The 56,991-nt window shown below is 63.4% G+C and carries 52 protein-coding genes, 1 tRNA gene and 1 pseudogene (1 of these 54 only partly in view); 32 read left to right on the top strand and 22 right to left on the bottom strand.

The annotated features are described in order from the left end of the window. Window positions 1-14 precede the first annotated feature (14 nt). A tRNA-Asp gene (locus ACB033_RS18380) sits at window positions 15-91 on the top strand. A 357-nt stretch (window positions 92-448) separates the two neighbouring features. Beyond that, complete coding sequence (locus tag ACB033_RS18385) at window positions 449-949, top strand: NUDIX domain-containing protein (protein WP_139725136.1); 501 nt, start codon at window positions 449-451, stop codon at window positions 947-949. A gap of 29 nt (window positions 950-978) precedes the next feature. Here ACB033_RS18385 and ACB033_RS18390 read toward each other — a convergent pair whose 3' ends face one another. Further along, entirely contained in the window at window positions 979-2,262 is a 1,284-nt protein-coding gene (locus ACB033_RS18390) for an ATP-binding protein (protein WP_162519857.1), read from the bottom strand. After that, complete coding sequence (locus tag ACB033_RS18395) at window positions 2,259-2,939, bottom strand: response regulator transcription factor (RefSeq protein ID WP_139725135.1); 681 nt, start codon at window positions 2,937-2,939, stop codon at window positions 2,259-2,261. Before ACB033_RS18395 ends, ACB033_RS18390 begins: the two co-directional genes overlap by 4 nt. Before the next feature lie 161 nt (window positions 2,940-3,100). Between ACB033_RS18395 and ACB033_RS18400 the strand changes: the two genes are divergently transcribed. Continuing rightward, complete coding sequence (locus ACB033_RS18400; RefSeq protein WP_139725134.1) at window positions 3,101-4,261, top strand: efflux RND transporter periplasmic adaptor subunit; 1,161 nt, start codon at window positions 3,101-3,103, stop codon at window positions 4,259-4,261. Between the two features lie 2 nt (window positions 4,262-4,263). Beyond that, complete coding sequence (locus ACB033_RS18405) at window positions 4,264-6,210, top strand: MacB family efflux pump subunit (protein WP_139725133.1); 1,947 nt, start codon at window positions 4,264-4,266, stop codon at window positions 6,208-6,210. A 301-nt stretch (window positions 6,211-6,511) separates the two neighbouring features. Here the strand turns inward: ACB033_RS18405 and ACB033_RS18410 are convergent, their stop codons facing one another. From ACB033_RS18410 to ACB033_RS18430, 5 genes are all read right to left on the bottom strand, one after another. Next, window positions 6,512-7,348 carry a transporter substrate-binding domain-containing protein gene (locus tag ACB033_RS18410; protein ID WP_139725132.1) on the bottom strand — a complete coding sequence of 279 codons (837 nt, stop codon included), beginning with the start codon at window positions 7,346-7,348 and terminating at the stop codon, window positions 6,512-6,514. Next, window positions 7,345-8,106, bottom strand: a complete 762-nt coding sequence (locus ACB033_RS18415; RefSeq protein WP_139725131.1) for an amino acid ABC transporter ATP-binding protein — start codon at window positions 8,104-8,106, stop codon at window positions 7,345-7,347. The genes ACB033_RS18410 and ACB033_RS18415 overlap by 4 nt, the downstream gene beginning before the upstream one ends. Further along, a complete protein-coding gene (locus ACB033_RS18420; RefSeq protein WP_139725130.1) occupies window positions 8,103-8,765 on the bottom strand; it encodes an amino acid ABC transporter permease in 663 nt (220 codons plus the stop codon). The genes ACB033_RS18415 and ACB033_RS18420 overlap by 4 nt, the downstream gene beginning before the upstream one ends. Window positions 8,766-8,839: 74 nt before the next feature. Next, on the bottom strand, window positions 8,840-9,505 hold the full coding sequence (locus ACB033_RS18425; protein WP_139725129.1) for an amino acid ABC transporter permease: 666 nt from the start codon (window positions 9,503-9,505) through the stop codon (window positions 8,840-8,842). Next, entirely contained in the window at window positions 9,502-10,710 is a 1,209-nt protein-coding gene (locus ACB033_RS18430) for a threonine synthase (RefSeq protein ID WP_371140671.1), read from the bottom strand. Before ACB033_RS18430 ends, ACB033_RS18425 begins: the two co-directional genes overlap by 4 nt. 234 nt (window positions 10,711-10,944) lie before the next feature. Here ACB033_RS18430 and ACB033_RS18435 point away from each other — a divergent pair, with 234 nt between their 5' ends. The 3 genes from ACB033_RS18435 to ACB033_RS18445 all read left to right on the top strand — a co-directional run bounded on the left by ACB033_RS18435 (window position 10,945) and on the right by ACB033_RS18445 (window position 16,137). After that, window positions 10,945-13,092, top strand: coding sequence for a prolyl oligopeptidase family protein (locus ACB033_RS18435; protein WP_139725127.1), 2,148 nt, complete (start codon window positions 10,945-10,947; stop codon window positions 13,090-13,092). Window positions 13,093-13,281: 189 nt separating this feature from the next. Continuing rightward, window positions 13,282-15,438, top strand: coding sequence for an AsmA family protein (locus tag ACB033_RS18440; protein WP_139725126.1), 2,157 nt, complete (start codon window positions 13,282-13,284; stop codon window positions 15,436-15,438). A gap of 162 nt (window positions 15,439-15,600) precedes the next feature. Beyond that, window positions 15,601-16,137, top strand: coding sequence for a GNAT family N-acetyltransferase (locus tag ACB033_RS18445; RefSeq protein WP_139725125.1), 537 nt, complete (start codon window positions 15,601-15,603; stop codon window positions 16,135-16,137). Window positions 16,138-16,197: 60 nt separating this feature from the next. Here the strand turns inward: ACB033_RS18445 and ACB033_RS18450 are convergent. The 4 genes and pseudogenes from ACB033_RS18450 to ACB033_RS18465 all read right to left on the bottom strand — a co-directional run bounded on the left by ACB033_RS18450 (window position 16,198) and on the right by ACB033_RS18465 (window position 22,307). Then, window positions 16,198-17,289 (bottom strand): annotated as a pseudogene (locus ACB033_RS18450) (type I restriction endonuclease). Between the two features lie 246 nt (window positions 17,290-17,535). Next, window positions 17,536-20,409 (bottom strand): bifunctional [glutamate--ammonia ligase]-adenylyl-L-tyrosine phosphorylase/[glutamate--ammonia-ligase] adenylyltransferase, encoded by a 2,874-nt coding sequence (gene glnE / locus ACB033_RS18455; protein ID WP_162519855.1) that lies wholly within the window; start codon window positions 20,407-20,409, stop codon window positions 17,536-17,538. Window positions 20,410-20,539: 130 nt separating this feature from the next. Beyond that, window positions 20,540-20,980, bottom strand: a complete 441-nt coding sequence (locus ACB033_RS18460; RefSeq protein ID WP_139725123.1) for a GNAT family N-acetyltransferase — start codon at window positions 20,978-20,980, stop codon at window positions 20,540-20,542. Between the two features lie 76 nt (window positions 20,981-21,056). Continuing rightward, window positions 21,057-22,307, bottom strand: a complete 1,251-nt coding sequence (locus ACB033_RS18465) for a methyl-accepting chemotaxis protein (RefSeq protein ID WP_017764774.1) — start codon at window positions 22,305-22,307, stop codon at window positions 21,057-21,059. Between the two features lie 31 nt (window positions 22,308-22,338). Between ACB033_RS18465 and ACB033_RS18470 the strand changes: the two genes are divergently transcribed. The 11 genes from ACB033_RS18470 (at window position 22,339) to ACB033_RS18520 (ending at window position 36,440) form a co-directional block, all read left to right on the top strand. Beyond that, on the top strand, window positions 22,339-23,160 hold the full coding sequence (locus ACB033_RS18470; protein ID WP_017764773.1) for a potassium channel family protein: 822 nt from the start codon (window positions 22,339-22,341) through the stop codon (window positions 23,158-23,160). A gap of 152 nt (window positions 23,161-23,312) precedes the next feature. Further along, window positions 23,313-23,918, top strand: a complete 606-nt coding sequence (locus tag ACB033_RS18475) for a TIGR04211 family SH3 domain-containing protein (protein ID WP_005309324.1) — start codon at window positions 23,313-23,315, stop codon at window positions 23,916-23,918. A 269-nt stretch (window positions 23,919-24,187) separates the two neighbouring features. After that, entirely contained in the window at window positions 24,188-27,352 is a 3,165-nt protein-coding gene (gene putA / locus ACB033_RS18480) for a bifunctional proline dehydrogenase/L-glutamate gamma-semialdehyde dehydrogenase PutA (RefSeq protein WP_244366386.1), read from the top strand. A 200-nt stretch (window positions 27,353-27,552) separates the two neighbouring features. Beyond that, window positions 27,553-28,332 carry an NAD(+) diphosphatase gene (gene nudC, locus ACB033_RS18485; RefSeq protein WP_206866435.1) on the top strand — a complete coding sequence of 260 codons (780 nt, stop codon included), beginning with the start codon at window positions 27,553-27,555 and terminating at the stop codon, window positions 28,330-28,332. A gap of 155 nt (window positions 28,333-28,487) precedes the next feature. After that, entirely contained in the window at window positions 28,488-29,555 is a 1,068-nt protein-coding gene (gene hemE / locus ACB033_RS18490) for a uroporphyrinogen decarboxylase (RefSeq protein ID WP_010635049.1), read from the top strand. A gap of 181 nt (window positions 29,556-29,736) precedes the next feature. Beyond that, entirely contained in the window at window positions 29,737-30,666 is a 930-nt protein-coding gene (locus ACB033_RS18495; protein WP_139725120.1) for an ROK family protein, read from the top strand. Between the two features lie 49 nt (window positions 30,667-30,715). Beyond that, a complete protein-coding gene (epd, locus tag ACB033_RS18500) occupies window positions 30,716-31,726 on the top strand; it encodes an erythrose-4-phosphate dehydrogenase (RefSeq protein WP_054544128.1) in 1,011 nt (336 codons plus the stop codon). 62 nt (window positions 31,727-31,788) lie between these two features. Next, window positions 31,789-32,952 (top strand): phosphoglycerate kinase, encoded by a 1,164-nt coding sequence (locus tag ACB033_RS18505; protein ID WP_139725119.1) that lies wholly within the window; start codon window positions 31,789-31,791, stop codon window positions 32,950-32,952. Between the two features lie 115 nt (window positions 32,953-33,067). Further along, window positions 33,068-34,147, top strand: a complete 1,080-nt coding sequence (gene fbaA / locus ACB033_RS18510; protein ID WP_005309342.1) for a class II fructose-bisphosphate aldolase — start codon at window positions 33,068-33,070, stop codon at window positions 34,145-34,147. Between the two features lie 221 nt (window positions 34,148-34,368). Beyond that, window positions 34,369-35,670 carry an FAD-binding oxidoreductase gene (locus ACB033_RS18515; RefSeq protein WP_139725118.1) on the top strand — a complete coding sequence of 434 codons (1,302 nt, stop codon included), beginning with the start codon at window positions 34,369-34,371 and terminating at the stop codon, window positions 35,668-35,670. Between the two features lie 230 nt (window positions 35,671-35,900). After that, the gene (locus tag ACB033_RS18520) at window positions 35,901-36,440 is read left to right on the top strand and encodes a hypothetical protein (protein WP_233422795.1); all 540 of its coding nucleotides are present in this window, start codon (window positions 35,901-35,903) and stop codon (window positions 36,438-36,440) included. A gap of 30 nt (window positions 36,441-36,470) precedes the next feature. On the opposite strand, the gene ACB033_RS18525 is transcribed toward ACB033_RS18520, so the two are convergent. The 4 genes from ACB033_RS18525 to cutA all read right to left on the bottom strand — a co-directional run bounded on the left by ACB033_RS18525 (window position 36,471) and on the right by cutA (window position 39,590). Next, entirely contained in the window at window positions 36,471-36,884 is a 414-nt protein-coding gene (locus ACB033_RS18525; RefSeq protein WP_005309347.1) for a hypothetical protein, read from the bottom strand. Between the two features lie 78 nt (window positions 36,885-36,962). Beyond that, on the bottom strand, window positions 36,963-37,496 hold the full coding sequence (locus ACB033_RS18530; RefSeq protein WP_371140672.1) for a GNAT family N-acetyltransferase: 534 nt from the start codon (window positions 37,494-37,496) through the stop codon (window positions 36,963-36,965). After that, on the bottom strand, window positions 37,486-39,276 hold the full coding sequence (locus ACB033_RS18535; RefSeq protein ID WP_139725116.1) for a protein-disulfide reductase DsbD: 1,791 nt from the start codon (window positions 39,274-39,276) through the stop codon (window positions 37,486-37,488). Before ACB033_RS18535 ends, ACB033_RS18530 begins: the two co-directional genes overlap by 11 nt. Then, a complete protein-coding gene (gene cutA / locus ACB033_RS18540) occupies window positions 39,273-39,590 on the bottom strand; it encodes a divalent-cation tolerance protein CutA (RefSeq protein WP_139725115.1) in 318 nt (105 codons plus the stop codon). The genes ACB033_RS18535 and cutA overlap by 4 nt, the downstream gene beginning before the upstream one ends. A 193-nt stretch (window positions 39,591-39,783) precedes the next feature. Here cutA and ACB033_RS18545 point away from each other — a divergent pair, with 193 nt between their 5' ends. Continuing rightward, entirely contained in the window at window positions 39,784-40,122 is a 339-nt protein-coding gene (locus tag ACB033_RS18545) for a hypothetical protein (protein WP_162518826.1), read from the top strand. A gap of 95 nt (window positions 40,123-40,217) precedes the next feature. Here the strand turns inward: ACB033_RS18545 and ACB033_RS18550 are convergent, their stop codons facing one another. After that, complete coding sequence (locus tag ACB033_RS18550) at window positions 40,218-40,655, bottom strand: PACE efflux transporter (protein WP_005309357.1); 438 nt, start codon at window positions 40,653-40,655, stop codon at window positions 40,218-40,220. A 124-nt stretch (window positions 40,656-40,779) separates the two neighbouring features. Between ACB033_RS18550 and ACB033_RS18555 the strand changes: the two genes are divergently transcribed. Further along, window positions 40,780-41,658 carry a LysR family transcriptional regulator gene (locus tag ACB033_RS18555; RefSeq protein ID WP_043170438.1) on the top strand — a complete coding sequence of 293 codons (879 nt, stop codon included), beginning with the start codon at window positions 40,780-40,782 and terminating at the stop codon, window positions 41,656-41,658. Window positions 41,659-41,676: 18 nt separating this feature from the next. Here the strand turns inward: ACB033_RS18555 and ygfZ are convergent, their stop codons facing one another. Next, the gene (ygfZ, locus tag ACB033_RS18560; protein ID WP_126881174.1) at window positions 41,677-42,582 is read right to left on the bottom strand and encodes a tRNA-modifying protein YgfZ; all 906 of its coding nucleotides are present in this window, start codon (window positions 42,580-42,582) and stop codon (window positions 41,677-41,679) included. A gap of 113 nt (window positions 42,583-42,695) precedes the next feature. On the opposite strand from ygfZ, the gene ACB033_RS18565 reads away from it, so the two are divergent. Next, window positions 42,696-42,965 (top strand): succinate dehydrogenase assembly factor 2, encoded by a 270-nt coding sequence (locus tag ACB033_RS18565; RefSeq protein ID WP_005309363.1) that lies wholly within the window; start codon window positions 42,696-42,698, stop codon window positions 42,963-42,965. Window positions 42,966-42,984: 19 nt separating this feature from the next. Further along, entirely contained in the window at window positions 42,985-43,362 is a 378-nt protein-coding gene (locus tag ACB033_RS18570) for a protein YgfX (RefSeq protein WP_139398098.1), read from the top strand. A 78-nt stretch (window positions 43,363-43,440) separates the two neighbouring features. Here the strand turns inward: ACB033_RS18570 and nadB are convergent, their stop codons facing one another. Beyond that, entirely contained in the window at window positions 43,441-45,048 is a 1,608-nt protein-coding gene (gene nadB, locus ACB033_RS18575) for an L-aspartate oxidase (protein WP_043170434.1), read from the bottom strand. A 182-nt stretch (window positions 45,049-45,230) separates the two neighbouring features. On the opposite strand from nadB, the gene rpoE reads away from it, so the two are divergent. From rpoE to pdxJ, 10 genes are all read left to right on the top strand, one after another. Continuing rightward, a complete protein-coding gene (gene rpoE / locus ACB033_RS18580; RefSeq protein WP_005309371.1) occupies window positions 45,231-45,812 on the top strand; it encodes an RNA polymerase sigma factor RpoE in 582 nt (193 codons plus the stop codon). A 22-nt stretch (window positions 45,813-45,834) separates the two neighbouring features. Then, window positions 45,835-46,434, top strand: coding sequence for an RseA family anti-sigma factor (locus ACB033_RS18585; protein ID WP_139725114.1), 600 nt, complete (start codon window positions 45,835-45,837; stop codon window positions 46,432-46,434). Between the two features lie 18 nt (window positions 46,435-46,452). Then, window positions 46,453-47,433 (top strand): MucB/RseB C-terminal domain-containing protein, encoded by a 981-nt coding sequence (locus ACB033_RS18590; protein ID WP_010635033.1) that lies wholly within the window; start codon window positions 46,453-46,455, stop codon window positions 47,431-47,433. A 93-nt stretch (window positions 47,434-47,526) separates the two neighbouring features. Then, complete coding sequence (locus tag ACB033_RS18595; RefSeq protein WP_139725138.1) at window positions 47,527-47,988, top strand: SoxR reducing system RseC family protein; 462 nt, start codon at window positions 47,527-47,529, stop codon at window positions 47,986-47,988. A 118-nt stretch (window positions 47,989-48,106) separates the two neighbouring features. After that, window positions 48,107-49,900: a translation elongation factor 4 gene (gene lepA / locus ACB033_RS18600; protein ID WP_005309379.1), complete on the top strand. Its 1,794-nt coding sequence runs from the start codon at window positions 48,107-48,109 to the stop codon at window positions 49,898-49,900. Between the two features lie 3 nt (window positions 49,901-49,903). Next, the gene (gene lepB, locus ACB033_RS18605; protein WP_005309381.1) at window positions 49,904-50,827 is read left to right on the top strand and encodes a signal peptidase I; all 924 of its coding nucleotides are present in this window, start codon (window positions 49,904-49,906) and stop codon (window positions 50,825-50,827) included. Further along, complete coding sequence (gene rnc, locus ACB033_RS18610; RefSeq protein WP_005309383.1) at window positions 50,828-51,499, top strand: ribonuclease III; 672 nt, start codon at window positions 50,828-50,830, stop codon at window positions 51,497-51,499. Further along, a complete protein-coding gene (era, locus tag ACB033_RS18615; RefSeq protein WP_017786466.1) occupies window positions 51,496-52,395 on the top strand; it encodes a GTPase Era in 900 nt (299 codons plus the stop codon). The genes rnc and era overlap by 4 nt, the downstream gene beginning before the upstream one ends. Beyond that, the gene (gene recO / locus ACB033_RS18620) at window positions 52,396-53,106 is read left to right on the top strand and encodes a DNA repair protein RecO (RefSeq protein WP_017779322.1); all 711 of its coding nucleotides are present in this window, start codon (window positions 52,396-52,398) and stop codon (window positions 53,104-53,106) included. Window positions 53,107-53,223: 117 nt separating this feature from the next. Further along, a complete protein-coding gene (gene pdxJ, locus ACB033_RS18625) occupies window positions 53,224-53,961 on the top strand; it encodes a pyridoxine 5'-phosphate synthase (RefSeq protein ID WP_017779321.1) in 738 nt (245 codons plus the stop codon). Between the two features lie 125 nt (window positions 53,962-54,086). Here pdxJ and ACB033_RS18630 read toward each other — a convergent pair whose 3' ends face one another. The 4 genes in view from ACB033_RS18630 to agaE are tightly spaced (at most 46 nt apart) and all read right to left on the bottom strand, a layout consistent with a single transcriptional unit that may run on beyond the window. After that, window positions 54,087-54,941 (bottom strand): tagatose bisphosphate family class II aldolase, encoded by an 855-nt coding sequence (locus tag ACB033_RS18630; RefSeq protein WP_139725113.1) that lies wholly within the window; start codon window positions 54,939-54,941, stop codon window positions 54,087-54,089. Further along, window positions 54,932-56,131 (bottom strand): N-acetylglucosamine-6-phosphate deacetylase, encoded by a 1,200-nt coding sequence (nagA, locus tag ACB033_RS18635; protein WP_139725112.1) that lies wholly within the window; start codon window positions 56,129-56,131, stop codon window positions 54,932-54,934. Before nagA ends, ACB033_RS18630 begins: the two co-directional genes overlap by 10 nt. Further along, window positions 56,132-56,566, bottom strand: a complete 435-nt coding sequence (gene agaF / locus ACB033_RS18640) for a PTS galactosamine/N-acetylgalactosamine transporter subunit IIA (RefSeq protein ID WP_162498756.1) — start codon at window positions 56,564-56,566, stop codon at window positions 56,132-56,134. A gap of 46 nt (window positions 56,567-56,612) precedes the next feature. Further along, window positions 56,613-56,991 carry the final stretch of a PTS N-acetylgalactosamine transporter subunit IID gene (gene agaE / locus ACB033_RS18645; RefSeq protein ID WP_017764753.1) on the bottom strand. Its footprint extends 500 nt past the window's final position, so the window shows 379 of its 879 coding nt (coding positions 501-879); its start codon lies beyond the right edge, outside the window; the stop codon is at window positions 56,613-56,615.

Genomic DNA, 56,991 nt, shown 5'->3' on the forward strand with positions numbered 1-56,991 from the left:
AGCTAACCGAATGCGGAGCGGTAGTTCAGTCGGTTAGAATACCGGCCTGTCACGCCGGGGGTCGCGGGTTCGAGTCCCGTCCGCTCCGCCACTAAATTGAAAGGCCTTCCCTGACGGGAAGGCCTTTTTGCTATCTGGCTTTTGCAAACGGGATGAGGAAACAAGAGACAACCGCCAGGGCTGCGACTTGCCACTGGCAACTCGGTCCCTGTCTGTTGTCCTTTGTGCTTGAGCCGGACTCTGTCCGTCTCCCCGTCCGCTTCGCCACTACTTAAGAAGCCCAGTCAAAAGACTGGGCTTTTTTTCGTTTGCTTCCCGCAGTATTACCTCTTCTCCCTCTTTTATATCCCGCTGATTTATCACGTTATGGGTGTTGTGCCTCAAGGCTTTTCATCAGGGATGGGGTTCGGCATACAATGCGCCTTTGGTGTCAGATGAGAGTCCCCCTATGTTTTGTCCGCGTTGTGGTTCCGGAACGCTGCAACAGCACAGCGAGAAAGAGTTTGCCTGTGGCTGTGGTTTTCACTATTTCCAGAATGTGGCGTCGGCCGTGATGGTGGCACTGTGCTGGCAGGACGAGCTGCTGGTTGCGGTGCGGGCCCGGGATCCCGGTAAGGGGTTGCTGGATCTGCCGGGTGGCTTCGTCGATCCCGGCGAATCGTTGGAGGAAGCCTTGGTGAGGGAGCTCAAGGAGGAGCTGGGGCTGAACCTGACGGGGGAGACGCCGCGCTACTTGGGCTCCTATGCCAACGTCTATCCCTATGACGATGTGATCTATCACACCTGCGATACCGTGTTCTTGCTGGAGTTGGCAGACAAGCCTTTGGTGGTGGCGGCCGATGATGTGGCCGCCTGCGAGTGGCGCAAGCTGGCCGGCCTTGCCCCTGCCGAGTTTGCCTTTCGCTCTACCGGCGCCGCCATCAACCAGTTGCAGCGGCTGCGGGGCTAACCGATCGCTGTGATGACAGGGCGGAGCAGCTAGCCCGGCAGGTGGAGGGTGACGATCAGGCCGCCCTCTTCGCCGTTTCTGGCGTCGACCCGCCCGCCCTGAGCCTGGATGGCCTTGCGGGTGATGGCAAGGCCCAGCCCATAGCCCTTGCCTGCGGCGGGGGAGCCGATCCGCACGAAGGGATCGAAGATGCTGGAGAGCTTGCTCTCATCCACCCCCATCCCCTGATCCGCCACCTCGATGACGAACTCGCTGCCCTGGTGCATCAGGGTCAGGTGGATGCACTGGCCCGCCTGCGAGAAGCGCAGGGCATTGCGCAGCACGTTGTCGAGGGCCCGGCGGATCAGCTCCGCCTGTCCGCAGACCGTGTACTCCCGGGCTTCATCCACCCAGGTTTTGATCTCGACCCCCATGTGCTGCGCCTCGTAGCGGGCATCGCTCACCACGGCGTCGACCAGCCCCTGCAGATCGTAATACTCCTCGCCGTCCCGCTCGCCATGGCCGGCACGGGTGAGGGTCAGCAGCTCGCCGATCATCTTGTCCATGCGCTGGGTCTCGAGCTGGATCCGCTCGAGGGAACCCTCGATCCTGGCCGGATCCTGCTGGGCAAGACCGATGGCCAGTTGCAACCTGGCAAGGGGGGAGCGCAGCTCGTGGGAGACGTCGTGCAGCAGCTGCTCGCGGCTCTCCACCAGCAGTTGCAGCCGTTCGGCCATGGCATCGAAGTCGCGGGCCGCATCGCTGATCTCGTCGTGGCGCCGCCGCATGGCGGGGTAGAGGCGCACTGCCAGATCTCCCTGGGCGAGGCGCGCGAACCCCTGTCGGAAGCGGTTCATGGGACGGGTCAGGTGCCAGGCGAGCAGGGCACTGAAGAAGAGGCCGCCAAGCCCGCCGATCCACCACATGGGGGGCGGCATGTTGAGCCAGTTGCGATGGGGCTGGGGCGGGGCCAGCAACTGCTGCAGGCCGGCGCCGTCGTAGTCGAGCCGATAGCGCTGGCCATCTGCCCCCAGCAGGATGCGGCCGCTCTGCGTCGTGGCTGGCTCTGTTGTGATCGGTTCAAGCTGAAGCAGCCTTCGCTCCTGAGCCGGCCAGCTGGCCTGCAGGGCTGCGACTGCAGCCGGTCCCTGTCGCTGCAACAGGCTGGCGGCCGCCTCCAGCTGGCGTTCGGCCAGCTGGCTTGCCATCCGCTGCTCCGGCGGTCCCTCATGGCGATAGAGGCTGAAGGCCACCCACAGCAGCTGGCTCATCATGATGATGGTGAACCAGAAGCCGAACAAGATCTTCCAGAACAGGCGCCCCTTGAGGATCATGCCAGCCGGTATCCTATGCTGCGCACCGTCTCGATGCCGATGTCGTCCCCCGCCAGGGTCTGCAGCTTCTGGCGGATATTGCAGATGTGCACATCGACGCTGCGATCATAGGGCTCGCGTGGGCGGCCCAGCCCGTGCAGGGAGAGCTCATCCTTGCTGACCACCCGCTCCGGCGAGCGCAGCAGCAGCTCCAGCAGGTTGAACTCGGTGGCGGTCAGCTCCAGTGGCTGCGTTTGCCAGTGGCACTGACGGGTGGCGGGGGAGAGCACCAGCTCGCCAAGGCGAAGACCCTGCTCTTTGCCCGGATGGGCGGGGGCAGGCTCGACCCGGCGCAGCACGGCCCTCAGTCTGGCCACCAGCTCCCTCGGGTAGCAGGGCTTGGGCACATAGTCATCGGCCCCCATCTCGAGTCCGATCACCCGATCGATATTGTCCCCCTTGGCGGTGAGCATGATGACGGGGATCCGGCTGTCGCGGCGGATCTGGCGCAGCACCTCGCTGCCATTCAGATCGGGCAGCATGATGTCGAGCACCACGGCGGCATAGTTGCCGGAGAGGGCGTGCTGCACGCCGCTCTTGCCGGTCAGCACATGGGTGGTGGCAAAGCCTTCGCCGCCCAGGTATTCGCTCAGCATGGTGCCAAGCTCCAGATCATCGTCCACCAGCAGGATCTTCATCGCTCTTCTCCGTCTCGGGTTGGCGCCATTTTCCCGTGTCCGTCTCCGCCTGACAGCTGCTTTTACGCAATCCTTACACTGCCCTGCAAGAGGCTTAACCGGACATTGGAGTAGATTGCCCGGGTCTGCTTCACCCTCTGTTTAAGCCAAGGATATCCGCGATGCCCCCTGTCCGTCTCCCCGTTGTTCGCCTGCTGCTGCCCGCCCTGGTGCTGGTCGGCGCCGGCTGGCTGTGGCTGCCTTCCAGGGCGGCGCCGGCTGCCGCCTATATCACGGCTTCGGTCGAGCGGCGGGATCTGGAGCAGAGCGTGCTGGCCGACGGCACCCTGCAGGCCCAGAAGCTGGTGAGTGTGGGGGCCCAGGTGTCGGGGCAAATCAAGGCGCTGCACGTGGCACTGGGGGACGAGGTGAGGCAGGGTGATCTGCTGGTCGAGATCGACGATCTCACCCAGCAGAACGCCCTCAAGGATGCCGAAGCAGCTCTCGACAACGTGCAGGCCCAGCTGGCCTCGCGCCGGGCAACTTTGCGCAACAACCAGCTGGCCTTCGAGCGCCAGTGCAAGGTGCTGGCTCGCGGACTGGGCAGTCAGGCCGACTACGACAGCGCGGAGGCGACCCTGACGGCCACCCGTGCCGACATCCGGGCGTTGACGGCGCAGGCGGTGCAGGCCCGCATCGCGGTCGATACCGCCAAAGTGAATCTGGGTTACACCCGCATCGTCTCCCCCATGGCGGGCACCATAGTGGCGATCCCGGTGGAGCAGGGGCAGACGGTCAACGCGGTGCAGAGTACCCCGACCATGGTCAAGGTGGCACGGCTCGACACCATGACGGTGGAGGCGCAGATCTCGGAGGCGGACGTGATCAGGGTGAAGGCCGGCTTGCCCAGCTATTTCACCGTGCTGGGAGCGCCCGAGCAGCGCTACCAGGCCAGCCTGCGTGCCATCGAGCCCGCCCCCGACACCATCAACGACGACACGACCAGCAGCAGTTCGACCAGCACGGCCGTCTACTACAACGGCCTGTTCGAGGTGGAAAATCCGCAGCGGGCCCTGCGCATCGGCATGACGGCCCAGGTGCACATTGTGCTGGCAACCGAGCGCAACGCCCTGGTGATCCCGGCCATCGCCCTGAGCGAGGGGCGGGTGCAGGTGGTGGATGAGACCGGTCGCCCGCAATGGCGGCAGGTGAAGGTCGGCCTCAACAACAAGGTGGATGCCCAGATCCTGGACGGGCTGGCGGAGGGTGAGGCCGTGGTGGTGAGCCAGCTGACGGCCCAGCACCAGCAGAGCGAGCGGATGGGTCCGCCCATGGGGATGTGATGATGAGAGAACCACTGCTGCAATTGAGCGGCATCCGCCGCCATTTTGGCGACGGGGAGCGGCGCGTCGAGGTGCTCAAGGGCATCGACCTGACCATAACGCGGGGGGAGATGGTGGCCATCGTCGGCGCCTCCGGCTCCGGCAAGTCGACCCTGCTCAATATTCTGGGCTGCCTCGATCAGCCGAGCGAGGGTGACTACCGGGTGGCCGGACGGGAGACGAGCCGGCTGACCGCCGATGCGCTGGCGACCCTGCGCCGCGAGCACTTCGGCTTCATCTTTCAGCGCTACCACCTGCTGGGGGATCTCAGTGCCCGCGACAACGTGGCGCTGCCCGCCCTCTATGCCGGGTTGGCCGGCGATGCGCGCAAGGCGCGGGCCGAGAGCCTGCTGCAGCGACTCGGGCTAGGCAGCCGGCTCGACTACAAGCCGAGCCAGCTCTCCGGCGGTCAGCAGCAGCGGGTCAGCATTGCCCGCGCCCTCATCAACGGCGGTCAGGTGATCCTGGCGGACGAGCCGACCGGCGCCCTCGACAGCCAGAGCGGGGCCGAGGTGCTCGGCATATTGAATGGGCTGCACCGCGAGGGGCATACGCTGGTGATCGTGACCCACGACATGGCGATCGCCGAGCAGGCCGAGCGGATCATCGAGCTGAAAGATGGCGAGGTGGTGGCCGACCGTCGTCGCGAGCCGGCACAGCCGCTTCCCGCGCACATTGGGTCCCGGGTCGGCGAAGGGGCACGCGGCGGTCTGGCCGGGCGGCTCGGCGCCGCCTTCAAGATGGCGCTGCTGGCCATGCAGGCCCAGCGCATGCGCACCTTCCTCACCATGCTCGGCATCATCATCGGTATTGCCGCCGTGGTGTCTGTGGTGGCGCTCGGGCGCGGATCCCAGCAGCAGGTGCTGGCCAACATCAATGCCATGGGCACCAGCACTCTGGAGATCTTCCCCGGCAGCGGCTTCGGCGATCGGCGGGCCGAGGCGGTCCAGACCCTCAGGGTGGAGGACGCCGACGCTCTCGCCGGGCTCGGTTATGTGCACAGCGTGACCCCCAGCCTGGCCACCAGCGTCACCCTGCGCCGGGGCAGTCAGGCGGTACTGGGTTCGGTGAACGGGGTGGGGGAGCAGTTCTTCCAGGTGCGCGGCTATCGACTGCTGCAAGGCATGCTGTTCGATGCCACCAGCGTGGCCGACATGGCGCAGGAGGTGGTGATCGATGAGAACAGCCTGGCGCGCCTGTTTGCCGCGGGGGAGTCGCCGCTCGGTCAGGTGATCCTGCTGGGTAGCCTGCCGTGCCGGGTGATCGGGGTGGTGGCCCGCAACCAGAGCGGCTTTGGCAGCGACGAGAATCTCAACGTCTGGATCCCTCACACCACGGCCATGACGCGGATGCTGGGCCTGAGTCACTTGCGCAGCATCAGCGTGCGGGTGCAGGACGAGGTGGCGCTGGCCGCCGCCGAGGATGGCATCACCCGCCTGCTGCGTGAACGGCACGGCGCTCAGGATTTCTTCGTGCTCAACACCGACAGCATCCGTCAGGCGATCACCAGCACCAATGCCACCCTGACCCTGCTGATCGCCATGATTGCGCTCATCTCCCTGGTGGTGGGCGGCATCGGGGTGATGAACATCATGCTGGTGTCGGTGAGCGAGCGCACCCGCGAGATCGGCGTGCGGATGGCGGTGGGGGCCAGAACCGGCGACATACTGCAGCAGTTCTTGATCGAGGCTGTGCTGGTCTGCCTGTTGGGCGGGGCGGCCGGGGTGCTGCTCTCCCTGCTGGTCGGCGTCTTGTTCGAGCACTTCAGCAGCCAGTTTACCCTGAGCTATTCCCTGGACGCCGTGCTGATGGCTTTCTTCTGCTCGAGCCTCATCGGCGTGCTGTTCGGCTTCTTCCCGGCGCGGCGGGCGGCGCGGATGGACCCCATCCACGCCCTGGAGCGGGAGTAGGCACTCTCTTCGGCGCCCGCTGCGCCAACCCATTCGCCGGCGTTGCCGAGGGCTCATCCCGCCCCCGGCGGCGCGGCGAATTGGCCGGACGGCATCCCGTGCCAGTCCGGCAGCCTGAACCGTGTCATCGACGTGACACAGCCTGCTCTGCGCGGGTTTTCAACCGGGCCCCTGGCCCGGTTCTTTTTCCCATGCGAAAAAAAGGCGCCACCCGAGGGGGACGCCTGAAAGGTCAAACCTTGCGGTTTGCGGACCAACGGAACCAAGACTTCACACATCACACTCTCAGCACTTCGCAGGTTCAGCCCTGCCACTTGCCTCCTTCCACTATCACGTCGTTCGGATCGGTATCGGCGCTTAAGTGTTCGCGCACATACTGGTCGTAGAGTTTCAGCAGGTACTTCTCTTCCCCCAGCTTGGCGAGACGGTCGTTGACCCAGTCACGCAGCTCGATATTGCCCTTCTTCACCGCCGGCGCGATGGGGTCTTCCGAGCCCAACTTCTCGGGCAACACCCGATAGCCCGGGTTCTCCTTGGCCCAGCTGAAGAGCACCAGGTTGTCCTGGGCATAGGCATCGCCACGGCCCTGGGCCAGCGCCTGCAGGGATTCGGTGTTCTTCTCGAACTTGAGCACCTTCCACTCCGGGTGGTTGCGGGTCAGCCAGATGTCGGCCGTGGTGCCCGTGGTGACGATCAGGGTCTTGTCCGCGAGATCGTCCAGCCCCTTGGCGGCGCTCTTCTCCGGTACCAGCACCTGCACCGCGACCTTGAGGTTCGGGTTGGTGAAGTCCACCACCTGCTGCCGCTCCGGGGTCACCGTCATGTTGGCGAGGATGAGATCCACCTTGTCGCTCTGCAGGAAGGGGATGCGACTGGCGGGCTCCACCGCGACGAACTCGACCTTGTTCTCGTCTCCCAGCAGATCCTTGGCGAAACGGCGGCCGAGGTCGGTGTCAAAGCCGACGTAGTTGCCCTTCTCGTCCACGTAGCCAAACGGGGGCTTGTCGGTGAAGACGCCGACGATGAGCTTGTCACGGGCCTTGATCTTGGCGAGGGAACCGTCCGCCGCATGGGCGACGCCGCTGGCGAGACCCAGTCCCAACAAGGCACTAAACAGAACCGAGGTGATTTTTTTCATGCTGACTCCTTTCGTTTGATGACAGTTGTATAAGAAAACTTGGCGAGGAACTGGCGGGCACGCTGGCTGCGCGGGTGCTCGAAAAATTGATGGGGGGCGGCCTGCTCTAGGATGTGGCCACCGTCCATGAAGACGATGCGATCCGCCACCGCCTGGGCGAACGCAAGCTCGTGGGTGACGATGAGCAGGGTCATGCCGCTACCGGCGAGATCGCGGATCACCTCCAGCACCTCCTGCACCATCTCGGGATCCAGCGCAGCGGTCACCTCGTCAAACAGCATCACCTGCGGGTTCATGCACAGGGCCCGCACGATGGCGATGCGCTGCTGCTGGCCACCGGAGAGCTGGCGTGGATAGTCGTGGCGCCGCTCCCACAGGCCGATGCGGGTCAGCAGCTGTTCCGCCTGCAGCAGGGCCTCGGCCCGCTCCCGCTTCTGCACCTGCAGGGGGCCGAGCAGCACGTTCTCCAGCACCGTCAGGTTGGGGAACAGGTGATAGCTCTGGAACACCATGCCGATGCGCTGGCGCAGCCGCTGCCAGTCGGTGCTGGCATCCAGCAACTCTCCGTCGAAGCGGATCTCGCCCCCCTGAATGGGTTCGAGCCCGTTGAGGGTGCGCAGCAAGGTGCTCTTGCCGCAGCCGCTCGGCCCCAGGATGACGATCACTTCCCCGGCGTGCACCGTGAGGCTGACCTCATCCAGTACCCGGTGTTGGCCGAATTGTTTGCTGACAGCATTGAGCTCAAGCAGAGGTGTCATACCGCATTACCCCATTGTTGCTCCAGCCGGCGTGAGGCGAGCGAGAGCGGATAGCAGACCAGAAAAAAGAACAGGAACAGCAGACCGTAGATGAGCAGCGAGCCATAGGTGCGCTCGATGATCTGCTGGCCCACCTTGATCACCTCCACCACCCCGATCAGCACCGCCAGCGAGCTGGTCTTGATGATGCGGGTGTAGATGTTGATGGTCGGCGGCGTCAGCCGTTGCAGCGCCTGAGGCAGCAGCACGTGGCGATAGAGCTGCCAGCGGGAGAGCCCGAGCGCCAGGCCGGCCTCCTGCTGGCCGCGGGCGAGGGAGTTGAGGCCGCCGCGCACCACTTCGCCTACCTCGCTGGCGCCCCACAGGGTCAGCACCAGCACGGCGCACCAGAAGGCCGGGATATCCAGGCCAAAGAAGATCGGCAGCCCGAAGAAGAAGAGGTAGAGCCAGACCAGCACGGGCACCACCCGAAACAGCTCCAGATAGACTCGCAACACTACCCGCGTCAGCCTTCCCCCTTGCTGGGCCAGCACGCCGTAACCGACCCCGCCCAGGGTGGAAAGCAGGATGGCGAGCAGGGAGATGGCGAGGGTCTGGCCCGCGCCCACCGCCAGCAGCGGTAGCGCCTGCGTCAGCTGCTCAGTGACCGGACTGGCCATAGCGAGCCCTCCTTCTTTGTGCATGGGTGGCGAGTGACGGCGGCAGCAGGACAATAGGTGCCTTCATCAGTTGCTCAATGACCGAACTGACCATGTTGCAGCCTCCTTTCAACGACGCGCAGGGCGAGCGACAGCGGCAGAAAGATCAGCACGCACATCAAGGTCAGTACCGCCAGCATCTCGTAGGTCTTGTAGTAGAGGGCGATGTAGTTCCTGGTGGTGTAGAGCAGTTCCGGCATCGCCACCGCCGAGGCCACCGTGGTCTCTTTCAAGAGGAAGATGAAATTGGCAAACAGCGCCGGCAGGCTGGCGAGCCAGGCCTGGGGCAGCTGCACGTGGCGTAGCAGTTGCCAGCGGGAGAGGCCGATGGCCCGCCCCGCCTCCAGTTGGCTGGGGGGGATTGCCTGAACGCCTGCCCGCAGCGCCTCGGTCAGGTAGCCGCCGCCGAGGAAGGTCATGGCGATCACCGCCGTGGCAAAGCCCGACAACGACAGACCGAGCGCCGGCAGCCCGAAGTAGAGAAAGAACAGCTGGATCAAGAGCGGCGTGTTGCGGGCCAGCTCCACATAGGCGCGGATCACCCTGTTCAGCCAGGGCCGATGCAGGCTTTGCAGCGTCACATTGAGCAGCGCCACGCCGAGCGAGGTGAGGATCACGATGGCGCCGAGCTGCAAGGTGACCCAGACCGATTGGCCGAACGCCGGCAGGGTGGTGAGGACAAAAGACCAGTCGAAGCTCATGCCGGGATCCTCCCGTCGCGGCGCAGTCGCTGGGGCACGACCGTGATGGCGTCCGGGTACTTGATGCCGGCACCAGTGTTGAGTACCACCACCCGCTCGCCCCCCTGGATCCAGCCCGCTTCCCGCAGCTGGCGGGCGGCGGCGAAGGCGGCCGCCCCTTCCGGGCAGACGAAGCAGCCCTCCTGGGAGGCGAGTTGACGCAGCTCGCGCTGGATGGCGCCATCTTCCACCGTGACGGCGCAGCCCTCGGTGCGATAGAGGGCGTCCAGCACCAGAAAATCCCCCAGCGCCTTGGGCACGTTGATGCCGAACGCCAGGGTCTGGGAGTCGGGCCAGAAGCGCGATTCGCGCTCCCCCTGCTGCCAGGCCTGGACGATGGGGGCGCAGCCGCTCGCCTGCACCGCCACCAGGCGCGGCAGCGGCCCCTGCACCCAGCCCAGCTCCTGCAGTTCCCGCAGCGCCTTGTAGATGCCGATGAGACCGACGCCGCCGGTGGGGTAGAGGATCACGTCCGGCAGGGTCCAGCCGAGCTGCTCGGCGATTTCAAACCCCATGGTCTTCTTGCCCTCGATGCGATAGGGCTCCTTGAGGGTGGAGGCATCGAACAGCCCCTGCTCGGCCACCGCCTCGGCCACTTGGCGACCGGCGTCGCTGATGAGGCCGTCCACCAGATAGAGGCGGGCACCGGCCAGGGCGCTCTCCAGTCTTGTGATGGCGGGGGCCGCCTGCGGCTGGACTATGGTGCTGAGCAAGCCGGCGCGGGCGCCGTAGAGTGCCCAGGCCGCACCGGCGTTGCCGTTGGTGGGCATGGCGAAGTGGGTGACGCCGAGTTCACGGGCGCGGGAGACGCCGACCGCGGCGCCGCGGGCCTTGAAAGAGCCGGTGGGGGTGAGGCTCTCATCCTTCATCCAGAGATCCGGAATGCCGACCTGCTTGCCGAGGCGCGGCAGCGGCAACAGCGGGGTGAAGCCTTCCCCCAGGGTGACCACCTGGGCGGGGTCGCGCACCGGCAGCAGCTCGTGGTAGCGCCACAGGCTGGCGGGGCGACCCAGCAGGGCGGCCGGATGCCAGGCCTGCTTCAGGGCCTCGAGGTCGTAGCTGGCCAGCAAGGGGGCGCCGACCGGGCTCAGCTGCTGGGGCTGATCGGCATCCACAACCTCGCCGGTCTTGCTGCAACGCAGATGTGATAGGTAGCTGTACGGCATGCTTTATCCTGGATGAGTCGAGATGGTCAGTCGCTTATTCCATCCTGTGACCCAAGTGCCGGATAACAAACAAAATAAACTGGCAAACCTAAGCGAAAAAATTCATATGACTCCGATAACTCCGGGTTGTGGCGGTTTCCCGCTCATGTTGCCTGGTCACCCGCTGGGGGGTTGGGCCATCCGGCACTCTTTGCTAACCTGCCCGCTTCACCGAAATTGCAGGGAGCCGCATCGATGCGAGCGATTGTCAGCCTGCTGGCCCTGTCACTGCTCTGTGCGTGCAGCGGCCAGCCAACCAGAGAGGATGCCATGTCAGGGAAAGCGCGCCTTCACTACCCCGTCACCCGCCAGGGTGAGCAGGTGGATCACTACTTCGGTCAGGCCGTGGCCGACCCCTATCGCTGGCTGGAGGATGATCGCAGCCCCGAGACCGAGGCCTGGGTCAAGGCCCAGAACGCCGTGACCCAGGGTTATCTGGCACAGATCCCGTATCGCTCCGCCATCAAGGAGAAGCTCGCCTCTTCCTGGAACTACGCCAAGGAGGGGGCGCCGTTTCGCGAGGGGCGCTACCACTACTTCTTCAAGAACGACGGCCTGCAGAACCAGAACGTGCTGTGGCGCCAGCAGGAGGGCAAGCCGGCCGAGGTGTTCCTCGATCCCAATACCCTCAGCCCCGACGGCACCACGGCGCTGGATCAGCTGAGCTTCTCCCGCGATGGCCGCATCCTGGCCTACTCCTTGTCGCTGGCGGGCAGCGACTGGCGCGAGATCCACCTGATGGACGTGGAGAGCAAGCAGCCGCTGGAGGCGCCCCTCAAGGACGTGAAGTTCAGCGGCATCAGCTGGCTCGGCAACGAGGGCTTCTTCTACTCGAGCTACGACAAGCCCGACGGCAGCGAGCTGTCGGCCAGGACCGATCAGCACAAGGTCTATTTCCACCGGCTCGGCACGGCGCAGGAGGATGACCGGCTGGTGTTCGGCGCCATCCCGGCCCAGCACCACCGCTACGTGGGGGCGACCGTCACAGAGGATGACCGCTTCCTGCTCATCTCGGCGGCGAACTCCACCTCCGGCAACCGCCTCTATGTGAAGGATCTGAGCCAGGAGAACGCGCCGCTGTTGACGGTGCAGGGGGATCTGGACGCGGATGTGAGCCTAGTGGACAACAAGGGCGGCACCCTTTACCTGCTGACCAACCGGGACGCCCCCAACCGTCGGCTGGTGACGGTGGATGCCGCCAACCCGGGGCCGGCCCGCTGGCGCGACCTTATCCCCGAGCGTCAGCAGGTGCTGACGGTGCACAGCGGCAGCGGCTATCTGTTCGCCGAATACATGGTGGATGCCACCGCCCGGGTCGAGCAGTTCGACTACGAGGGCAAACGGGTGCGCGAGGTGGCGCTGCCCGGCCTTGGTAGCGTCAGCGGCTTCAACGGCAAGCACGATGATCCCGCCCTCTACTTCGGCTTCGAGAACTATGCCCAGCCGCCCACTCTCTACCGGTTCGAGCCAAAAAGCGGTGCCATCAGCCTCTATCGCGCCTCGGCGGCGCCGTTCAAACCAGAGGATTACGTCTCCGAGCAGCGCTTCTACCAGAGCAAGGACGGCACCCGGGTGCCGCTCATCATCAGCTACCGCAAGGGGCTGAAACTCGATGGCAGCAACCCGACCATCCTCTACGGCTACGGCGGTTTCGACGTGAGCCTGACCCCGAGCTTCAGCGTGTCGGTAGCCAACTGGCTGGATCTGGGGGGCGTCTATGCGGTGGCCAACCTGCGCGGGGGCGGCGAGTACGGTCAGGCCTGGCACCTGGCGGGCACCCAGCAGAACAAACAGAACGTGTTCGACGACTTCATCGCGGCGGCCGAGTACCTCAAGGCCGAGGGCTACACCCGCACCGATCGGCTGGCGATCCGCGGTGGCTCCAACGGCGGTCTGCTGGTGGGGGCCGTGATGACCCAGCGGCCGGATCTGATGCGGGTCGCCCTGCCGGCGGTGGGGGTGCTCGACATGCTGCGCTACCACACCTTCACCGCCGGGGCGGGCTGGGCCTATGACTACGGCACCAGCGCCGACAGCGAGGCGATGTTCGACTACCTGAAGGGCTACTCGCCGCTGCACAACGTCCGACCCGGGGTCAGCTACCCCTCGACTATGGTGACCACGGCGGATCACGACGATCGGGTGGTGCCGGCCCACTCCTTCAAGTTTGCCGCCACCCTGCAGGCCGACGATGCCGGCCCCCATCCCCAGCTCATCCGCATCGAGACCAATGCCGGGCACGGGGCGGGTACGCCGGTGGCCAAGCTTATCGAGCAGAGTGCGGACATCTATGCCTTCACCCTGTACGAGATGGGCTACCGGGAGCTGCCGCGTCAGCCTTGATCCGAGCGAGACGGGCGTCAGCCATCCACTATCATCAGGGCCCTGCGGGGCCCTTTTTATTGCCGCGCGTTTGAACGCCGACCTGCGACCATCCCTGTCTCGCCGGTGGCCCGTTTTGACAGACGGGCCCCATCTGTTATCCCCCCGGTGGTATAGTCAGTCACAAGATCCGCATTCAAGGAGTCCATCGTGAAGAAGATCATCTACATCCTGCTGGGGTTGGCGCTGGCGGCCGTGGTGGCCATCACCGTCCTGGTGTCCCTCATCGACCCCAATCAGTTCAAGCCTCAGCTGGTGGAGCAGGTGCGCAAGAGCACCGGCCGCGAGCTGGTGATGGAGGGGGCGATCGGCTGGCGCTTCTGGCCAAGCCTTGGCCTCTCTCTCGAGAAGGTGGCGCTGCGCAACCCCGTCGGCTTTGCCGAGCCCGACCTGGTGCGCTTCGAGCGCGGGGAGGCCTCGGTGGGCCTGCTGCCGCTGCTCTCCCACCGGCTTGAGATAGGCAAGGTGACCCTGAGCGGTGCCCACCTGTTTATCCAGACCAAGGCTGACGGCAGCTCCAACCTGAGCGATCTCATCAAGACGACCAAACAGGGGGCGGATGCCTCACCAACGGGCGAGAGTCAGCCGGCTGCCCCGGCCGCCAGTGACAAGCAACCCTGGCAGATCAGCCTGCAGGGGGTGGAGCTGCAACAGGCCAGCGCCCTGCTGCAGGATGATCGCAACGGCACAGTCTCCCGCCTCGAACAGCTGGACCTGAACCTGGGCCAGCTGGTGGTGGATCAGTGGGTGCCGGTGACCCTGGCCGCCAAGGGGGCCCAGGGGGAGCTGGCCTTTGATCTCAAGGGGCAGGCCCAGCTCAGGCTGGCCCAGGATGAGAGCCGCAGCGAGCTCAAGGATCTCAGCCTGGAGGGGAGCCTGAAGGATCCGGTGCAGCGGCTCGACGCCTTCTCCCTCAAAGCCGACCGGCTGGCGCTGGGGGAGTGGAGCAGCCTCACCCTCACTCTGCAAGGTGCCCTGGGGGCGGCGGACAAGCCGACCCTGGCCGGCACCCTGGAGGGAACGCTCAAGGCACGCCTCGATGAGAACCGGCAACTGCTGGAGGTGTCGGATGCCGTGCTGGCCGCCAAGCTCAGTGGTGACGCCCTGCCACGCCCGCAACTGCAGGTGAAGCTGGCGGGCTTTGCCCGTGCCGAGCTGGGCAAACAGAGCGTGACCCTGACCAACCTGGTGATGGGGGTGGATGACGCCCTGCTGAGCGGCAACGGCAGCGTGCAGCTGGGCGCCGTGCCCAGGGTGGAATTCGACCTCAAGGGGGAGAAGCTGGATCTTGACGGCTGGCTCGGTCAGCCGGCCAAGGCCGCACCCGCCGCGGCCAGTTCGGGCGCTGCAGCTCCGGCCGGGACGACGGCGCAGGCCGCCGCACCCGCCGCCAAGGCGCTCTCCACGGCCGAACCGGATCTGACCGCCCTCAAGGCGGTGGATCTGGCCGGTCGGTTGCAGCTGGGCAGTGTGCGGTTGAAGGGACTGGATCTGAGCGCCGTCGACCTGCAGCTCGCCCTGGCCGGTGGCCAGCTTACCCTCAAGCAGTTCAGCGCCGGCGTGGCCGGTGGCAAGGTGACCGCCAGCGGCGTGCTCGATGCACGGCAAAAGCCGGCTCGCTATCAGGCCCACAAGCGGGTACAGGGGGTCGATGTGCGGCCGCTGCTGCAGACCCTGGCCCAGACCGATCTGCTGGAGGGCAAGGGGGATCTCGAGGTCGAGGTGCAGGGAGCCGGCCTCTCCGAACTGGCGCTGCGCAGCCGGATGCAGGGCAAGGTGAACCTCAAGCTGAGCGATGGCGCCCTGCACGGCATCAACCTGGCGGAGATGATCCGCGAGGCGCGGGCCACCCTGACCGGCAAGGGGGCGGATCAGGTGAAGGAGGCGCGCAAGACCGACTTCAGCGCCCTCACCGCCAGCTTCCGGATTGCCGACGGGGTCGCCCAGAGCGACGACATCCAGCTGTTCGCCCCCGCTCTGCGGGTGAAGGGGCAGGGCCAGACCGCTCTGGTGCCGGAGACCCTCGACTTCCTGTTCCTCACCTCAGTGGTGGAGAGCAGCAAGGGGCAGGGGGGCAAGGATGTGGACGAGCTCAAGGACATCACCATACCGGTGCGCATCGGCGGCCACTGGCAGGCGCCGAGTTACCGGCTCGACGTGAAGGCACTGCTCAGCAACAACAAGCTGCTGGAGGAGAAGGCCCGCAAGGAGGCCGAGCGCGGTCTCAAGAAGCTGCTGGGTGACAAGGCCGACAACGAAGGGGTGAAGGGGGTGGCCGACCAGCTGCTCAAGGGCCTGTTCAAGTAGCCCCAGCCTTTCGCTTTATCGCCATGCAGAGCCCGCCCTGTGCGGGCTCTGTGCGTTTTGGCCGGGAGGCGGGGTCGACGATGCCTGCGCCGGCAGAGAAAGAGAGGGGTGTTTGGGTCGGATAAAGATGGTATCACTGTGGTTTTACCAAGGAGCAGATGAATGAGTCGAAGTGAAATCGCAAGAGAGGTATCCCATCCGGACTGGCCACTGGTCTGGCAGATCTACGGCAGCAGCTTTCCCCGCTACGAACAGCGCCAGCCGCAGCATCAGCAACGCAAGATGGGAGACTCCCGCTTTCACTGTCAGCTCTTTTATCAGGGCGAGCAGCTGCTCGGTTTCATCTTCTGGTGGGACTGCGGCGAGCAGATCTACATCGAGCATCTGGCCATCAACCCGGCCCTGCGCGGCCAGAACCACGGCTCACGCCTGCTTGCCGCTTTCTGCGAGACGGCGGGATGCCCGGTCATCCTGGAGATAGATCCGCCAGAGGACGAGATTTCCCTTCGCCGGCTGCGCTTCTATCAGTCGCTGGGTTTTTGCCTGAGCGATCATGATCACGTGCACCCGCCCTATCAGCCGGGTCATCAAGGCCATGCGCTGCGGGTGCTGAGCTATCCGGCCCCGCTCGACAAGGAGGATTATCTGCGTTTCAACAAGGTGCTGGTGGAGACAGTGATGGATCACGGCCCGGCCTGAATCAGTGACAGGCACTCTATTGTGAAGTGAAGGGGGAGGTCTCTCCCCCTGATAGCAGGATTATTCGTAGACGGCAGTAGTATGAAGCAGTTGATCTGCAAAAGTGAAAATCTCATCTATTGAGCCAATTGGATGTCGAGTTTCTTTCTTTTCCGCGTCAAACAGGCCTATATATTTTTGGCGAGAGTTAAAATGTAATCTGCAAAGTGGTTTCCGGTTATTGTCATCCAGCAGGATTCCAAAATAACTTTGGGTATCCCTGGGGGCAATCCTGGCGACATCAAATTGCTGCCTGAGTATTGCTTTAACCACATTGAACGCTTCCATTTCTTCAATAGTGGTGTCTACTCTGGATTTTTCTTTATTGTTATCATTTTCGCTGTTGTCACTAGGCAGATCGCTCTCTGAGATTGATGAGACAGTTGAAGTACTGACACTATTACCTATTGCAGACTTCAATCTTGCATTGATGCTATCGTTGAGGAATTAGTTCAGTGCTTTCTTGCTGATATCAGTGAACGACTGTTTAACCCTGGCTGTCAGTACGCCATCATAAATACGAGATGCAAAGAATTTGACGAAATCCTCTTCTGGAGAAGCAAATTGCTCGGCAAGTAGTTTTTTGATCTGGCTAAGATATTTAAGTTCTCCTGCAGCATCAACAACGGACTCAACATCGAAGGCGGTTTTAGTCAGTTTTAATACCTCAGGAACGACATGCTCATCTATGTCCTCAAGATCCAATGTAAGAAATGGCTTTTCATCCATTTTATTTGGTGCATCCAGGTCGGTATAAAATTCATACTGAGCACCATTGGTGAGAATGCCAATTCTGGCATTGGTGACCGAGAAATAACGAAAGAGTTGGCCTGAGTGTTTTGCAGACAGCTTTTCACTGTATTTTTTACATTCAACCAGAATTTGAATCTGGCCATCCTTCAGAATGGCATAGTCAACCTTTTCTCCCTTTTTGATACCGGTATCTGCGGTGAACTCGGGGATTACCTCGGTGGGGTCAAAGACATCATAACCGAGAACACGATTGAGAAATGGCATGACAAAGGCATTTTTGGTCGCTTCTTCAGTCGTGATCATCGATGCTTGTTGCGCAATTTTTTTGGATAGACTCTGTAGCTGTTCTGAAAAATCCATTTCTTCCTCTCTGTATGGCAGCAAGGTGGTACTTTTTAACGCTATATTCCCCTCCATCATTTTCGGGCTGAATAATGGAGACTGGATACCCATAACCTCTGCTTATATTCAGCAAAGTGCCATACGATTCCAAGGATTGTATGCCTGAAACAGGATCTAGCTCACCGCTATTGAGTTTTATGTGAAGAATATTTGGCTCATTGTCGCAAAGAGCAATTAAAAGGGGCGCCTCGGCGCCCCTTCGGTTTATTCCCCCAGCAGCTGTTGCCAGACCGCCAGCACATGGCCGCGCTCCGGCAGCAGCCTGTCGTCGCCCACCTTGCGGGAGACCTCGGAGAGGTTGAGGCGATGGCCGAGGTTGCGGATCTCCAGATAGGCTTGCTTGAGCCCCTCTGCCTGCTCCAGGGTCAGCACCCCCGCCAGCACGCACTCATCGAAGATGCGTACGTTATCGGACCAGCGGGTGAGCGCCTCGGGTTCACCGCAGGCGTGGGCCAGCACCAGGTACTGGGCGATGAATTCGATGTCCACCATGCCGCCGGGGGACTGCTTGAGGTCGAACTCGCCAGCACCGGCCTTGAGCAGGTGATCCCGCATCTTGTGGCGCATCTCGCGCACCTCGCGGGCCAGGGTCGGCAGCTCCCGCTCCTTGGCCAGCACGGCGCGGCGAATGCGGGCAAACTCGGCGATCACCGCCTCATCGCCATAGATGGGACGGGCCCGCACCAGCGCCTGATGCTCCCAGGTCCAGGCCTCGTTTTGTTGATACAGCTCGTAGGCTGACAGCGACGAGACCAGCAGGCCGGAATCGCCGGAGGGGCGCAGCCGCATGTCGATCTCGTAGAGGATGCCGGACGGGGTGCGGGTGCTGAACAGGTGCAGGATCCGCTGGGCCAGACGCAGGTAGAACTGGCGGCTGTCGATGGGTTTGCGCCCGTCGGTATAGCTGTTGGGATCTCCACCGTGCAGGAACACCAGATCGAGATCCGAGCCGTAACCCAGCTCGATGCCGCCGAGCTTGCCATAGGCCACCACCGCAAAGCCGCGCTGACCGCTCACCGCCACCTCGGGCGGCACCCCGTAGCGCTCGCTCATCTGGACCCAGGCCTGATTGACTACCTCTTCGGTGATCGCTTCCGCCAGCCAGGTGAGGTGGTCGCTCACCTTCATCAGCGGCAGGGCGCCGGCGATGTCAGCCGCCACGATGCGCAGCAGCTGCACCTGTTTGAACTGGCGCAGCGCCTCCATCTGCTGCTCCACGTCCTCTTCGGGGATGCGCAGCAGGAACTGGCGCAGCTGGGGCTTGTACTGATCGAGCGGGGTGGGGTGGTAGAGGTGCTGGGGATCGAGCAGCTCGTCCAGCAGGATGGGGTAGCGGGCCAGCTGCTCGCTTACCAAATGGCTGGCATCACACAGCCGCACCAGCTGGCGCAGGGCGCCCGGGTTCTCCGCCAGCAGCTGCAGATAGGCGCTGCGGGTGAAGATGCGGGTCAGCAGCTCGCACACCCTCTCGAACAGGCGGGCGGGCTGCTCGCTGGCCACCACCAGTCGCAGCAGCTCCGGCATCAGCCAGTCCAGCGCGATGCGCCCCTGTGGGCCGACCTGACGGCGCTTGTACTCCTCCTTGAAGCGCAGCAGCGCGGCGCAGAGCGGGGCGGGCTCGGCCACCCCCTGCGCGGTCAGCAGTTTTTCCAGCTCGGCGGCGTCGAGCTCGGTGCGCCACAGATCGAGCCAGAGCTGCTCCAGATGGGCGGGGGCCTCTTTCTCTTCCCCCACCACGGCGGCGAACTCCTGATGGACGGCCGCCATCTCCTCATCCAGATGGGCCATGAAGGCACCCCAGTCCGTAAAGCCCAGAGCAGCGATCAGGCGCTGGCGATCCCGCTCCTCGGTGGGCAGGGTCTGGGTCTGCTGATCGCCGATCTCCTGCAATATGTTCTCGACCCGGCGCAGGAAGCGATAGGCCGTCAGCAGGCGGTCGCAGTGGTCGGCTTCGAGGGCGCCGCACTGGGCGATGGCGGCCAGCGCCTCCGGCAGGTGACGTACCCGCAGCGCAGGTTCACGACCGCCGCGAATAAGCTGCAGCGCCTGGGCGATAAACTCCACCTCGCGAATGCCGCCAGCCCCCAGCTTGATGTTGCCCTCCAGCCCCTTGCGGCGCACCTCGGCGGCGATCATCGCCTTCATCTGGCGCAGGCCGTCGATAACGCCGAAGTCGATATAGCGGCGAAACACGAAGGGGCGCAACATCTCGGCCAGCTCCACCGCATGTTCGCTCTGGGGCCCCAGCACCCGCGCCTTGACCATGGCGTAACGCTCCCAGTTGCGACCGTGATGCTGGTAGTAATCCTCCATGGCGGCAAACGAGATGGCGAGCGGCCCCGCGTCGCCAAAGGGGCGCAGCCGCATGTCGACTCGAAACACCTGGCCGTCGACCGTGCTCTGGTGCAGGGCATTGATGATGCGCTGGCCCAGCTTGATGAAGAATTGCTGGTTGGCGAGCTCACGCCGCCCACCCACCGTGTAGCCGTTCTCGGGGAAGGTGAAGATAAGGTCGATGTCCGAGGAAAAGTTGAGCTCGCCACCCCCCAGCTTGCCCATGCCGAGGATCAGCAGCGGCTGCGGGTTGCCGTTGCCATCCATGGGGGTGCCCAACTCGTTGCACTGCTTGGCGTAGAGCCAGTCGCGGGCGGCGCAGATGAGCGCATCCGCCAGTTTGGTGAGGTGGATAAAGCTCTCTTCCACTTCGGCGTGACCCAGCAGTTCGCGCCAGGCGATCACCAGCATGCGGCTGCGGCGGAACTGGCGCAGGATGCGCTTGAGCGCCTCCTCATCGTCCACCTCGGCCAGCAGTGCGGCCAGATCGCGTTGGTAGGCAGGCCAGCGCTCGGAGCGCTCAAGATCCCCGGAGGCCAGCAGCTCGGTCAGCAACTCCGGCTGTTTGAAGAGGGAATCGGCGACAAAATCGGAGAGGCCAAGCAGGGTCAGCAGAGTCTGGCGCACCGGCTCGGGTTGCGTGCCGTAGTCGGGGGCCAGTTCAGTCAGCCGTTGCCAGTGGCGCTGGGCCAGCTCCTGCAGCAGGGGGGAGAAGGCGGAGAAAGAGGGAGAGTGCTGGGCCACGGTTGCCGTCCTTGTGATTAACGAAACTGCCGGATAAAAAGCTGGCTGCCAATCTAGCACTGTCGGGCCCCCGCGTCACAGCGCAGGGGCGAGAAGCATGATCCGGCGGGAATTATCGGCAGCCGGCCATTCAGGTGCGCTGGTAGATATCGGGGTGGTAGATCTCCATCAGGCTGCCGGGGCTGGCGGGCGGCACGAAGCCGAAACCGGCGTAGAGGCCGTGGGCATCGGAGGTGGCGAGGGAGAGGCGACGCAATCCCTGCAGCTCGGGATGGTCGAGTATGGCTGCCACCAGTGCCTTGCTGTAGCCGCGGCCGCGATACTCTGGCAGGACAAACACGTCGGCCAGATAGCCGAAGGTGGCCCGGTCTGTGATGACCCGGGCGAAGGCGACCTGCTGACCGTCGAGGTAGCCGCCAAAGCAGAGCGAATGGTTGATGGCCCGCTGCAGGGTGGCAAGGGGAATGCCGCGACACCAGTAGGCCTGTTCAGACAGGAAACGGTGGATCAGCGGCACGTCGAGCCGCCCCTGGTCGGCGCTGATTTCAAGCGCAAGTACTGTGGTCTGCATCCTGGCTCCTTGCCGCGATGGAAAAAGAAAGGCCCCTCGTGGGGCCTTCCAGTCTAACCAGATTGTTGCGTGAAAGTCAGGCCAGCTTGAAGGCCTGAATATGAGTATCCAGCGTCTGGCTGTGGCGCTCCACCAGTTCGGAAGCCTCCTGCAGCTCGCGCAGTACCACGACGGAACCCTCCACCACCTGCTTGACCTGCTCCAGGTTGCCGCTCATCTCCTCAGCCACCGAGCTCTGCTGCTCGGAGGCGGCGGCGATCTGGCGGTTCATGTCGGCCACCCCCTGTACCCGTTGCACTATGGTGGCGAGCTGGTCGCCGGCCTGGGTCACCTGCTCCACCCCCTTGTCGGCCTGCTGCACGCTCTGGGCCATCAGCTCGGCCGCCTGGCGGGCATTGCCCTGCAACTGTTCGATCATCTTCTGGATCTCGACGGTGGCGGCCTGGGCCCGGTTGGCCAACTCGCGTACCTCGGAGGCGACCACCGCAAAACCGCGGCCCGCCTCGCCGGCACGGGCGGCTTCGATGGCGGCGTTTAGCGCCAGCAGGTTGGTCTGCTCCGAGATGCCGCGAATGGTGTCGACCACTGAGCCTATCTGATCGACCCCCTGTTCCACCTGGTTGACCACGGTGGAGGAGCGTTGAATGTTGCCGGAGAGGGTGTCGATGGTGTTGACGGTGGCAGCCACGCAGCGGCTCCCCTCTTCCGCCAGCTGGCTGGTTTCGGCAGTAGCGTGGGAGGCCTGCTCCGCATGGGCGGCCACCTCGCGGATGGCGCCCACCATCTGGCTCATGGCGCTGGCCAGCTGTTCAATCTGGGTGAACTCCTCGCTGATGGCCTCGTTGGCCTCCTCCATGCAGAGGGTCACCTGGGAGGCGATGTCGTTGAGCTCCTTGCAGGCGACGCGCTGGGTGCCGAATACCTCCTTGAGGTTCTCCTGAGAGTGGGCCACCGCCTTGGCGATGTCGCCGAATTCGTCACGGGACTTGAGCAGCACCCGGTGGCTCAGATCCTTGCGGGCGAAGCGTTCCAGCAGGCCCACCAGATAGTGCACCTGCTTGACCATCAGGCGCGAGCCGGTCAGCAGCAGTACCACGAAGACCAGCCCCATGATGGCGGTCTCCATCAGCCCGGTCCAGAGCAGGCTGTTGGCGATGGTATCTGCCTTGTCGGGGGCGATCCCTTCGCTGAGCAGGGTGGTTTCCAGATTGCTGGCGTCGAACCAGAGCTTGATCAGCAGCAGCACAGTACTGAACACCATGAGCAGTACCACTTTGGGTACCAGCCGGATATTGCTCATTCGCTTCTCCAGCGGGTTTAACTGCATAATATTTCTCCTTTTAATGACCGGTTTTCCTTTGTCCTCAGGGCTATCGGCATTATCTTCCTTTTTATTAATTCGCACCGTGCCTAAAGTGGGAAAATGTATGCGCCATCACTTAACTCATCTACGCGCCATGGATCTGTTGATGGCGTTTCTGTCGGTGATCTCGGTTGTGCTGGTCACGGCCCGCTGGTGGGGTCATCAAACCCTGGCCCCCCAGACCCTGCAGCTCTTCTATGACGTCGACAGCCTGATCTGCTACTTCTTCCTCGGTCACTTCGCCTATGGCTGGATCCGGGCCCCCGACCGGATGGCCTTCTTCAAGGCCAACTGGTTCTATCTGCCGGGCAGTCTGCCCATGGTGGAGCAGCTGCGCTGGGCCCGACTCATCCAGTTGTGGCGGATCTACCAGCTGCTGCGGGATCAGCCGGATCTGCTGGCCATGTTTCGCCGCGAGCGCAACGAGACCACCCTCTCCGGCATCCTGTTTCTGTTCTTCCTGCTGCTGGGGGTGGGGTCAGGGGTGATGTACTGGGTCGAGTCGGGCCAGCCCGGCAGCCAGATCCAGACTCCCTACGATGCCTTCTGGTGGACGCTGGTGACCCTCTCCACCGTGGGGTACGGCGATCTGGTGCCCAAGACGGAGGAGGGGCGCTTCGTCGCCAGCCTGTTGATCCTGTTCGGGGTCGGTCTGTTCGGTGCCATCAGCGGTTTCATGGCCAGCCTGTTCCTGCAGCCGGGACGGGGGGATGTGGAGCTGGAGAAGTGGCGCCATCACCAGAGCGCACAGCAGGATCTGCTGCTGCAGGAGCTGCGTGCCCTGCGGGCCGAAGTGAAGGCACTGAAACAGAAATAGGCAGCGGCGTCCGGAATGGTCGCGTCGCGATAGAGACAAGTTGCGAGCCACCTCTCAGCTCGGGGGGGAGCCCTTTTCTTTGCTTGTCCTTTGACCCGCCGGCGGCTTAACATTCGCCAGTCACCTAACCAAACGAAGAGAACCGATCGACCATGCGCGCCCTTCTCGGGATCCTGATCTGCTTGTGTGCCCAACAGGCACTGGCCGATACCCGCTATGTTTCAGACAACATCTTTACCTTTATTCACAATGGTCCGGGCACCCAGTACCGGATCCTTGGCAGCGTCAAGGCGGGTGAGCCGCTGGACGTCAAGGCAGTGAACAACGAGGCCGGTTTTACCCAGGTGGTGGACGGTCGCGGCCGTGAGGGCTGGATCAAGAGCAGCGAGTTGCAGGGCGAGATCAGCCTGCGCGAGCGGCTGCCCCAGGTACAGAAAGAGCTGGAAGAGGCCAAGGCCCGCCTGCTGAACCTCAACGGTGACAACGAGAAACGCTTCGCCGAGAAGGATGGCAAGATCGCCGAGCAGAGCAAGGAGATCGCCACCCTCAAGGCCCAGCTGGCCAGCCAGGGCGAGGAGATGGGCAACCTCAAGGAACAGAACGACGCCCTGACCCAGAGCTACGACAACCAGGAGCACGACATGCAGATGGATTGGTTCATCCGCGGTGGTGCCATGGTGGGTGGCGGCATCCTGCTCGGCATCCTGCTGCCCATGCTGCCCCGTCGCCGCAGCCGCGGTGATCGCTGGATGAACTGACAACCGCTGTCGGCAGCAGCGTGAAGGGTCGCCATGGCGACCCTTCTTTTTTGCCTGGCGAAAAATTGTATACAAAATAAGGCGATGAATTTTGCCTGATAGGCATATGGCGCCGATATAGTGCGCCATATGAGCCAATCAGCGATCTTTGTTAATAACAGGCAACAATTTCATTTCATCTATGGGTTGATATTGTATACATTATCGGCGTTTCGGCGGCACGACCGCCTTCGTCGATATCAGCCCTAGGGCGTACAGGAAGACCCCATATGTTCAAAGCTACCCAAGTGCTTGCCGCTGACTACATTCCCTCCGATCTGGCCGCCCTGCGCGAAGCCATCACCCAGAACTACGTGGTGGATGAAAATGCCTATCTGGCCGAACTGTCGGCCATGCTGCCGGGGGATGGCGCCTCGCTGGAACGGGTGACCCAGCGTGCCCGCACCCTGGTGACCAAGGTGCGCAAGGAGAGCGGCTCCGGCGACGGCATCGACGCCTTCCTGCAGGAGTACAGCCTGGATACCCAGGAGGGGATCATCCTGATGTGCCTGGCGGAGGCGCTGCTGCGCATTCCCGATGCCGAGACCGCCGATGCCCTGATCAAGGACAAGCTCTCCGGCGCCAACTGGTCGTCCCATTTTCGCAAGAGCGACTCCACCCTGGTGAACGCCTCCACCTGGGGGCTGATGCTGACCGGCAAGATCATCAAGCTGGACAAGAAGCTGGACGGCAACCCGGCCAACCTGCTTGGCCGCATGGTCAACAAGCTGGGGGAGCCGGTGGTGCGCTCCGCCATGTACGCCGCCATGAAGATCATGGGCAAACAGTTCGTGCTGGGGCGCGACATGAAAGAGGCCCTCAAGGCGAGCCGCAAGTCCCGCGAGAAGGGTTACACCCACACCTATGACATGCTGGGGGAGTCCGCCCTGACCCTGGCCGATGCCGACAAGTATTTCGGTGACTACCAGCGCGCCATCGAGGCGGTGGGCGGCGAGCGCATCAGCGACGGCGGCCCGGCCCCTTCCATCTCCATCAAGCTGTCGGCGCTGCATCCGCGTTATGACGTGGCCAACCGCGAGCGGGTGCTCGGCGAGATGTGCGAGCGGCTGGTGGGGCTGGTGCGTCTGGCCCGCGACAAGGACGTGGCCATCAGCATCGATGCCGAAGAGATGGACCGTCTCGAGCTCTCTCTGGACTTGTTCGAGCAGCTCTACCGCTCCGACGCCAACCGTGGCTGGGGCAAGCTCGGCATGGTGGTGCAGGCCTACTCCAAGCGCGCCCTGCCGGTACTTTGCTGGCTCACCGCGCTGGCCCGCGAGCAGGGAGATATCATTCCGGTGCGGCTGGTGAAGGGCGCCTACTGGGACAGCGAGCTGAAATATGCCCAGCAGGCCGGCCTGCCCGGCTACCCGCTGTTTACCCGCAAGGCGGGTACCGACATCTCCTACCTCGCCTGCGCCCGCTACCTGCTGAGCGAGCCGACCCGCGGCTTCATCTCGCCCCAGTTTGCCACCCACAACGCCAACACCGTGGTCAGCATTCTGGAGATGGCCGGCGATCGCCAGTTCGAATTCCAGCGCCTGCACGGCATGGGGGAGGAGCTGCACAACGCGGTACTGAACGAGCAGCCAGGTCTGCACTGCCGCATCTATGCGCCGGTGGGGGCCCACAAGGATCTGCTGCCCTACCTGGTGCGCCGCCTGCTGGAGAACGGGGCCAACACCTCCTTCGTCCACAAGCTGGTGGACCCCAATACCCCGGTCGACTCCCTGGCCGAACACCCGCTGCGCACCCTCAAGCGCTACTCCAGCCTGGCCAACGACCGCATTCCGCAGCCTGTGAACCTGTTCAGCGACCGTAAGAACTCCAGCGGCGTCAACATGAACATCGTCTCCATCCAACGCCCCTTCTTCGCCAAGCTGAAGGAGCTGGAGAGCAAGCAGTGGCTGGCGGGCCCCATCGTCGATGGCGAGACCCTCAAGCGCAACGAGGCCCGCGTGGTGCTGAGCCCGCAGGATGTGAGCCTGACCGTTGGCAAGATCCACTGGGCCGACGAGCAGGCGGTGGAGCAGGCGCTGGCCTCGGCCCATGCCGCCTTCCCGCGCTGGCGCGAGACCCCGGTGAGCGAGCGTGCTGCCGCCCTTGAGAAGCTGGCGGATCTGCTGGAAGCGAACCGCGAGCAGTTCATCTCCTTGTGTACCCGCGAGGCGGGCAAGTTGCTGCAGGACGGCATCGACGAGGTGCGCGAGGCGGTGGACTTCTGCCGCTACTACGCGGTGCAGGCCCGTGGCCTGATGGGGCAGGCTACCCTGCTGCCCGGCTACACCGGCGAGATGAACGAGCTGTTCCTGCAGGGCCGCGGCGTGTTCGTCTGCATCAGCCCGTGGAACTTCCCGCTGGCGATTTTCCTGGGCCAGGTCGCCGCGGCACTGGCCACCGGCAACACAGTCATCGCCAAGCCGGCCGAGCAGACCGGCCTCATCGCCCACCTGGCGGTGACCCTGGCTCATCAGGCCGGCATTCCGGGCGACGTGCTGCAACTGCTGCCGGGTGACGGCGCCACCGTGGGTGCCAAGCTGACGGCGGATGCCCGCATCGGCGGCGTCTGCTTCACCGGCTCCACCGAGACCGCCAAGCTCATCAACATGACCCTGGCCCAGCGCGATGGCGCCATCCTGCCGCTTATCGCCGAGACCGGTGGCCAGAACGCCATGATCGTCGACTCCACCGCCCTGCCGGAGCAGGTGGTGCGCGACGTGGTGAGCGCCGCCTTCCAGAGCGCCGGCCAGCGCTGCTCCGCCCTGCGGGTGCTCTACCTGCAGGAAGAGATCGCGCCGCGGGTGCTGGAGATCCTGACTGGTGCCCTGCAGGAGCTCAAAGTGGGCAACCCGGCCGAGCACAACACCGACGTCGGCCCGGTCATCGACGCCGAGGCCAAGGCCGGGCTGGATGCGCACCTGGTGCACATGATCCCGCGTGCCCGCCTGATCGCTCAGGCGCCGATGCCGGCGGTGACCCTGGGAGGCCACTTCGTCCAGCCGACCGCGCTGGAGATTGGCTCCATCCGCGAGCTGACCCGCGAGCAGTTCGGCCCTATCCTGCACGTAGTGCGCTACGCCGCGCGGGATCTGGACAAGGTGATCGCGGATATCAACGGTACCGGCTACGGCCTGACGCTGGGGATCCACAGCCGCAACGAATCCCATGCCGAGGAGCTGGCGAGCCGCATCAACGTGGGCAACGTCTATATCAACCGCAACCAGATCGGCGCCATGGTCGGGGTGCAGCCGTTCGGCGGGCAGGGCCTCTCCGGCACCGGTCCCAAGGCGGGCGGCCCCCATTACCTGAGCCGCTTTGTGACCGAGAAGACTCGCACCATCAACACCACGGCGGTGGGCGGCAACGCCTCCCTGCTGGCGATGGGCGACGCCTGATCGACCGTGACCGACATCAGGCCGCCTGCGGGCGGCCTTTTTCATGGGCATTCTCATGGGTATTGAAAAGCCGCCATCTTGGGGTCGCCACCCGGCTTGCCGCGTCTTAAGATGGTGGCCGGTTGTCGCTTTCATCCGTCACCGCCGCCCAGTCCCGGGCGCGCATCCCGACCGACGTCACAACAAAGAGTGCTGCATCTATGCCATTAACCGAACAGGCCCGCTGGTTCGTGCTGGGGGGCGATCACCTCGTCCTGCTGGATGACCAGGGGCGCATTCCACAAGGCCCCCGCGCCTGTCTGCCCAGCCACTTGCAGCATGCTGCCTTTGAGCGCTTTGACGAGTGGGACGGGCTGCCCTGCCTGCTGCTCGATCTGGGGGGGGCGGCTGACACCGAGGCCCTGACCCCACTGCGCCAGCTGATGGTGGCCGGGGATGAAACGGGCTTTCAGCTGGCTGGCCGCGCCTGGCAGCTCGCCACCTTTCGCCGGACCCACCGCTTCTGCGGCGAGTGCGGCGCCCCCATGAGCCCGAAGGCGGGGGAGTGGGCGCAAGGGTGCCGCCATGGCCACGTCGTCTATCCGCGTATCTCCCCCTGCATCATCGTGGCGGTGCGCAAGGGGCCCGCCATCTTGCTGGCGGCCCACCGCCGTCACTATCAGGCCGAGGATCCCATGTATACCGTGCTGGCCGGTTTTGTGGAGGCGGGGGAGAACCTCGAGCAGTGCGTGGCTCGGGAGGTGTTCGAGGAGAGCGGCATCCGGGTGACCAACGTGCGTTACGTGGCGAGCCAGCCCTGGCCGTTTCCCCACAGCCTGATGATGGGCTTCACCGCCGATTATGAGAGCGGCGAGATCCGGGTGCAGGACGAGGAGCTGGTGGCGGCCGATTTCTTCGAGGCCGGTGCGCTGCCACGGCTGCCGCCCCACGGCACCATAGCGCGGCGGCTCATCGAGCTTTGCCTCGGCGAGCAGGCCTGAGGGATGCAATGAGGGATGCAAAGAGGGGCGCTTGTTTGCGCCCCTTCACATCTTTGCACTCCAACGGCAGTGGCTGGCGTTTGAGCCGCCCCCCGCCGCGCACAAAGTGGTATCATATCCGCCATTTTATGCTGGATATGAACTCAGGAACTGGGATGAAAGAGCTGAAGAACGATCGTTACCTGCGTGCCCTGCTGCGCCAGGAAGTGGACATGACCCCGGTATGGATGATGCGCCAGGCTGGCCGCTATCTGCCGGAATACAAGGCCACCCGCGCCCAGGCGGGGGATTTCATGTCCCTGTGCCGCAACGCCGAGCTGGCTTGTGAGGTCACCCTGCAGCCGCTGCGCCGCTATCCGCTCGATGCCGCTATCCTCTTCTCCGACATCCTCACCGTGCCCGATGCCATGGGCCTGGGTCTCTACTTCGAGCAGGGTGAAGGCCCGCGCTTCGAGCGTCCGATCACCTCCATGGCCGACGTGCAGGCGCTGCCGGTGCCGGATCCGGAAGACGAGCTGGGCTACGTGATGAACGCGGTGCGCACCATCCGCCGTGAGCTCAAGGGCGAAGTGCCGCTCATCGGCTTCTCCGGCAGCCCCTGGACCCTGGCCACCTACATGGTGGAGGGGGGCAGCTCCAAGGCGTTCACCAAGATCAAGCAGATGATGTACGCAGAGCCGCAGACCCTGCACCTGCTGCTCGACAAGCTGGCCGACAGCGTGATTGCCTATCTCAACGCCCAGATCAAGGCGGGTGCCCAGGCAGTCATGGTGTTCGATACCTGGGGCGGCGTGCTCACCCCGCGCGATTACCGCGACTTCTCCCTGCAGTACATGCACAAGATCGTCGATGGCCTGATCCGCGAGCACGACGGTCGCCGCGTGCCGGTCACCCTGTTCACCAAGAACGGTGGCCAGTGGTTGGAGCAGATCGCCGCCACCGGTTGCGATGCGCTGGGTCTGGACTGGACCACCGACATCGCCGACGCCAAGCGCCGGGTCGGCGACAAGGTGGCGCTGCAGGGCAACATGGACCCCTCCATGCTCTACGCCAGCCCGGCTCGCATCCGTGAAGAGGTCGCCTCCATCCTGGCCGGTTTCGGTCACGGCAACGGCCACGTCTTCAACCTGGGTCACGGCATCCATCAGGATGTGAACCCGGAGCATGCCGGCGTGTTCGTCAACGCGGTACACGAGCTGTCAGCCCAGTACCACGGCCGCTGAGCGCCGTCGACAACACAATAAACAACGGGGCCTGCGGGCCCCGTTTTGCTGTCTGCGGCGGGGGCTGCATCCTGACCGCCGCTCGGGTTACACTGCAACCCGGTAGAGGGCTGCCGACTTCAGGCGGGCACGGCAGCGTGCACCCCGGAGCTGGCGCCCTGCGGTCATGGCTGGAGGCAGGATGAGCAACAGGTTGTTGGATTGGGGTATCGACCTTGGCGGTACCAAGTGCGAGTGCGTGGTACTGGACGGGGACGAGGTGCTGCTGCGTCATCGCATTCCTACCGAACGTGCCGGCGGTTATGACCACATGATCGGCCAGATCGCCAAGCTGGTGGTAGAGTGCGCCGACAAGCTCGGCCAGCGGCCGACCCTCATCGGCATGGGGACGCCGGGGGCGCGGGATCCGCAAACCGGCCTGATGAAGAACTGCAACACCACCGAGCTCAACGGCAAGCCGTTCAAGGAAGATCTGGAGCGCCGGCTCGGCGTGCCGGTGCTTATCGCCAACGACGCCAACTGCTTCGCGCTGGCGGAAACCCATCTGGGAGCCGTGCGCCAGCACCACCCTGATGCCAAGGTAGTGTTCGGCATCATCATGGGCACCGGAGTGGGCTCCGGCATCGTCATCAACGGCCGCATCCTCAACGGCCACCACGGCATCGCCGGCGAGTGGGGCCACAACGTGCTCTCACCCGACGGCCCCGAGTGCTACTGCGGCAAGCGCGGCTGCGTCGAGACCTTCATCAGCGGCCCGGCGCTGGAGGCCTGGTACGAGGCCAAGGCCAAGCGTCACCTGCCGCTGGCCAAGATCGCGGCGGCGACGGCTCACGACCACGTGGCCAAGCTCACCATCGACCGGCTGCATCTGCTGTTTGGCCAGGCGCTGGCCAACGTGGTCAACATCCTGGACCCGGATGTGATCGTCATCGGCGGCGGGGTCGGCAACGTGCAGAGCCTGTACAGCGTGGGACGGGAGACTATTTTGCCCTTCCTCTTTAATCCCCGCTTCGCCACCCCCATTATTGCTCCAGCCCTGGGGGACAGCGCCGGGGTATTCGGGGCGGCACTGCTGGCCCGCGGTGAATTTCAGGATGCCCTGCTGTCGTGAGTCAACCATCCGCTTGTCCCTTTGTCCATGCTGAGGACCCGGAATTTTCATGATCAAGATTGCCATCAACGGGTACGGGCGGATCGGCCGCAACGTGCTGCGGGCCCTCTACGAGAGCGGCCGCGACAAGAACATCAAGATAGTGGCCATCAACGAGCTGGCCGCCCCCGAGGCCATGGTGCACCTGACCCGCTTCGACACCAGCCACGGTCGGTTCCACCATCCGGTGCAGCTGGCCGGCAACAGCATGCTGGTGGGGGAGGATCTCATCTCCCTGTTTGCCGAGAAAGACCCGTCCAGATTGCCATGGCGGGCGCTGGGGGTGGATGTGGTGCTGGATTGCACCGGGGTGTTCGGCTCGCGGGCCGATGCCGAGCTGCATCTGGCGGCGGGGGCGGGCAAGGTGTTGTTCTCCCATCCGGCCGAGGCGGACGTGGACGCTACCATCGTCTACGGAGTCAACCATCAGGTGCTGACCGGGCGCGAGCGGATCGTCTCGAACGCCTCCTGCACCACCAACTGCGTGGTCCCCGTCATCGAAACATTGCATCGAGAATTCGAGATAAATTGTGGTACTATTACGACAATTCATTCGGCCATGCATGATCAGCAAGTCATCGATGCCTACCACAGCGACTTGCGCCGAACCCGCGCCGCCAGCCAGTCCATCATCCCGGTGGATACCAAGCTGGCCAAGGGGTTGGAGCGGATCCTTCCCCACTTCGCCGGCAAGTTCGAGGCGATCGCGGTACGGGTACCGACCATCAATGTAACGGCAATGGATCTCAGTATTACTGTTCGTAAAAAAGTGACGGTTACTGACGTAAATCAAGCCCTGCAACGGGCATCCAGAGGTACATTAAGCGGTATTCTGGATTACACGGAAGAGCCACTGGTCTCCGTAGACTTTAATCATGATGCTCACTCCTGCATCATTGATGGTACCCAGACCCGGGTCAGCGATGCCAACCTCGTCAAGATGTTGATGTGGTGTGATAACGAATGGGGCTTCGCCAACCGCATGCTGGATACCACCCGGGCCATGATGGCCGCAGGCTGAGAGCCTGCACCGGGCGCAAGGTTACTGTTTTTAACATTACCTGAAAATATAGAGGACTGAATATGTCTGTTATCAAGATGACTGACCTGGATCTGGCGGGCAAACGCGTTCTGATCCGTGCTGACCTGAACGTGCCGGTAAAAGACGGCAAGGTCACCTCCGATGCACGTATCGTTGCGACTCTGCCGACCATCAAGCTGGCTCTGGAAAAGGGCGCCAAGCTGATGATCACCTCCCACCTGGGTCGTCCGACCGAGGGTGAATACAACGAAGAATTCTCCCTGGCTCCGGTTGTCAACTATCTGAAAGACGCACTGTCCTGCCCGGTTCGTCTGGCCAAAGACTACCTGGATGGCGTAGAAGTCGCCGCCGGTGAGCTGGTTGTGCTGGAAAACTGCCGCTTCAACAAAGGCGAGAAGAAGAACACCGAAGAGCTGGCCAAAAAATACGCCGCCCTGTGTGACGTCTTTGTAATGGATGCGTTCGGTACTGCTCACCGCGCCGAAGGCTCCACCTACGGTGTGGCCCAGTTCGCACCGGTCGCCTGTGCCGGCCCGCTGCTGGCTGGTGAACTGGAAGCCCTGGGCAAAGCCATGCTGAAGCCCGAGCGCCCGATGGTTGCCATCGTTGGCGGCTCCAAGGTCTCCACCAAGCTGACCGTACTGGAATCCCTCTCCAAGATCGCTGACCAGCTGGTGGTTGGTGGTGGCATCGCCAACACCTTCATCGCTGCTGCCGGTCACAACGTCGGCAAGTCTCTGTGCGAGCACGACCTGATCGACACCGCCAAGAAACTGGCTGCCGAAACCAACATCCCGGTGACCACCGACGTGGTTGTGGGTGCCGAGTTCTCCGAGTCCACCCCGGCCACCATCAAGTCCGTCTCTGAGGTGACCGACGGCGACATGATCTTCGACATCGGCCCTGACTCTGCCAAGGCCCTGGCCGACATCATCATGAACGCCAAGACCATCCTGTGGAACGGCCCGGTCGGCGTGTTCGAGTTTGACCAGTTCGCTGAAGGCACCAAGGTGATCGCCGAAGCCATCGCGGCTTCTCCGGCCTTCTCCATCGCGGGCGGTGGTGACACCCTGGCCGCCATCGACAAGTTCGGCATCGCCGACAAGGTCTCCTACATCTCCACCGGCGGCGGCGCCTTCCTGGAGTTCGTGGAAGGCAAGGTACTGCCGGCTGTTGCGATTCTGGAACAGCGCGCCAAAGCCTAATTGACCCGAGACGGGGGGCAAAAGCCTCCCGTTTCGTTTATCATGTGGCCGCTGTGCCGGTTCATGATGAACCCCCCATTTTTTATTAACGGCATACGAGACAGGACGATTAAACATGTCTAAGAAAATTTTCGACTTCGTAAAACCGGGCGTGATCACTGGTGATGACGTTCAGAAAGTGTTCGCCATCGCGAAAGAGAACGGCTTCGCTCTGCCGGCAGTCAACTGCGTCGGTACCGACTCCGTGAACGCCGTGCTGGAAGCTGCCGCCAAGGTGAAAGCGCCGGTTATCGTTCAGTTCTCCAACGGTGGTGCTGCATTCACCGCTGGTAAGGGTCTGAAGCTGGAAGGTCAGCAGGCTGCCATCATCGGTGCCATCTCCGGTGCCAAGCACGTGCACGCCGTTGCCGAAGCTTACGGTGTACCGGTCATCCTGCACACCGACCACGCTGCCAAGAAGCTGCTGCCGTGGATCGACGGTCTGCTGGAAGCGGGCGAGAAGCACTTCGCTGAAACCGGCAAGCCGCTGTTCTCCTCCCACATGCTGGATCTGTCCGAAGAGTCTCTGGAAGAGAACATCGACATCTGCTGCGAGTACCTGACCCGCATGGCCAAGATGAACATGACTCTGGAACTGGAACTGGGTTGCACCGGCGGCGAAGAAGACGGCGTCGACAACAGCCACATGGATCAGTCCGCTCTGTACACCCAGCCGGAAGACGTGGCCTACGCCTACGAGCGTCTGTCCAAGATCAGCCCGCGCTTCACCATCGCTGCCTCCTTCGGCAACGTGCACGGTGTCTACAAGCCGGGTAACGTCAAGCTGACCCCGTCCATCCTGGACGCTTCCCAGAAGTACGTGTCCGAGAAGTTCGGCATTCCGGCCAAGTCTCTGGACTTCGTATTCCACGGTGGCTCAGGTTCCACTCTGGAAGAGATCCGCGAGTCCATCTCCTACGGCGTAGTGAAGATGAACATCGACACCGACACCCAGTGGGCGACCTGGGAAGGCATCCTGGACTTCTACAAGACCAACGAAGCCTACCTGCAAGGTCAGCTGGGCAACCCGGAAGGCGCCGACAAGCCGAACAAGAAGTTCTACGATCCGCGTGTATGGCTGCGTGCCGGTCAGACTTCCATGATCAAGCGTCTGGAACAGGCTTTCTCCGACCTGAACGCCATCAACGTACTGTAATTCGTTACAGCACCTTGATTGCATGAAAAGGCGCCCTGCGGGGCGCCTTTTGCATGAGTGCGGATCGCGATGGGCGGTCGGCTCGTGACAAGGCGTCCTTTGGGGCGCCTTTTGCATTTCTGTGATCCCGGCGGGCTGGATTGGCGGCGGGGGCCTGCGTATTATCGATGACAGGCCGTTTATTTTAGTAAACGCAATGGGACCAGGGCAGGATGCTGAACATGCAGGGAAAGCACAACACACATCAGGAACACGTGGCCTCCTATTACGCGGCCACCCGCAATGACAATCAGCAGTGGCCAGAGCTCAGCGGGGAGTGCAATGCCGAGGTCTGCATCATAGGCGGCGGCTTCACCGGTCTCAATACCGCCATCAATCTGGCCGAGGCTGGCTACAAGGTGGTGCTGCTGGAAGCCAACCGTATCGGCTGGGGCGCCTCCGGGCGCAACGGTGGTCAGCTCATTCGCGGTATCGGTCACGACACCAGCCAGTTCGCCCGCTGGATTGGTGAAGAGGGTGTGCGCGAGCTGGATCTGATGGGGCTGGCGGCGGTCGAACTGGTGCGCGAGCGAGTCGAGCGTTTCAACATCGACTGCGACCTGCGCTGGGGTTACTGCGATCTGGCCACCCGTCAGCGCCATCTGGCCGGCTTCGAAGATGAGCTCGCGCACCTGGCGAGCCTCGGCTACCGGCACGAGCTGAAACTGGTGGCGCGCGAAGATATGCATACAGTGGTGGGATCGGATCGCTACATCGGCGGCATGATCGACATGGGCTCCGGCCACCTGCACCCTCTCAATCTGGCGCTGGGTGAGGCGCGCGCGGCGGCCAGCCTGGGGGTGGCGCTGTTTGAACAATCCAGAGTGGTGCACATCGACTATGGCGAGCGGCTGCAGGTCACCACGGCCCACGGCCGGGTCAGCGCCGACTACCTGGTGATCGGTTGCAACGCTTATCTTAACGACCTCAACCCCGAGCTGGGGGGCAAGGTGCTGCCGGCGGGCTCCTACATCCTCGCCACCGAGGTGCTGGAGAAACGGCTGCGCCAGCGCCTGCTGCCGCAAAACATGGCGGTGTGCGATCAGAACGTGACGCTCGACTACTACCGCCTCTCCGCCGACGGCCGCCTGCTGTTTGGCGGAGCCTGCAACTACTCGGGACGGGATCCTCGCGACATCAAGGCCTTCATGCTGCCCAAGCTGCTGCGGGTGTTTCCCGAGCTGGCGGAGACCGCCATCGAGTTCCAGTGGGGCGGCATGATAGGCATAGGGGCTAACCGGCTGCCCCAGATCGGCCGCCTGGCGGATCATCCCAACGTCTTCTATGCCCAGGCCTATTCCGGCCACGGCCTCAACGCTACCCATATGGCGGGCAAGCTGGTAGCGGAGGCGATCAGGGGGGAGAGCCGGGGGCTGGATCTGTTTGGCCGCGTGCCGCACATGACCTTCCCCGGCGGCCCGGCGCTGCGTTCGCCCTTGCTGGCGCTCGGTATGCTCTGGTATCGCTTCAAGGATCTGTTCTAAGCGAGTCAGGGCTTGCCACGGCTCGGCAAGCGGTTGCCGCCCCGTTTGCCGGCCAGCCGGATTTATCCTGCCGTTGCCTCGCTTTATAGTCGGAGTTGTCAAAAATCCATCATGCGCCAATTTCTTGTGCTGATCAGAGGAACACAGCGGATTGGCGCGGGGTTTGCCATCTGTGAACGGGGTTCGAGCCGCTGAGGATCAGCGGCGGCCCCGCTCAGGAGATCAGGACAATGACAACAAACGTAACAGCCGCGGGAAGCGTCGGCTCGCTGGCGCAACTGTTGGCAACGCGCAGCGGCGAACGGCAGGAGAGACCAGAGATGCCGCCCCCGCCGCCCCCCGGTGCGAGCAACAAGATGGAGCAGGATCTCAAGTCGGTGCTGGCCGAGCTGGGCCTGTCGGGCAAGAGCGAGGAAGAGAGCGGTGAGAGTACCGAGAGTACCGCCGCCAGCGGTGGTTCACTCGATTCCTTCATGGCGAGCCTGATGGATGCCCTGCACGCTCAGCAGGAGGGGAGCAAGGCCATCGCCACTGGCAGCAGTGACAATCCCATGAAGCTGGATCTGCAGAGCCTGCTGGGTCAGCTGGATGGGGAAGGGGAGCCTGGCAGCGAGGTGAGCGCTCTGCAGAGTCAATTCTCCAGCCTGCTGGAGAGCAGCGGCAACAGCGGTAGCGGGGTGACTCTGAAGGATCTGTTGTCGGCCTTTGCCAGCAAGATCCCGAGCGACGCGCCCGACCGGAAGGGTTATATGGTGGATACCCAGGCCTGAGTCGGCCCGGGTTGCCTGGCCGGGGCCGCGTCAGTGAGCGGGCTCGGCCAGACGCCAGCCCTGTTCGGTCTTCATCATCCACACTTCGGCCTGCTGCGGCAGCACCTGGCCCGCCTCGAACTCGCCGTATTTGCGCTCCAGCTCCATCAGCCCCATCTCCTGCTGGAAGGGGCCGACCCTGTCATAGACCAGATCCTCGTCCTGCAGCACCTGCAACTGCTCCAGTCCCCGCTTGAAGTGGAGCTGGTAGCTCACCTTGACCAGATAGACCCCCTCCATGCGCTCTTCCTTGTCCAGAATGGCGAAGTCGCTGATCTCGAACAGATTGGCGTCGGTGTCGGCCTGCAGTTTGGCGGTGACCTGGGTCCGGATTGCCTCTTCACCTGGACCTGCGTAACAGCCATAGAGCCAGAGGGCCAGCAGGGGGATGAACCACTTTTTCATCAAAACTCCGGACGAACGAGACGGGAAAGGGCAAATTTTGCCATGCTGCCGACCATATACAAGGGATTGCCAGAAAAATCAGTCAGTAAGGGGTGAGAGGGAGGGGGCGTGCCCGGAAGGGGCAGGGTCGATGGCTCGCTCCAGCACGATCACCTCGGCCCGGTAGCCGGCCAGCTCGCGGCGATAGCACTCGGTGAACCCTCGGCGCTGCCAGAAGGACAAGGCGGCCTCATTGCTGGCAATGACCGACAGGCGCAGCCGGGTTGCGCCCCAGGAGCGAGCCAGCGTGCAGGCGTGCAGATAGAGCGCCTGACCGCGGCCGGCCCCCTGCCAGGGCTCGCCCACCAGCAGCAGCCCCAGATAGGCGGTGGTGGGTTCGGGATAGCCGCGCAGCAGATCGAGCACGGCGGTAAGCTCCCCCGCCTCCCAGCACCCGATCACCCGTTTGGCAGAGAAGGGCAGCGTCGGCGGACAGGCCGTGAGCGCCTCCTCTGCTGCCTGGGCGCAGAGCGGCGCGTGACTTATCGCAGCCTGATAGGCTGGAGCCAGTTCGAACAGCCGCTGCAGGGCGGGCGCATCGCTTGCCTGCAGCTGACGCAGCTCAGTTGGCATCGCCAATCCTGTCCAGCTGACCGAGGAACTCGGCGGGCCCCATAAAGCCGGTCACCCGCTGGCCGCTCACTTCATTGCCGGCGCGGTCGAAGAAGATGAGGGTCGGCAGGCCCAGCACGTTGAGGCCGTTGAGCAGTTCCACATCGGCATCGTCGTTGGCGGTGACGTCCGCCTGCAGCAGTACCATCTGGCCGAAGCGCTCGCGCACGGCGGGGTCACTGAAGGTCTTGTGTTCGAACTCCTTGCAGGCCACGCACCAGTCGGCATAGAGATCGAGCAGCACCGGCTTGCCGCGGGCGGCGGCCAGCTGGGTCTTGAGATCGTCCAGGGTCTTGATGCGGATGAAGGCCGGCGCCTCGGTCTGAGCGGCAGTGCTGGCACCCTGGGGTGGCAGCAGCAGATCCTTGCCCACCACCACGGCACTGATCATCGCCAGCAGCAGCACGAAACCGCGCAGGCTGCGCCCCACCGAATGTTGCTGGTGCTGGTTGTGATGGTAGAGGTAGCCGCACAGCAGCAGCCCCCAGCCGAGCCAGGCCAGGGTGGCGACCTGATCGCTCCACAGCCTGGAGAGCAGCAGGATGGGCACCGCCAGCAGCGCAAACCCGAACAGCTGCTTGATCACGTCCATCCAGGCGCCCGCCTTGGGCAGCAGCTTGCCGCCCGAGGTGCCGAGCAGCAGCAGCGGCAGCCCCATGCCGAGCGACAGGGCGTAGAGGGCCGCGCCGCCGAGCCAGAGATCGCCGCTCTGGGCCACGTAGATGAGGGCGCCAGAGAGGGGGGCCGTGGTGCAGGGGGAGCAGACCAGGCCGGAGATCATCCCCATGATGCCGACCCCGAGCACGGAGCCGCCCTGCTGGCGGTTGGAGAGACCGGAGAGTCGGGTCTGCAGGCTGCTCGGCAGTTGCAGGGTGTAGAGCCCGAACATGGAGAGGGCCAGCAGCACGAACATCACCGAGAGCCCGATCAGCACATAGGGGTGCTGCAGCGCGGCCTGGAATTTCAAGCCTGCCGACGCCACCACCAGCCCGAGCAGGGTGTAGGTGACCGCCATCCCCTGCACGTAGACGAAGGAGAGCAGGAAGGCGCGGCGGGTGGAGAGGCGATGGCCGGCCCCGGCGATGATCCCGGTCAGGATGGGATACATGGGGAAGACGCAGGGGGTGAAGGCGAGGCCGAGCCCCAGTGCGAAGAAGGCGGCGACGCTGAGCCAGAAACCCTGGCTGCCGAGGGCGGCCGCCAGCTGATCTTGCTGGCTGCTGGCCGGGGCCGGCGTGGGCGCATCGACCTGGTCATGTGGCGGCTCAGCGACGAGGGGCTCGACGGCGATCCGCTTGTCGGTCGGGGGATAGCAGAGGCCGTCGGTGCAGCCCTGATAGCTGATCTTGAGGCTGGCCTGCTGGCCCGCTTCGGTCAGGGTGACGGGGATCTGCACCTCCCGGTAATAGACCTGGGTCTTGCCGAAGAAGTCGTCTTCATGATCGGTACCGGCGGGCAGCACCGGCTCCTCGAAGGTGAGGTTCTCGCCCTGGAAGCTGAAGCGGTGGCGGTAGAGGTAGTAGTCGTCGGCGATGCGCAGGCGCAGCAGCAGCCGGTTGCCCTGCTGTTCGCTCTCGAGGACGAACGCCTCGTCCACTTTCAGAAATTTGGGCTGGGCGCTGGCCTCTATGCCGAGGGCACTCAGCAGATCCGTGCTGCTGGCCCGGGCCGGCAGTGAGCCGAGCCCGGCCAGCAGGGCGCAGAGCAACAGCAGGGAAGAGAGCAGGCGAAACGGCGTCATGAGGTTTCCTGTTTTATCCAGTCGAGATAGGGCTGGTGGCCCTGGCTTGTCGGCAGCGCCAGGATCTCCGGCACCTCATAGGGGTGATGAGCAAGAATGCACTGGCGCAGCGGCTCGAACAGGGCGGCGTGCGACTTGATGATGAGCTGGATCTCCGTGGCCCGTTCAATCCGGTCCTGCCAGCGATAGACGGAGGTGAGGCCGGGCAGCTGGTTGATGCAGGCCGCCAGTCGCCGATCGAGCAGTTGTTCGCAGATGAGGTCGGCACTGGCCTCATCCGGGCAGGTGCAAAGCACCAGAATGGCGTCAGTCATGGTGAAATTTCTCGTCCGTACCGGGCGGCAAGGCGCCCGCAAACCAGTGGCTACTATACCTAGCGACGGGTCAAATAGCATCTGGCGCACTTTGCGGCTGCGACATGAAAATAAGTGGGGGGCATGAGATAGACGCTGTCAGAGCGACAAGGCAGAATGAGCGGGCTTGTTCCCATTCGACGTAAGGAAATGTATGACCCAACAGAATGAGCAGCAGAGAAACCGCATGTTGAGCCTGTTGCGCGAAGGTGAGCGCCGTATGTTGGTGCAACTGGCCGGTCTGCTGCGTACCAGTGCCGATGAAATCAATGCCGAGCTGGAAAGAGAGGAGTTGCTGGAGACCCTGGAGCAACCGGTCACGGTGGAGTATCTCAACGGCGTGGTGCAGCACCATCTGTTCGAGCGCCTGCACAAGGGTGACATGGTGGCGGCCCAGCGTCTGCTGACCCAGTACCAGAGCGACCTTGAGGCCATGCTGACCCAGGAGGTCGAGGCAGAGGCCCAGACCGAAGAGCTGAAGGCACAAGCCTGAAGGCCGCGGCAGGCCCGCCGGGCTTGTCCTCCCCCAGCACCATCATGCCTCTTGCATGATGGTGCCTCGTTTTTCCCACCGTTTGTTGCCGTCGTTCAACCCAGTGCGTTCTGCTGCCACTGACCCGGGATCGGGTACACCTTGTCGTAGCTCCAGTTGTAGACGAAGGCGTAGACCAGATAGAAGGTCACGAAGCCGATATTGAGCGCCAGCGCCGCCAGCAGGGCGAGATCCAGCCACCAGGCGATGACCGGCAGGGTGAGCGCCATGAAGCCCCCTTCAAAGCCGAACGCATGGACCACGCGCTGCCACAAGGTCTTGTGCGGGTGCCCCTGGTACTTGAGCAGCAGCTTGTCGAAGCCGATGTTGTAGACATAGTTCCAGACGGTGGCCAGTACCGAGAACAGGACGGCCAGCGGCCCCATGTGGCTGAGCTCGATGCCTGTGATCCAGCTGGCCAGGGGGGCTGCGATGAGCAGACCTATCACTTCAAAGCCGATAGCGTGGCGGATACGGTCATTGCGGGTACGCATAAATTCCTCTCTTTAAACAGCTATGTTGACTGACTGGTTGGCAATCTATCCCTATTTGTTGATAGTTTCACGTTAGTATCCATCGCTAAAATAGATGGATGACCGCATTTTCAGGAGCAGGACGATGAACCCATCGCTGGAACAACTCAGGGTATTGCTGGCCGCCGCGCAGGCAGGCTCCTTCTCGGCGGCCGCGCGCCAGCTGGGCAAGGCGCAGTCGGTAGTCAGCACCGCCATCGCCAATCTGGAGATAGATCTGGGGCTGGAGCTGTTCGATCGCAGCGGGCGTTATCCGGTGCTGACCGAGGCGGGCGTACGCATCAGCCAGGAGGCCGGCATCTTGCTGGCCCAGAGCGCCCGCTTGCAGGCCATCGCCGGCGAGCTGGCCAGCGGCGTCGAGTCGCGCCTGACCCTGGCCATCGATGATGACTCCCACCTGCCCTGGCTCGGCGCCGTGCTGGAGGAGTTCGCCACCCACTACCCGACGGTGGAGCTGGAGCTGCTGTTTCCGCTGATGGAGGATCTCACCGAGATGCTGATCAGCGGCCGCGCCCAGCTTGGCATCAGCTATCAGAAGGAGAACCCGCAGCAGGAGATCGTGGCCCGCTCGCTGGGAGGCGTCGCCATGCCGCTGGTGGTCTCCCCCGAACATCCGCTGGCCCACAAGGCGCCGCTGCGGGAGAGCGATCTGCAGGGGGCTCGCCAGCTGCTGGTGACAGGGCGACGGGAGGGGACGGAGCGCCATCGCTTTCGCCTGTCGGCGCAGGTGTGGTGGGTAGAGGGGGATCTCGGGATCCTGGAGCTGGTGAAACTGGGGCTGGGGTGGGCGGCAGTGCCCGATTTTCTGCTGCACCGGCCGCTGGCTCGGGGCGAGGTGGTGGTGCTCAAGCCGGACTTTATCACCCAGCCCGAGCTGGCGCTGGAGCTGCAGTGGCATCGCGCCCGCCCGCTCGGGCAGGCGGGGCGCTGGCTGAAGGAGGCCCTGCTGGCGCGGGTGCGCTAGCAGGGCGCTTTGCTTCGCTTACTCGGTCAGCTGATAGGGGAGGGGCTGCAGGGTCAGGCTTGAGCCTTCTTCCTGCTTGAGCCGGAAGCGAGCGTCGGCCTCGGTGTCCTTGGGCAGCACGGCGGTGAGCCACAGCTCGCCATCCTGCTGCCAGGCGTTGAGCACCATGCCGCTGCGGCGCCAGTTGTCACCGAGCTGGATCTCCAGGGTGTCGCCGCTGGTAACCGGGGTAGTGGCGGTGCCGCTCAGCACGAACAGGGCACGGTTGTTGGCGCCGCGATACTTGGCGCGGGCCACCGTCTCCTGCCCCATGTAGCAGCCCTTGGTGAAACTGATGCCATCCAGCGCCTGCAGGTTGAGCATCTGGGGAATGTACTCACCCTGATGAACCTCCTCCAGATGGGGGATGCCTGCCTTGATCTCCAGTCCCCACCAGAGCGACTCGGGGCCGCTGGGCAGGGCCAGCGCCAGCGGCTGTTCGCTGACCAGCAGCCAGCGATCGGCTTCGATCCGCACCGCCATGCCCCCCTCGATGAGGCCGCTCTCCTGCAGGTCGTATTGCCCCGCGATCCAGCCATCGGCTCCCTGACCGGCCACGCCGACCGCCTGGCCGTGATTTTCGCTGATCTCGACCTTGGCAAAGATCGCGAACTTCTTGAGCTCGGGCAGCTGGCGGGCCAGCACCGACGGCTTGGTCAGCATCAGCAGGCGATCGCTCAGGCAGAGCAGGCGAAAATCGCTCCACAGCTTGCCCTTGGGATCGCAGTGGCCGCCCAGGGTGTGCTGGCCCGGCTGCAGGGCGTTGACGTCACAGGTGACCTGACCCTGCAGGTATTTGGCGCGATCCGGGCCGCTCAGGCTGGTGATGGCCAGATCGGTCAGAGGGAACAGGGTTGGCTCGGCGGGAAGGGTTGGCAGGCTCACGATGGCATTCCAGAGACAGAAAGTATGTGACCTGCATGGTAAAGACGTAAGGAATGTTTGTCAGCCGGAAAATCCAGCTGGTACCATCGCCGGGTCTTTGTAAGGAGAGTTCCATGTTGAGCCCAATTGAAAAATCCCGCCTGAAGTGGGCCTGCCGCCGTGGCATGCTCGAGCTGGATGTGATCTTTATGCCCTTCTTCGAGCACGAGTTCGACGGTTTGAGCGAGGCCGATCAGCAGACCTTTATCCGCCTGCTGGAGTGCGAGGATCCGGAGCTGTTCCGCTGGAGCATGGGCCACGGCGTGCCGGAAGACCCCGCCTTCGCTGCCATGATCCCGCTGATCCTGGAACGCAATCAGGCCCGTCACGATCGCCAGCGTTGATCCATCCGTACGGGTGTCGATGCCCGTCACCGTCTCCAGGCAGCAGCGTCTGCTGCTGTTGTCGCTGTTTCTGCTGATCCTGTGGCCACTGGCCGCCCTGATCCACGGCTGGCAGTGGGCCCTGTTGCTGCCCTGCTGGGGTCTGGGGTTGTGGCGTGCCTGGCTCGACACAAACCGGATGACCGGTGTGCTGGAGTGGGACGGTCAGTGGCTCAGCTGGCAGGGCAACCGCTATCAGCTGGGGGCGGGCAGCCGCATCTGGCCCGGGGTACTCTGGCTGCAGCTGGTAGCGTTGGAGCGTCCCGCCAGCCGGCTCTGGCTGTTCAGCGATGCGTTGGCACCGGCCCACTACCGCACGCTGGCTCGCGCCATCCACTTCTCCCAGCAGACCCGCTAGCCGCTCTTCCCCATAAAACAGATGACCCCGCCGGAGCGAGGTCATCTTGGTGTTACTGCTTGTTGCTTGCGGCAGAGGTTAGTCCCGCTCCGGTGTCAGCACGGTCGGCTTGGAGTCAGGCTGCATGTCCGGGTAGTCCAGGTTGTAGTGCAGGCCGCGCGACTCCTTGCGCTGCAGGGCGCAGTTGACGATGAGCTCGGCCACCTGCAGCAGGTTGCGCAGCTCCAGCAGGTTGTTGGAGACCCGGAAGTTGGCGTAGTACTCCTGCACCTCCTGCTTGAGCAGGTCGATGCGGCGCTTGGCGCGGGCCAGACGTTTGTTGGTACGCACTATCCCCACGTAGTCCCACATCATCAGCCGCAGCTCGTGCCAGTTGTGTTGGATCACCACCAGCTCATCCGAATCTTCCACCTTGCTCTCGTCCCACACCGGCAGGTGGGGCGGCTCCACGCTCGTCGGCAGCTTGGCCAGGATGTCGGCCCCCGCCTGATGGGCATAGACCACGCATTCGAGCAGGGAGTTGGAGGCCATCCGGTTGGCACCGTGCAGCCCGGTATAGGTCACCTCGCCGATGGCGTAGAGGCCGGGAATGTCGGTCTGGCCGTTGTTGTCGATCATCACGCCACCGCAGGTGTAGTGGGCGGCGGGGACGATGGGCATCGCCTCCTTGGTGATATCGATGCCGACCGCGAGGCAGCGCTCATGGATGGTCGGGAAGTGCTTGATGATGAAATCGGCCGGCTTGTGACTGATGTCCAGATACATGCAGTCGGCACCGAGCCGCTTCATCTCGTGGTCGATGGCGCGGGCGACTATGTCCCGCGGTGCCAGCTCGGCCCGCTCGTCGAAGTCGGGCATGAAGCGACTGCCGTCGGGGCGGCGCAGGTAGGCCCCCTCTCCGCGCAGGGCTTCTGTCAGCAGGAAGTTGGGGTCATCGGGGTGGAACAGGCTGGTGGGGTGGAACTGGTTGAACTCCAGGTTTGCTACCCGGCAGCCGGCGCGCCACGCCATGGCGATACCATCGCCAGAGCTGACGTCCGGGTTGGAGGTGTACTGGTACACCTTGGAGGCACCGCCGGTGGCCAGCGCCACGAAGCGGGCACGGATCACCTCGACCTGCTCGGCGTTGCGGTTCCAGACATAGGCGCCCAGCACCCGGTTGCCGGGCAGACCCAGCTTGCGGGTGGTGATGAGGTCGACCGCGTTGAAGCGCTCCATCAGCTGGATGTTGGGGTGGGCGCGCACCTGATCAATCAGGGTGAGCTGCACCGCCTTGCCGGTGGCATCCGCCGCGTGGAAGATGCGGCGATGGCTGTGGCCCCCTTCGCGGGTCAGGTGATAGTGGGATTCGCCCTCGGCGTCCTCCTCCTGATCGAAGGGGACCCCCTGCTGGATCAGCCACTGGATGGAGTCGCGGGCGTTGCGGGCGGTGAACTCCACCACGGCCGGGTCACACAACCCGGCCCCGGCGTTGAGCGTGTCGCTCACATGGGATTCGATGCTGTCGGTCTCGTCGAACACGGCAGCGATGCCTCCTTGCGCATAGAAAGTGGCCCCTTCACTGATGGGCCCCTTGCTCAGAACCAGGACTTTGGCCTGGTCTGCCAATCGCAACGCGAGAGACAAACCGGCGGCACCGCTGCCAATGATCAGTACGTCGCAAAGGTATTCAACACTTGCTTTCATAAGTATCATTGGCCTGGATTAAGAACTGGCACCATGGTAGCCCAAGCGAGGGTGGTGATGCAGCCTGCGTCACATTTTTTTCAATGCAAGCGAACTTTCCCTGATTCCTCCTGTCTGAACTTGTGCGCTTAGGAAGGGCCGGAAAAGAAAAACGATAACCTGATGGGGGTTTTACGGCTCTGATGAGCGACCAGAATCTACTGGACGAACAGCTGGTTGAACGGGTCCAGCGTGGCGATAAAAATGCATTCAACCTGTTGGTAAAAAAATACCAGCACAAGGTGGTCAACCTGGTGGCCAGGTATGTCAACAATCCGGGCGATGTACCGGATGTGGCGCAGGAGGCTTTCATCAAGGCTTACCGCGCGCTGCCGACATTCCGTGGCGAGAGCGCCTTTTACACCTGGTTGTACCGGATTGCCGTGAACACGGCCAAGAATTATCTGACCTCTCAGGGGCGCAGGCCGCCCAGCAGTGACGTAGAGGCGGAAGAGGCAGAATACTATGGCGGTGGCGAAGCCTTGCAAGAGGTGGCCACCCCGGAAAACCTGACGCTGACCGACGAGATCAAGCGCACCGTGTTTTCTGCCATAGAAGCTTTGCCGGAAGACTTGAGGACAGCTATCACCCTTCGCGAACTGGAAGGGCTGAGCTACGAAGAGATTGCCGAAATCATGGATTGTCCGGTGGGTACGGTGAGATCCCGCATCTTCCGGGCGAGGGAAGCAATCGATAAAAAGCTGCAACCTCTGATCGAGAATTAACTGGGGAAAGACAGGTTAACTTATGGCAAATAAAGAGCAACTCTCGGCCCTGATGGACGGTGACTTGAGCGATGTTGAGGTTCTGAACGAGCTGGGAACGGATCCGGCTCTGCAAGAGACCTGGTCTCGTTACCACCTGATTGGTGATGCCATGCGGGGGGACCTGCCGGTCAATCTGCAACTGGATCTGAGCGACAGCATCATGGCTGCGCTGGAAGATGAACCCACCATACTGGCGCCCAAGCCGGTGGAGAGCAAACCTGCCGCACCGCAGCCGGGTACCTCCAAGACCGCCACCATAGTGCCGTTCCTGCGCCGTGCCGGCCAGCAGGTAGGGCAATACGCCATCGCCGCCTCGGTCGCTGCCGCCGTCATCTTCGGGGTGCAGCAGTATCAGGGGCAGGACGGTGTGCCGACCAACCCGGTACTCAACACTATCCCCGTTGGTGGCAGTGCCTCGCCGGTGAGCGTGCACTATCCGCAGGACGGCAATCGTGCGACCCAGCGTCAGCAGGGGTTGAGCGAACAGCAGATGCAGGAGCAGCGCGAGCGCATCAACGCTTTCCTGCGCGACCACCAGTTGCAACAGCGTCTGCTGCAAGACAAGCAGATTCAGGAATAACGGATTAGGGATCAGAACGTGCGCCAGTCCAGCCGTATTTTGCTGGCCTCTCTCCTGTTGATCAGTGCCAAGGCCTCGGCCGACGACAAGTCGGCCGAGGCCTTGTTGCAGCAGATGCAGAGTGCCGTCTCGCAACAGAATTTCGAATTGTCCATGGTCAAGGCCCGGCAGGGGCGACTCGAGCCTATCCGCTTCAGCCACGGCGTGATCGATGGCAAGGAGGTGGCTCACCTCAGCTACCTCGATGGCAAGACCATCGAGTACCTGCAGCGCCAGGACGAGTACACCTTTTTTGAAAATACCCATGAACCCTACACCCTCAAGGGGGCGCGTTTCCCCGGGGTATGGGCCACCCTGGTGAGAATGCCGTTGCCGCGGGTGCTGGAGAGTTATGATCCTGTGCTGGCCGGCCGCAGCCGGGCGGCTGGGTTGGTGGCTCAGGTGGTGCGGCTGGTGCCCAAGGAGGCCGACAAGTACGGTTTCGTGCTCTGGATTGATGAGCAGAGCAGCTTGTTGCTGCGGGTGGACATGGTGGATCGGGAAGGCAACCTGGTCGAACAGGTGTTGGGGGTGGATCTGGACCGGCTCCCTGCGCCGGCCCCCTGGCTGGTGAAGCTGGCCAGCAGCAAGCTGCCCCAGGCACTGGCGCTGGAAGATGCCTATCCGGCGCCGCAGCAGCAGCTGAACTGGCACCTCACCTGGCTGCCTGAAGGCTTCAAGGTGCTCTCCCGGGATCGTCACCAGCTGGTGACTACCAGTCTGCCGGTGGATTACATGATGCTCTCCGACGGGCTGGTGGATCTCTCGGTCTACGTGGCCCGGGTCGATCCCAAGCAGGCGGTGCGCCAGCAACTGATCCGTCAGGGCGCCACCTCGCTGGTGAGCTTCGTCAATGACGTGGGGGTCGAGATAACCGTGGTCGGGGAAGTGCCAGCCGACACCGCCAAGCGGATTGCCGAATCGGTGCAGCCGCTGGCCCGCAACGAGGCCGTACAGTAAGCCGTCAGACGCGGCTGCTTGCCCAAGGCCGGCAGTCGTGTTCAGATTGGGTCAATCTATCTTTCGTTATTGTGGAACCGTCTTGTGAGTGGAATGAGCGAAGAGCTGGCAACCGTGGTGGCCATTGATGGAGAACATGCCTGGGTGGAGTGCGAACGGCGCTCCGCCTGCAGCGGTTGTCATCAACAGTCCAACTGCGGTACCGGCACGGTGGCCAAGGCGTTTCCATTGAAAGCGCAGCGACTGCGGGTGGCACTCACCGCCGAGGTGAGCGTCGGCCAGCAGGTGAGGCTCGGCATTCCCCAGGCGAGCATCCTGCAGGGGGCCGCGCTGGTCTATGTGCTGCCGCTGTTCTGCCTGCTGGCGGGGGCCCTGCTGGGGCAACTCTGGCTGGCACCCCTGCTCTCTGCGGGGGAGGGGGTCACCATCCTCTGCTGCCTGCTGGGGGGCCTCGTCGGTTTTTCACTGGTTCGTTACTTTTCCAACCGGCTCGATCAGGGGGGCTATGGTCCCCGCATGCTGGGTGTGGTCCTGCCCACCCGCCACCTCTCCTGACCGTGCAGGCCGCTATTTCTGGTGCTTCGTCGACTAAAGATTGGCCGTCGACCGGGTTATCCAGTAAAATCCTGCCTCCATATCCGGCCCTAACCTAATTTTGAGTGATTCTTGCTCGATGAAACACATTCGTAACTTTTCGATTATTGCGCACATCGACCACGGTAAATCGACCCTGTCGGACCGTCTGATCCAGACTTGTGGCGGCCTCTCCGACCGCGAGATGCAGGCTCAGGTGCTTGACTCCATGGAACTGGAGCGCGAGCGCGGCATTACCATCAAAGCACAGAGTGTGACCCTGAACTACCAGGCACAAGACGGTAACACCTACCAGCTGAACTTTATCGACACCCCGGGCCACGTGGACTTCTCCTACGAGGTCTCCCGCTCGTTGGCGGCCTGTGAAGGGGCACTGCTGGTGGTGGATGCCGGCCAGGGGGTTGAGGCACAGACTCTGGCCAACTGCTACACCGCCATGGAAATGGACCTGGAAGTGGTGCCGGTGCTGAACAAGATCGACCTGCCGGCCGCCGAGCCAGAGCGGGTTGCCGAAGAGATCGAGGACATCGTCGGCATCGACGCGGTCGACGCGGTGCGCTGCTCCGCCAAGACCGGCCTCGGCGTCGATTTGGTGCTGGAAGAGATCGTGGCCAAGATCCCGTCTCCGGAAGGGGATCCGGATGCCCCGCTGCAGGCGCTGATCATCGACTCCTGGTTCGACTCCTATCTGGGCGTCGTCTCTCTGGTGCGGATCAAGAACGGTTCGCTCAAGAAGAATGACAAGATCAAGGTAATGAGCACCGGCCAGACCTGGGGTGTCGATCGTATCGGTATCTTCACACCCAAGCAGGTGGATACCGACGGTCTGGGCTGCGGCGAGGTAGGTTGGGTCGTCTGCGGCATCAAGGACATCCACGGCGCACCGGTGGGCGATACCCTGACCCTGGCCAAACACGGTGCCGAGAAGGCGCTGGCCGGCTTCAAGAAGGTGAAGCCGCAGGTCTATGCCGGTCTGTTCCCCATCTCCAGCGATGACTACGAGTCCTTCCGCGATGCACTGGAGAAGCTGTCGCTCAACGACGCCTCCTTGTTCTACGAGCCGGAGAGTTCCACCGCACTGGGCTTCGGCTTCCGTTGCGGCTTCCTCGGCATGCTGCACATGGAGATCATCCAGGAGCGGCTGGAGCGTGAGTACGATCTGGATCTGATCACCACGGCGCCGACCGTGGTCTACCAGATCGAGCAGACCGACGGCACCACCATCCACATCGACAGCCCGGCCCAGATGCCCGCCATCACCAGCATCAAGGAGATGCGTGAGCCGATCGCCGAGTGTCACATTCTGCTGCCGCAGGAGTACATGGGCAACGTGATCACCCTCTGTATCGAGAAGCGTGGCGTGCAGACCAACATGGTCTACCACGGCAAGCAGGTGGCACTGACCTATGAGATCCCGATGGCGGAAGTTGTGCTCGATTTCTTCGACCGCCTCAAGTCCACCAGCCGCGGTTACGCCTCGCTGGACTACGGCTTCAAGCGTTTCGAAACCTCCGACATGGTCCGTCTGGACATCATGATCAACGGCGAGCGGGTCGACGCCCTGGCCATCATCACCCACAAGGAGAACGCCCAGTATCGCGGTCGCCAGGTGGTGGAGAAGATGCGCGAGCTGATCCCGCGCCAGATGTTCGACATCGCCATCCAGGCTGCCATCGGCAACCAGATCATCGCTCGCAGCACCGTCAAGGCCCTGCGCAAGGACGTGACCGCCAAGTGTTATGGTGGTGACGTGAGTCGTAAGAAGAAGCTGCTGAACAAGCAGAAAGAAGGCAAGAAACGGATGAAGTCTCTGGGCCGTGTCGACGTGCCGCAGGAAGCCTTCCTCGCAATTCTCCACGTCGGAAAGGATTAATAGATGGCAAGCACGTTTTCCCTGATCCTGGTGGTGGTCTGCGCGATCACCGGTGTTATCTGGTGTCTGGACAAGATGATCTGGTCCAAGCAGCGAGCCGCCAAGATTGCCGTGGCCCGTGCCCACGGCGGCGCCCATCTGGACGAGAAAACCCTGGCCAAGGTGGCCCCCGTGCCGGTCTGGATCGAACAGACCGCCGGGGTCTTTCCGGTCATCACCCTCGTACTGATCCTGCGCTCCTTCATCTTCGAACCGTTCCAGATCCCGTCTGGTTCCATGATGCCCACCCTGCTGGTGGGCGATTTCATCCTGGTGGAGAAGTTTGCCTACGGCCTCAAGGATCCGGTGACCAACACCAAGTTCCTCGAGACCGGTGAACCCAAGCGCGGCGACGTGGTGGTGTTCAAGTATCCGCTGGATACCCGGGTGGACTACATCAAGCGCGTAGTCGGCATGCCGGGGGATCGGGTCATCTATCGTAACAAGGAGCTGATGATCCGGCCCAAGTGCGAGGAGCAGGAAGGGAAAACGTGCCCGGGCTTCCAGAAGCTCGACGTCAAGTTTGAACAAAGGGGTGAATTTACCCAGATGGGGATCCCGCTTGACCGCTATACCGAGCAGCTGGGCGAGGTGTCTCACGAGACCCTGCGCAACCCGCTGATGCCCGATATGGTCGGCCGTTACTACCGCCAGCCCGGCACCTACCCCGACGAGTGGGTCGTACCGGAAGGTCAGTACTTCGTCATGGGGGACAACCGTGACAACAGTACCGACAGCCGTTTCTGGGGCTTCGTGCCCGAGCAGAACCTGGTGGGCAAGGCGGTCGCTATCTGGATAAGTTTTGAATTCGAGCGCGAAGAAGGCTCCCTGCTGCCTAGCTGGGTACCGACAGGGGTGCGCTTCAACCGCATTGGCGGAATCAAGTAAATGAATATCAAGATGAACAGACTGCAGTCCCGTCTCGGGCATGTCTTTCAGGATCAAGAACTGCTGACCCGGGCGCTGACTCACCGCAGCGCCGGCTCCCGTCACAACGAGCGACTGGAATTTCTGGGTGACTCCATTTTGAGTCTGGTGATTGCCGACGATCTGTTCCACCGCTTCCCGCAGGCGGCGGAAGGGGATCTCAGCCGGATGCGCGCCACCCTGGTACGCGAGAAGACGCTAGCCGAACTGGGCCGGGAGTTCGACCTCGGGGATCACCTGATCCTGGGGCCGGGCGAGCTGAAGAGCGGTGGTTTTCGCCGTGAATCCATTCTGGCCGACACGGTCGAGGCGGTGATCGGCGCCGTCTATCTGGATACCAATCTTGAGACGGTACGGACCCTGCTGCTGGGCTGGTACGCCAGTCGCCTGGACGAGATTAAGCCGGGCATAGAGCAGAAGGATCCCAAGACCCGTCTGCAAGAAATTCTGCAGGGAAGCCGCAAATCCCTGCCGACCTACACAGTGACCAACGTCAAGGGCGAAGCCCACAACCAGGAGTTCACCGTCCAGTGTGAGGTGGAAGGTCTGGATGGTCCGCTGGTCGGGGTCGGCACCAGCCGTCGCAAGGCCGAACAGGCCGCTGCGCAGCAAGCATTGGAAAAACTGTCATGACAGATACTACCTACTGCGGCTTTGTCGCCATCGTGGGCCGCCCCAACGTGGGCAAGTCCACCCTGCTCAACAAGCTGCTTGGCCAGAAGGTCAGCATCACCTCGAAGAAGCCCCAGACTACCCGTCACCGGATCCTGGGGATCGACACCGAGGAGAACTATCAGACCATCTACGTGGATACCCCGGGTCTGCACATTGAAGAGAAACGGGCCATCAACCGTCTGATGAACCGCGCCGCCACCAGTTCGCTGGGGGACGTGGCCATGGTGGTGTTCGTGGTCGACGGCACCCACTGGACCAAGGACGACGAGATGGTGCTGGGCAAACTGCGCAACCTCAAGTGTCCCGTGGTACTGGCGGTCAACAAGATCGACAACGTCAAAGAGAAAGAGGATCTGCTGCCCCACCTGGAGTGGCTGGGCCAGCAGATGAACTTCTCCCATATCCTGCCCATCAGTGCCGAGAAGGGCACCAACGTGGAGAAGATCCGCGAGTGGGCCAAGGATCTGCTGCCGGAAAACGTCCACTTCTTCCCGGAAGATTACGTGACCGATCGCTCCTCCCGCTTCATGGCCTCCGAAATCATCCGCGAGAAGCTGATGCGCTTCACCGGTGAGGAGCTGCCCTACTCGGTGACGGTGGAGATCGAGCGCTTCAAGGTGGAAGAGAACGGTCTCTACCACATCCACGGCCTGATCCTGGTGGAGCGCGAAGGCCAGAAGAAGATGGTCATCGGCAACAAGGGCGAGAAGATCAAGACCATCGGCACCGAGGCCCGCATCGACATGGAACGGCTGTTCCAGAACAAGGTGCACCTCGAGCTGTGGGTCAAGGTCAAGTCCGGCTGGGCCGACGACGAGCGCGCCCTGCGCAGTCTCGGCTATGGCGACGACTGATTGCTGACCCCGGCTTTCGTCATTCACAGTCGGCCCTATCGGGAGACCAGCCAGCTGGTCGAGGTTTTCACCCAGGATAGTGGCCGTTTTACCCTGGTGGCTCGCGGTTCTCGCGGGCCACGCTCGCCTCTGAAGGGGCTGTTGCAGCCCTTTACCCTGCTCACCATCGCCTGGCGTGGCAAGGGGGATCTCAAGAATCTCACCCAGGTCGAGTGCCCGGATCACTCCCTGCGCCTCGGTGGCGATCGCCTCTTCTACGGCCTCTATCTCAACGAGCTGGTCTACTACCTGCTGGAGGCACACACCCCCTTCCCCGAGGTGTTCGATGCCTATGCCCGCGCCATCATGGCGCTGGCCGACGGCGAGACCCCGGAGCTGCCGCTGCGCCGCTTTGAGTTCCTGCTGCTGCAGGCGCTGGGTTATGCGGTGGACTTCGAGTACACGGCGGATGACGAGTCGCCAATTGAGCCAACCCTGCTCTACGGCTTCGAGCGGGAGTTGGGCTTTGTCGCTTGCGAACGGGCGCCGGATCCCCGTACCCTGTTTCTCGGCGCGCATCTGCTGGCCTTTGCCGAGGGGCGCTTCGATACTCCCCCTCTGTTGCAGGCGGCCAAGCGTTTCAGCCGGCTGGCACTGCAACCCTATCTGGGACGGCGTCAGTTGAAGAGCCGGGAGCTGTTTTTAAAGCGCAGAGGTGCAGGCCAGGGCTGAGGGCCCGCCGGCCCTGTGCCTCTGCCGCGGGTTGCAACCTGCAACCCCCCACGTGACATACGGATATCCGCGCGGTAGCCGCGCAGCCAACAGATGAAGAGTTTCAAGGAGTCCTCAATGAGTGAAATCTATCTGGGTGTGAACATCGATCATATCGCCACCCTGCGCAATGCCCGGGGCACCCAGTATCCGGATCCGGTACAGGCCGCCTTCGTGGCCGAGCAGGCCGGTGCGGATGGCATCACGGTGCACCTGCGGGAAGATCGCCGCCACATCACCGACCGTGACGTGGAGATCCTGCGCCAGACCATCCAGACCAGGATGAACCTGGAGATGGCGGTGACCGAGGAGATGGTCGGCATCGCCTGCCGTATCAAGCCTCACTTCGTCTGCCTGGTGCCGGAGAAGCGCACCGAGGTGACTACCGAGGGGGGTCTGGACGTAGCCGGCCAGCTGGACAAGGTGACCGATGCGGTGACCCGTCTGGCCGCCGTCGGCGCCCAGGTGTCGCTCTTCATCGATGCCGACCCCATCCAGATCGATGCGGCCGCCGCGAGCGGTGCTCCCTTCATCGAGATCCACACCGGTCGCTACGCCGATGCCACTACGGATGCCGAACGCAACGCCGAGTTCAAGCGCATCGCCGCCGGTGCCTCCTATGCCGCCGGCAAGGGCTTGAAGGTCAATGCCGGCCACGGCCTGCACTACCACAACGTCAAGGCCATCGCCGCCATCCCCGAGCTCTATGAGCTCAACATCGGCCACGCTATCATCGGCCGCGCCGCCTTCGACGGCCTGGCCAAGGCGGTCAGCGACATGCGCCTGCTGATGCAGGAAGCCCGTCAGGGGATCTGATCTATCGGCAGGGGCTGGGCCCCGCGGCACGAAGAGAAAAGGGACGCCACGGCGTCCCTTTTTGTTGTGACCAAGCATGATGGAAAGGTCGGTGGCGGTCAGACTTGCACTGCCTTCTGCGATGTTCAGAGCTTGCCGTCGCTCATGCACATGCGGATCTTGGCGGCGACCACCTCCTCCATGGCGGCCATGGCGGGCACCAGATACTGGCGCGGGTCGCTGGCGTCGGGGTGGGAGGCCAGGAAGGCCTTCATGGCGTCGGAGAAGGCGATCTTGAGCTCGGTGGCCACGTTGACCTTGCACACCCCGAGCTCGATGCAGCGGCGCACGTCCCGGTCGGGAATGCCGGAGGCGCCGTGCAGCACCAGCGGCACCGCGACCCTGGCCCGGATGGCGGCGAGGCGCTCGAAGTCGAGGCGCGGCTCCTCCTTGTAGAGGCCGTGGGCCGTGCCGATGGCGACGGCCAGGGAGTCGATGCCGGTGCGCGTCACGAACTCGGCCGCCTTGTCCGGGTCGGTCAGATGGGCGTTGGCGGCGTCCACGATAAGGTCATCCTCCTGGCCGCCGAGCTGGCCCAGTTCGGCCTCCACGCTCGCCCCCATGCGGTGGCAGAAGGTGACGACCCGCTGCACCTTGGCGACGTTCTCCTCGAACGGCAGGTGGGAGGCATCGATCATGGCGGAGTGAATGCCGGCCTCGACCTTGTAGTGGATATCCTGCTCATCCTCGTGGTGGTCCAGATGCAGTACCAGCGGGATGCGGTACTGATGGGCAGCCGAGGCACAGATGGAGACCAGGTACTCGACCCCGGCGTGGCGGTAGGTACCCGGCGTGGCGGCCAGGATCACCGGGGAGTTCAGTTTGGTGGCAGTGCGAGCCACCACCTCGACGGTCTCCAGGTTGTGGATGTTGAAGGCGGGCACCGCATAGCCGCGGCGCTGGGCATCTTTAAGCATTTCGTGGGACGAGATCAGATACATAAGGACTCCTTGGCACCTTGGCGGGCACCAGCTTCAGGGAAAGAGAGCGGGGCAGGGGCGGGGAGGATCTCCCGGCCGGCCACCCAGATATGTTGTTGATTGAGCTCCGTGGTCAGGGCGAGCAGGTTGGCCTGCTTGCCGACGGCCAGCGAGCCGAGGCGATGTTCCATCCCCAGCATCCGGGCCGGTGCCAGCGAAGCCATACGGATGGCCTCCTCCAGCGGCACGCCGGCCAGCTGCACCATGTTGCGCACGGCGCCGAGCAGGGTGAGGGTGCTGCCCGCCAGGCCGCCGGTGTCGGTGCGCACCACCCCGTCCTTCATCTCCACCCGGTAGTCGCCGAGCAGGTAGTGACCGTCCGGCATGCCGGCGGCGCGCATGGCATCCGTGATGAGCAGCAGGCGATCCCTGGCGCAGCAGTGACAGAGTCTGAGCACGCTCGGATGGACGTGGTGGCCGTCAGCGATGAGCTCCAGCCAGGCATCGGGATGCACCAGCCCTGCACCGACCATGCCGGGTTCTCTGTGGTGCAGGCCGCGCATGCCGTTGAAGCAGTGCACCAGCCCGGAGGCCCCCGCCGCCAGCGCCGCCATGGTGGTGTCGTGGTCGGCGGCGGAGTGGCCCAGCATCACCCGGATGCCGGCTTGCTTGAGATGACGGATGGCGGCCAGCGCCCCGGTTTTCTCGGGGGCGAGGGCGACCACCTTCAGGGTGCCTCGCGCCACCTGTTGCAGCTGGTCGAGCTCCGCCAGATCCAGCTCCCGGAACAGGGCCGGGTCATGGGCGCCCTTGTTGTCCGGAGTGAAGTAGGGCCCCTCCAGATAGCTGCCGAGCAGTTGCGCGCCCGGCAGGGGGCTCGCCATGGCATCGGCGATGCGGCCGAGGGTGCTGAGGATGGCGGGTAGCGGGGCGGTGACCGTGGTGGCGAGGAAGGCGCCCACCCCTTCTGCCGCCTTGGCGAGGGAGAGGCGGGCCAGGGCGTCGGCCGCCTCGTCCATCACGTCGACGCCGGCTCCGCCGTGGACATGGCCATCGATGAGGGCGGGCACCAGCAGCTCGACCTCCCGCACCGGGTCGTCGGCCGGGATGGGGTCGATGGCGGTGATGACGCCTCCTTCATGAGTCAGTACCTGGTGTGTCAGCCAGCCCTGCTCGGTCAGCAGGCGGCGGGCGCGGATCCGCTCTACCATCTAGATCCCCTCCTCGGCCAGGGTCTCGGCCCGCTCGCGCGCCAGCTCGTCCACCAGGCTGGTGAGGCCGCGATGACCACAGCACAGCGCCTGTTCGCGAAACTGGGACGGGGTCAGCTCGCCGCGCTCCATCACCATCTCCAGCAGCAGCTGCAGATTGGTGCCGGTGACCACCTCCCGCCCGGGCTGGCGCAGCGCCAGGGTGGAGGCGACCCGAAACGGGGTTCCCCCCAGCAGGTCGGTCAGAAAGACCACCCCATCCCCTCGCTCAACCTGGGTCAGGGCGCTTTCGCACTGATCCTGCAGCAGGGCCGTGGTGGAGGACTCGGGAAAGTCGATGGCGACCACCGCCTCCTGCTCGCCGAGGATCTGCAACATGGCCTGTTCCATGCCGCTGGCGAAGCCGCCGTGTCCGCAAATGATGATGCCCAACATAATCTGTTCCTTTACAGCAAAGGGCCGGCCTGGTGCCGGCACCGGATTAGAGGAAGCCTGCAAACTTGCCGACGATGCCGAGCACGACCGTGATGACGATGAGGCGCAGCGGGCTCCAGCCGCGGCGGATCAGCCCATACATGGCCAGGGTGTAGAGCAGCGGCAGGAAGGCGGGCATCAGCTTGTCGAGCACGTCCGCCTGCAGCTTCACCACCGCATCGCCGGCGGTGATCTCCAGGGTGGTGCCGAGTCGCACATAGGTGGCGACCAGGGCGCCTATCACCGTCATGCCGACGATGGAGGCGGCATGGCCCACCTTGCGGGTGTTGGCCTTGATGAGCGGAATGGCGGCCACCCCCATGCGATAGGCGTAGTGCGCCAGCCCGAAGCGCAGGCCGAAGTGCACCAGGTTGAACAGCAGGAAG

The organism is Aeromonas sp. S15(2024) (assembly GCF_041402265.1).
Lineage (GTDB): Bacteria > Pseudomonadota > Gammaproteobacteria > Enterobacterales > Aeromonadaceae > Aeromonas > Aeromonas dhakensis.

Bases quoted from the DNA above. Each gene is read 5' to 3' on its own strand.
- ACB033_RS18385 (WP_139725136.1), top strand. From the start codon at position 449: ATGTTTTGTCCGCGTTGTGGTTCCGGAACGCTGCAACAGCACAGCGAG.
- ACB033_RS18390 (WP_162519857.1), bottom strand. From the start codon at position 2,262: ATGATCCTCAAGGGGCGCCTGTTCTGGAAGATCTTGTTCGGCTTCTGG.
- ACB033_RS18395 (WP_139725135.1), bottom strand. From the start codon at position 2,939: ATGAAGATCCTGCTGGTGGACGATGATCTGGAGCTTGGCACCATGCTG.
- ACB033_RS18400 (WP_139725134.1), top strand. From the start codon at position 3,101: ATGCCCCCTGTCCGTCTCCCCGTTGTTCGCCTGCTGCTGCCCGCCCTG.
- ACB033_RS18405 (WP_139725133.1), top strand. From the start codon at position 4,264: ATGAGAGAACCACTGCTGCAATTGAGCGGCATCCGCCGCCATTTTGGC.
- ACB033_RS18410 (WP_139725132.1), bottom strand. From the start codon at position 7,348: ATGAAAAAAATCACCTCGGTTCTGTTTAGTGCCTTGTTGGGACTGGGT.
- ACB033_RS18415 (WP_139725131.1), bottom strand. From the start codon at position 8,106: ATGACACCTCTGCTTGAGCTCAATGCTGTCAGCAAACAATTCGGCCAA.
- ACB033_RS18420 (WP_139725130.1), bottom strand. From the start codon at position 8,765: ATGGCCAGTCCGGTCACTGAGCAGCTGACGCAGGCGCTACCGCTGCTG.
- ACB033_RS18425 (WP_139725129.1), bottom strand. From the start codon at position 9,505: ATGAGCTTCGACTGGTCTTTTGTCCTCACCACCCTGCCGGCGTTCGGC.
- ACB033_RS18430 (WP_371140671.1), bottom strand. From the start codon at position 10,710: ATGCCGTACAGCTACCTATCACATCTGCGTTGCAGCAAGACCGGCGAG.
- ACB033_RS18435 (WP_139725127.1), top strand. From the start codon at position 10,945: ATGCGAGCGATTGTCAGCCTGCTGGCCCTGTCACTGCTCTGTGCGTGC.
- ACB033_RS18445 (WP_139725125.1), top strand. From the start codon at position 15,601: ATGAGTCGAAGTGAAATCGCAAGAGAGGTATCCCATCCGGACTGGCCA.
- ACB033_RS18460 (WP_139725123.1), bottom strand. From the start codon at position 20,980: ATGCAGACCACAGTACTTGCGCTTGAAATCAGCGCCGACCAGGGGCGG.
- ACB033_RS18465 (WP_017764774.1), bottom strand. From the start codon at position 22,307: ATGCAGTTAAACCCGCTGGAGAAGCGAATGAGCAATATCCGGCTGGTA.
- ACB033_RS18475 (WP_005309324.1), top strand. From the start codon at position 23,313: ATGCGCGCCCTTCTCGGGATCCTGATCTGCTTGTGTGCCCAACAGGCA.
- putA (WP_244366386.1), top strand. From the start codon at position 24,188: ATGTTCAAAGCTACCCAAGTGCTTGCCGCTGACTACATTCCCTCCGAT.
- nudC (WP_206866435.1), top strand. From the start codon at position 27,553: ATGCCATTAACCGAACAGGCCCGCTGGTTCGTGCTGGGGGGCGATCAC.
- hemE (WP_010635049.1), top strand. From the start codon at position 28,488: ATGAAAGAGCTGAAGAACGATCGTTACCTGCGTGCCCTGCTGCGCCAG.
- ACB033_RS18495 (WP_139725120.1), top strand. From the start codon at position 29,737: ATGAGCAACAGGTTGTTGGATTGGGGTATCGACCTTGGCGGTACCAAG.
- epd (WP_054544128.1), top strand. From the start codon at position 30,716: ATGATCAAGATTGCCATCAACGGGTACGGGCGGATCGGCCGCAACGTG.
- ACB033_RS18505 (WP_139725119.1), top strand. From the start codon at position 31,789: ATGTCTGTTATCAAGATGACTGACCTGGATCTGGCGGGCAAACGCGTT.
- fbaA (WP_005309342.1), top strand. From the start codon at position 33,068: ATGTCTAAGAAAATTTTCGACTTCGTAAAACCGGGCGTGATCACTGGT.
- ACB033_RS18515 (WP_139725118.1), top strand. From the start codon at position 34,369: ATGCAGGGAAAGCACAACACACATCAGGAACACGTGGCCTCCTATTAC.
- ACB033_RS18520 (WP_233422795.1), top strand. From the start codon at position 35,901: ATGACAACAAACGTAACAGCCGCGGGAAGCGTCGGCTCGCTGGCGCAA.
- ACB033_RS18525 (WP_005309347.1), bottom strand. From the start codon at position 36,884: ATGAAAAAGTGGTTCATCCCCCTGCTGGCCCTCTGGCTCTATGGCTGT.
- ACB033_RS18530 (WP_371140672.1), bottom strand. From the start codon at position 37,496: ATGCCAACTGAGCTGCGTCAGCTGCAGGCAAGCGATGCGCCCGCCCTG.
- ACB033_RS18535 (WP_139725116.1), bottom strand. From the start codon at position 39,276: ATGACGCCGTTTCGCCTGCTCTCTTCCCTGCTGTTGCTCTGCGCCCTG.
- cutA (WP_139725115.1), bottom strand. From the start codon at position 39,590: ATGACTGACGCCATTCTGGTGCTTTGCACCTGCCCGGATGAGGCCAGT.
- ACB033_RS18545 (WP_162518826.1), top strand. From the start codon at position 39,784: ATGACCCAACAGAATGAGCAGCAGAGAAACCGCATGTTGAGCCTGTTG.
- ACB033_RS18550 (WP_005309357.1), bottom strand. From the start codon at position 40,655: ATGCGTACCCGCAATGACCGTATCCGCCACGCTATCGGCTTTGAAGTG.
- ACB033_RS18555 (WP_043170438.1), top strand. From the start codon at position 40,780: ATGAACCCATCGCTGGAACAACTCAGGGTATTGCTGGCCGCCGCGCAG.
- ACB033_RS18565 (WP_005309363.1), top strand. From the start codon at position 42,696: ATGTTGAGCCCAATTGAAAAATCCCGCCTGAAGTGGGCCTGCCGCCGT.
- ACB033_RS18570 (WP_139398098.1), top strand. From the start codon at position 42,985: ATGCCCGTCACCGTCTCCAGGCAGCAGCGTCTGCTGCTGTTGTCGCTG.
- nadB (WP_043170434.1), bottom strand. From the start codon at position 45,048: ATGAAAGCAAGTGTTGAATACCTTTGCGACGTACTGATCATTGGCAGC.
- rpoE (WP_005309371.1), top strand. From the start codon at position 45,231: ATGAGCGACCAGAATCTACTGGACGAACAGCTGGTTGAACGGGTCCAG.
- ACB033_RS18585 (WP_139725114.1), top strand. From the start codon at position 45,835: ATGGCAAATAAAGAGCAACTCTCGGCCCTGATGGACGGTGACTTGAGC.
- ACB033_RS18595 (WP_139725138.1), top strand. From the start codon at position 47,527: ATGAGCGAAGAGCTGGCAACCGTGGTGGCCATTGATGGAGAACATGCC.
- lepA (WP_005309379.1), top strand. From the start codon at position 48,107: ATGAAACACATTCGTAACTTTTCGATTATTGCGCACATCGACCACGGT.
- lepB (WP_005309381.1), top strand. From the start codon at position 49,904: ATGGCAAGCACGTTTTCCCTGATCCTGGTGGTGGTCTGCGCGATCACC.
- rnc (WP_005309383.1), top strand. From the start codon at position 50,828: ATGAATATCAAGATGAACAGACTGCAGTCCCGTCTCGGGCATGTCTTT.
- era (WP_017786466.1), top strand. From the start codon at position 51,496: ATGACAGATACTACCTACTGCGGCTTTGTCGCCATCGTGGGCCGCCCC.
- pdxJ (WP_017779321.1), top strand. From the start codon at position 53,224: ATGAGTGAAATCTATCTGGGTGTGAACATCGATCATATCGCCACCCTG.
- ACB033_RS18630 (WP_139725113.1), bottom strand. From the start codon at position 54,941: ATGTATCTGATCTCGTCCCACGAAATGCTTAAAGATGCCCAGCGCCGC.
- nagA (WP_139725112.1), bottom strand. From the start codon at position 56,131: ATGGTAGAGCGGATCCGCGCCCGCCGCCTGCTGACCGAGCAGGGCTGG.
- agaF (WP_162498756.1), bottom strand. From the start codon at position 56,566: ATGTTGGGCATCATCATTTGCGGACACGGCGGCTTCGCCAGCGGCATG.